General features: G+C 38.4%; 48 protein-coding genes, 7 tRNA genes and 1 other annotated feature (1 of these 56 running past the window's edge). Of the genes, 45 read left to right on the top strand and 10 right to left on the bottom strand.

Annotated elements, in window-relative coordinates:
• A protein-coding gene (gene lysA, locus DK858_RS04140) for a diaminopimelate decarboxylase (RefSeq protein ID WP_109396333.1) crosses the window boundary here: on the top strand, positions 1 to 1108 show its 3' portion. The gene continues 134 nt to the left of window position 1, outside the view; 1108 of the gene's 1242 nt are visible here — the last part of the coding sequence; the start codon falls outside the window, past its left edge; its stop codon occupies positions 1106 to 1108.
• Positions 1109 to 1216: 108 nt separating this feature from the next.
• Here the strand turns inward: lysA and fadE are convergent, their stop codons facing one another.
• Entirely contained in the window at positions 1217 to 3664 is a 2448-nt protein-coding gene (fadE, locus tag DK858_RS04135; protein ID WP_109396332.1) for an acyl-CoA dehydrogenase FadE, read from the bottom strand.
• A gap of 238 nt (positions 3665 to 3902) precedes the next feature.
• Here fadE and lpcA point away from each other — a divergent pair, with 238 nt between their 5' ends.
• Complete coding sequence (gene lpcA, locus DK858_RS04130) at positions 3903 to 4481, top strand: D-sedoheptulose 7-phosphate isomerase (protein WP_109396331.1); 579 nt, start codon at positions 3903 to 3905, stop codon at positions 4479 to 4481.
• Between the two features lie 53 nt (positions 4482 to 4534).
• The gene (locus tag DK858_RS04125; RefSeq protein WP_109396330.1) at positions 4535 to 5302 is read left to right on the top strand and encodes a class II glutamine amidotransferase; all 768 of its coding nucleotides are present in this window, start codon (positions 4535 to 4537) and stop codon (positions 5300 to 5302) included.
• Here the strand turns inward: DK858_RS04125 and DK858_RS04120 are convergent.
• The gene (locus DK858_RS04120) at positions 5273 to 6040 is read right to left on the bottom strand and encodes a L,D-transpeptidase family protein (RefSeq protein WP_109396329.1); all 768 of its coding nucleotides are present in this window, start codon (positions 6038 to 6040) and stop codon (positions 5273 to 5275) included. The two genes, DK858_RS04125 and DK858_RS04120, sit on opposite strands and share 30 nt — an antisense overlap.
• A gap of 415 nt (positions 6041 to 6455) precedes the next feature.
• On the opposite strand from DK858_RS04120, the gene DK858_RS04115 reads away from it, so the two are divergent.
• From DK858_RS04115 to nqrM, 8 genes are all read left to right on the top strand, one after another.
• Positions 6456 to 7796 carry a Na(+)-translocating NADH-quinone reductase subunit A gene (locus DK858_RS04115; RefSeq protein ID WP_109396328.1) on the top strand — a complete coding sequence of 447 codons (1341 nt, stop codon included), beginning with the start codon at positions 6456 to 6458 and terminating at the stop codon, positions 7794 to 7796.
• A 3-nt stretch (positions 7797 to 7799) separates the two neighbouring features.
• Positions 7800 to 9038, top strand: a complete 1239-nt coding sequence (locus DK858_RS04110) for an NADH:ubiquinone reductase (Na(+)-transporting) subunit B (RefSeq protein ID WP_109396327.1) — start codon at positions 7800 to 7802, stop codon at positions 9036 to 9038.
• Entirely contained in the window at positions 9031 to 9816 is a 786-nt protein-coding gene (locus tag DK858_RS04105) for a Na(+)-translocating NADH-quinone reductase subunit C (RefSeq protein ID WP_006534795.1), read from the top strand. The genes DK858_RS04110 and DK858_RS04105 overlap by 8 nt, the downstream gene beginning before the upstream one ends.
• Entirely contained in the window at positions 9809 to 10438 is a 630-nt protein-coding gene (locus tag DK858_RS04100) for an NADH:ubiquinone reductase (Na(+)-transporting) subunit D (protein WP_004244801.1), read from the top strand. Before DK858_RS04105 ends, DK858_RS04100 begins: the two co-directional genes overlap by 8 nt.
• A gap of 5 nt (positions 10439 to 10443) precedes the next feature.
• A complete protein-coding gene (gene nqrE / locus DK858_RS04095; RefSeq protein WP_006534792.1) occupies positions 10444 to 11040 on the top strand; it encodes an NADH:ubiquinone reductase (Na(+)-transporting) subunit E in 597 nt (198 codons plus the stop codon).
• A 16-nt stretch (positions 11041 to 11056) separates the two neighbouring features.
• Positions 11057 to 12283 carry an NADH:ubiquinone reductase (Na(+)-transporting) subunit F gene (gene nqrF, locus DK858_RS04090; protein WP_072063525.1) on the top strand — a complete coding sequence of 409 codons (1227 nt, stop codon included), beginning with the start codon at positions 11057 to 11059 and terminating at the stop codon, positions 12281 to 12283.
• An 80-nt stretch (positions 12284 to 12363) separates the two neighbouring features.
• Entirely contained in the window at positions 12364 to 13386 is a 1023-nt protein-coding gene (locus tag DK858_RS04085) for an FAD:protein FMN transferase (protein ID WP_109396326.1), read from the top strand.
• Positions 13387 to 13405: 19 nt separating this feature from the next.
• Positions 13406 to 13633, top strand: coding sequence for a (Na+)-NQR maturation NqrM (nqrM, locus tag DK858_RS04080; protein ID WP_023580998.1), 228 nt, complete (start codon positions 13406 to 13408; stop codon positions 13631 to 13633).
• Between the two features lie 94 nt (positions 13634 to 13727).
• On the opposite strand, the gene DK858_RS04075 is transcribed toward nqrM, so the two are convergent.
• Positions 13728 to 14600, bottom strand: coding sequence for a glycerophosphodiester phosphodiesterase family protein (locus DK858_RS04075; RefSeq protein ID WP_109396325.1), 873 nt, complete (start codon positions 14598 to 14600; stop codon positions 13728 to 13730).
• A 232-nt stretch (positions 14601 to 14832) separates the two neighbouring features.
• On the opposite strand from DK858_RS04075, the gene dinB reads away from it, so the two are divergent.
• The gene (dinB, locus tag DK858_RS04070; RefSeq protein WP_109396324.1) at positions 14833 to 15888 is read left to right on the top strand and encodes a DNA polymerase IV; all 1056 of its coding nucleotides are present in this window, start codon (positions 14833 to 14835) and stop codon (positions 15886 to 15888) included.
• Between the two features lie 78 nt (positions 15889 to 15966).
• Here the strand turns inward: dinB and DK858_RS04065 are convergent, their stop codons facing one another.
• Positions 15967 to 18129 carry a TonB-dependent siderophore receptor gene (locus tag DK858_RS04065; protein ID WP_109396323.1) on the bottom strand — a complete coding sequence of 721 codons (2163 nt, stop codon included), beginning with the start codon at positions 18127 to 18129 and terminating at the stop codon, positions 15967 to 15969.
• A gap of 288 nt (positions 18130 to 18417) precedes the next feature.
• Positions 18418 to 19875 carry a beta-Ala-His dipeptidase gene (pepD, locus tag DK858_RS04060; RefSeq protein ID WP_109396322.1) on the bottom strand — a complete coding sequence of 486 codons (1458 nt, stop codon included), beginning with the start codon at positions 19873 to 19875 and terminating at the stop codon, positions 18418 to 18420.
• Positions 19876 to 20228: 353 nt separating this feature from the next.
• On the opposite strand from pepD, the gene gpt reads away from it, so the two are divergent.
• The 22 genes from gpt to DK858_RS03950 all read left to right on the top strand — a co-directional run bounded on the left by gpt (position 20229) and on the right by DK858_RS03950 (position 39642).
• Positions 20229 to 20690: a xanthine phosphoribosyltransferase gene (gene gpt / locus DK858_RS04055; protein ID WP_006534780.1), complete on the top strand. Its 462-nt coding sequence runs from the start codon at positions 20229 to 20231 to the stop codon at positions 20688 to 20690.
• 197 nt (positions 20691 to 20887) lie between these two features.
• Positions 20888 to 22138, top strand: a complete 1251-nt coding sequence (gene frsA / locus DK858_RS04050; protein WP_109396321.1) for an esterase FrsA — start codon at positions 20888 to 20890, stop codon at positions 22136 to 22138.
• Between the two features lie 71 nt (positions 22139 to 22209).
• Complete coding sequence (gene crl / locus DK858_RS04045; protein ID WP_075672399.1) at positions 22210 to 22611, top strand: sigma factor-binding protein Crl; 402 nt, start codon at positions 22210 to 22212, stop codon at positions 22609 to 22611.
• A gap of 115 nt (positions 22612 to 22726) precedes the next feature.
• Positions 22727 to 23830 carry a glutamate 5-kinase gene (gene proB, locus DK858_RS04040; protein ID WP_109396320.1) on the top strand — a complete coding sequence of 368 codons (1104 nt, stop codon included), beginning with the start codon at positions 22727 to 22729 and terminating at the stop codon, positions 23828 to 23830.
• Positions 23831 to 23841: 11 nt separating this feature from the next.
• Positions 23842 to 25095: a glutamate-5-semialdehyde dehydrogenase gene (locus DK858_RS04035; RefSeq protein WP_109396319.1), complete on the top strand. Its 1254-nt coding sequence runs from the start codon at positions 23842 to 23844 to the stop codon at positions 25093 to 25095.
• 144 nt (positions 25096 to 25239) lie between these two features.
• The gene (aroL, locus tag DK858_RS04030) at positions 25240 to 25752 is read left to right on the top strand and encodes a shikimate kinase AroL (RefSeq protein ID WP_109396318.1); all 513 of its coding nucleotides are present in this window, start codon (positions 25240 to 25242) and stop codon (positions 25750 to 25752) included.
• 103 nt (positions 25753 to 25855) lie between these two features.
• Positions 25856 to 28015 carry a bifunctional acyl-ACP--phospholipid O-acyltransferase/long-chain-fatty-acid--ACP ligase gene (aas, locus tag DK858_RS04025; protein ID WP_109396317.1) on the top strand — a complete coding sequence of 720 codons (2160 nt, stop codon included), beginning with the start codon at positions 25856 to 25858 and terminating at the stop codon, positions 28013 to 28015.
• On the top strand, positions 28015 to 29214 hold the full coding sequence (gene lplT / locus DK858_RS04020; protein ID WP_072063511.1) for a lysophospholipid transporter LplT: 1200 nt from the start codon (positions 28015 to 28017) through the stop codon (positions 29212 to 29214). Before aas ends, lplT begins: the two co-directional genes overlap by 1 nt.
• A 36-nt stretch (positions 29215 to 29250) precedes the next feature.
• On the top strand, positions 29251 to 29757 hold the full coding sequence (gene pncC, locus DK858_RS04015) for a nicotinamide-nucleotide amidase (protein WP_109396316.1): 507 nt from the start codon (positions 29251 to 29253) through the stop codon (positions 29755 to 29757).
• 107 nt (positions 29758 to 29864) lie between these two features.
• Positions 29865 to 30935: a recombinase RecA gene (gene recA, locus DK858_RS04010; protein ID WP_109396315.1), complete on the top strand. Its 1071-nt coding sequence runs from the start codon at positions 29865 to 29867 to the stop codon at positions 30933 to 30935.
• Between the two features lie 900 nt (positions 30936 to 31835).
• Entirely contained in the window at positions 31836 to 34463 is a 2628-nt protein-coding gene (gene alaS, locus DK858_RS04005) for an alanine--tRNA ligase (protein WP_109396314.1), read from the top strand.
• Positions 34464 to 34685: 222 nt separating this feature from the next.
• Positions 34686 to 34874 (top strand): carbon storage regulator CsrA, encoded by a 189-nt coding sequence (csrA, locus tag DK858_RS04000; RefSeq protein WP_004244778.1) that lies wholly within the window; start codon positions 34686 to 34688, stop codon positions 34872 to 34874.
• 464 nt (positions 34875 to 35338) lie between these two features.
• A tRNA-Ser gene (locus tag DK858_RS03995) sits at positions 35339 to 35431 on the top strand.
• Positions 35432 to 35493: 62 nt separating this feature from the next.
• A tRNA-Arg gene (locus DK858_RS03990) sits at positions 35494 to 35570 on the top strand.
• Between the two features lie 89 nt (positions 35571 to 35659).
• Positions 35660 to 35736 (top strand) — tRNA-Arg (locus tag DK858_RS03985).
• A gap of 55 nt (positions 35737 to 35791) precedes the next feature.
• A tRNA-Arg gene (locus tag DK858_RS03980) sits at positions 35792 to 35868 on the top strand.
• A gap of 51 nt (positions 35869 to 35919) precedes the next feature.
• A tRNA-Arg gene (locus DK858_RS03975) sits at positions 35920 to 35996 on the top strand.
• 55 nt (positions 35997 to 36051) lie between these two features.
• A tRNA-Arg gene (locus DK858_RS03970) sits at positions 36052 to 36128 on the top strand.
• A gap of 51 nt (positions 36129 to 36179) precedes the next feature.
• Positions 36180 to 36256: transfer RNA gene (locus tag DK858_RS03965), tRNA-Arg, on the top strand.
• Positions 36257 to 36440: 184 nt separating this feature from the next.
• Positions 36441 to 38021 (top strand): glutamate--cysteine ligase, encoded by a 1581-nt coding sequence (gshA, locus tag DK858_RS03960; protein ID WP_109396313.1) that lies wholly within the window; start codon positions 36441 to 36443, stop codon positions 38019 to 38021.
• 163 nt (positions 38022 to 38184) lie between these two features.
• The gene (luxS, locus tag DK858_RS03955; RefSeq protein WP_006534759.1) at positions 38185 to 38700 is read left to right on the top strand and encodes an S-ribosylhomocysteine lyase; all 516 of its coding nucleotides are present in this window, start codon (positions 38185 to 38187) and stop codon (positions 38698 to 38700) included.
• Positions 38701 to 38892: 192 nt separating this feature from the next.
• Positions 38893 to 39642, top strand: coding sequence for a hypothetical protein (locus DK858_RS03950; RefSeq protein WP_109396312.1), 750 nt, complete (start codon positions 38893 to 38895; stop codon positions 39640 to 39642).
• A gap of 42 nt (positions 39643 to 39684) precedes the next feature.
• Here the strand turns inward: DK858_RS03950 and DK858_RS03945 are convergent, their stop codons facing one another.
• Together DK858_RS03945 and DK858_RS03940 are read right to left on the bottom strand one after the other, a co-directional pair.
• Entirely contained in the window at positions 39685 to 40959 is a 1275-nt protein-coding gene (locus DK858_RS03945) for an HlyC/CorC family transporter (protein WP_072063506.1), read from the bottom strand.
• A gap of 34 nt (positions 40960 to 40993) precedes the next feature.
• Positions 40994 to 41794, bottom strand: a complete 801-nt coding sequence (locus DK858_RS03940; RefSeq protein ID WP_072063505.1) for a cytochrome C assembly family protein — start codon at positions 41792 to 41794, stop codon at positions 40994 to 40996.
• 173 nt (positions 41795 to 41967) lie between these two features.
• Here DK858_RS03940 and ffh point away from each other — a divergent pair, with 173 nt between their 5' ends.
• The 8 genes from ffh (at position 41968) to DK858_RS03900 (ending at position 49916) form a co-directional block, all read left to right on the top strand.
• Positions 41968 to 43329 carry a signal recognition particle protein gene (gene ffh, locus DK858_RS03935; protein ID WP_109396311.1) on the top strand — a complete coding sequence of 454 codons (1362 nt, stop codon included), beginning with the start codon at positions 41968 to 41970 and terminating at the stop codon, positions 43327 to 43329.
• Between the two features lie 137 nt (positions 43330 to 43466).
• Positions 43467 to 43715, top strand: a complete 249-nt coding sequence (gene rpsP, locus DK858_RS03930) for a 30S ribosomal protein S16 (protein ID WP_004244772.1) — start codon at positions 43467 to 43469, stop codon at positions 43713 to 43715.
• Between the two features lie 18 nt (positions 43716 to 43733).
• Positions 43734 to 44279 carry a ribosome maturation factor RimM gene (rimM, locus tag DK858_RS03925; RefSeq protein WP_006534751.1) on the top strand — a complete coding sequence of 182 codons (546 nt, stop codon included), beginning with the start codon at positions 43734 to 43736 and terminating at the stop codon, positions 44277 to 44279.
• A 38-nt stretch (positions 44280 to 44317) separates the two neighbouring features.
• Positions 44318 to 45070: a tRNA (guanosine(37)-N1)-methyltransferase TrmD gene (trmD, locus tag DK858_RS03920; protein ID WP_006534750.1), complete on the top strand. Its 753-nt coding sequence runs from the start codon at positions 44318 to 44320 to the stop codon at positions 45068 to 45070.
• Between the two features lie 52 nt (positions 45071 to 45122).
• Complete coding sequence (gene rplS / locus DK858_RS03915; RefSeq protein ID WP_006534749.1) at positions 45123 to 45476, top strand: 50S ribosomal protein L19; 354 nt, start codon at positions 45123 to 45125, stop codon at positions 45474 to 45476.
• 411 nt (positions 45477 to 45887) lie between these two features.
• Positions 45888 to 46982 (top strand): 3-deoxy-7-phosphoheptulonate synthase, encoded by a 1095-nt coding sequence (locus tag DK858_RS03910; RefSeq protein WP_109396310.1) that lies wholly within the window; start codon positions 45888 to 45890, stop codon positions 46980 to 46982.
• 27 nt (positions 46983 to 47009) lie between these two features.
• Positions 47010 to 48134, top strand: coding sequence for a bifunctional chorismate mutase/prephenate dehydrogenase (gene tyrA / locus DK858_RS03905; protein ID WP_109396309.1), 1125 nt, complete (start codon positions 47010 to 47012; stop codon positions 48132 to 48134).
• Between the two features lie 441 nt (positions 48135 to 48575).
• On the top strand, positions 48576 to 49916 hold the full coding sequence (locus DK858_RS03900; protein WP_109396308.1) for an anaerobic C4-dicarboxylate transporter: 1341 nt from the start codon (positions 48576 to 48578) through the stop codon (positions 49914 to 49916).
• Positions 49917 to 49989: 73 nt separating this feature from the next.
• Here DK858_RS03900 and pheA read toward each other — a convergent pair whose 3' ends face one another.
• The 3 genes from pheA to bamD form a co-directional block, all read right to left on the bottom strand.
• Positions 49990 to 51147 carry a bifunctional chorismate mutase/prephenate dehydratase gene (gene pheA, locus DK858_RS03895; RefSeq protein ID WP_109396307.1) on the bottom strand — a complete coding sequence of 386 codons (1158 nt, stop codon included), beginning with the start codon at positions 51145 to 51147 and terminating at the stop codon, positions 49990 to 49992.
• Positions 51148 to 51182: 35 nt separating this feature from the next.
• Positions 51183 to 51298 (bottom strand) — a sequence feature (Phe leader region).
• 156 nt (positions 51299 to 51454) lie between these two features.
• A complete protein-coding gene (gene raiA / locus DK858_RS03890; protein ID WP_109396306.1) occupies positions 51455 to 51790 on the bottom strand; it encodes a ribosome-associated translation inhibitor RaiA in 336 nt (111 codons plus the stop codon).
• Between the two features lie 271 nt (positions 51791 to 52061).
• On the bottom strand, positions 52062 to 52796 hold the full coding sequence (gene bamD, locus DK858_RS03885; RefSeq protein WP_109396305.1) for an outer membrane protein assembly factor BamD: 735 nt from the start codon (positions 52794 to 52796) through the stop codon (positions 52062 to 52064).
• Between the two features lie 135 nt (positions 52797 to 52931).
• Here bamD and rluD point away from each other — a divergent pair, with 135 nt between their 5' ends.
• The 3 genes from rluD to clpB all read left to right on the top strand — a co-directional run bounded on the left by rluD (position 52932) and on the right by clpB (position 57360).
• On the top strand, positions 52932 to 53909 hold the full coding sequence (gene rluD / locus DK858_RS03880; protein WP_109396304.1) for a 23S rRNA pseudouridine(1911/1915/1917) synthase RluD: 978 nt from the start codon (positions 52932 to 52934) through the stop codon (positions 53907 to 53909).
• Positions 53910 to 54641 carry a purine nucleoside phosphorylase YfiH gene (gene yfiH / locus DK858_RS03875; protein WP_109396303.1) on the top strand — a complete coding sequence of 244 codons (732 nt, stop codon included), beginning with the start codon at positions 53910 to 53912 and terminating at the stop codon, positions 54639 to 54641.
• A gap of 145 nt (positions 54642 to 54786) precedes the next feature.
• Positions 54787 to 57360 (top strand): ATP-dependent chaperone ClpB, encoded by a 2574-nt coding sequence (gene clpB / locus DK858_RS03870; protein ID WP_109396302.1) that lies wholly within the window; start codon positions 54787 to 54789, stop codon positions 57358 to 57360.
• Positions 57361 to 57671 lie beyond the last annotated feature (311 nt).

The following is a 57671-nucleotide window of genomic DNA, read 5'->3' as shown; positions in this document are numbered from 1 at the left end:
AAAAGCGTGTTCCAATATTCATATCTTACGTTTAATGAAAGCACAGGGTGTGAAAGTTGATTCTGTTTCATTAGGGGAGATTGAACGTGCTTTAGTCGCGGGTTATCAAGGTGGCAGAGAAAAAAGTGAAATTGTTTTTACTGCTGATTTGCTTGATGAAAGAACCATTGAACGTGTTGTTGAGTTAGATATTCCTGTTAACGCAGGTTCTATTGATATGTTGCGTCAATTAGGTGAACGCAACCAAGGTCATGCGGTTTGGATAAGAATTAATCCTGGATTTGGGCATGGGCATAGCCAAAAAACCAATACAGGTGGTGAAAATAGTAAGCATGGTATTTGGTATGAAGATGTGCCTGAAGCATTAGCAGTGATCCAACAATACAATCTAACGCTAGTTGGTTTTCATATGCATATTGGCTCAGGTGTTGATTATCAACATCTTTCTAGTGTCTGTGATGCGATGGTAGCGCAAGTGCTTACCTCTCAAGTTGATATTCAAGCTATTTCGGCAGGTGGTGGATTATCAACGCCGTATCAAGAGGGGGAGGCAACAGTAGATTTAGAACACTATTTTTCTTTATGGGATAAAGCACGTCAACGTATCGCACAACATTTAGGGCATGCTATTGAGCTTGAAATAGAACCGGGTCGTTTCTTAGTGGCTGAATCAGGTGTATTGATTTCACAAGTGAGAGCTGTTAAATCAATGGGAAGCCGTCACTATGTGCTGGTGGATGCTGGATTTAGTGATTTAATGCGTCCTGCAATGTATGGCAGTTACCATCAAATTTCAGTTTTAGATAACCATGGTCAAATTAAACCAATGACAGAATTACAAGAGACAATTGTGGCTGGTCCTTTGTGTGAGTCTGGCGATGTTTTTACTCAGCAAGAGGGCGGTATGGTTGTTCCTCGTTTATTGCCTCAAGCACAGGTAGGTGATTATTTAGTTATTCATGATACAGGGGCTTATGGTGCTTCAATGTCATCAAATTATAATAGTCGACCACTTATTCCTGAAGTATTGATAACAGAGGGTGTTCCTCAATTAATTCGTCGTCGTCAAACAATAGAAGAGTTATTAGCATTAGAGTTAGATCTCTAATTCATTTTTTGCTTCTCAATAATTTGGCTTGTGTAAAAACACCTCATGACTAAAAGTGATGAGGTGTTTGTGTTTTATCAGAGGAAACCTTTCCCTTTATATCTGTTGTTAAGCGGCTTTGTCTGTTTTGATTAGGTCAGCTTTCGGCTTTTTTGCAGGCACCGCCAATGCATCAAAGTCAAACTCATCAACATTGATACTGCGTAAGCGACTCTGCTCTGCTTTACGTAAGATATCAGCTTCTTCTTGGGTTACTCGTTTATCTGCTAGTGCTTTGTCCGCTAATTTATCTAATTGAGTAAAGCTAAACTTCTTCTCATAAAGTCGACAAATTCGGTCGAAAATAGGCTCTGCGGCTAAGATATCCAGTAGTGCTTCTTCCATTAAGCCATGCGGATTATGTTCACTAGGTGTTAAGTATTGACCTCTACCAATTCGATCACGAGTTTCAGACGGTTGTTGGATTAGTTGCGCGACTTTGCTATCTAATTTATCTGATGGTAATTTTTGAGCTTTACCCAGAGGGAAAATAATTGCACGCATCGAGCCTGCGATGACACGGCTTGGAAAATTGCGCAATAGTTCATCAATTGCATTTTCAGCTTGGTATAAACACTCTTTTACGCTCCAATGCACGAGAGGTAAATCTGCGGTATGGCGACCTTCATCTTCATAACGCTTTAGTGTGGCTGATGCGAGGAATATATGACTTAATATGTCACCTAAACGTGCTGAAATACGCTCACGACGTTTTAAACTTCCACCTAAAACGCCCATTGAAACATCAGATAATAGCGCCATATTGGCACTCAAACGGTTAATTTGTTGATAATAACGACGGGTTTCATCATTAGTGGGGGAATTACTTAATCGACCATTAGTGATACCCAACCATAAACTACGCAGAGTATTACTTATTACATGACCGATATGACCAAATAAAGCACGGTCAAAATCATGTAGGTTATTGTCTCGTGCAGCAGCAATTTCATCTAATACATAAGGATGGCAACGGATAGCACCTTGACCATAAATTATCATACTACGAGTTAAAATATTGGCACCTTCAACAGTGACCGCAATAGGGGAGCCTTGGTAAGAGCGAGCAACAAAGTTTGAAGGGCCAAGACAGATCCCTTTACCTCCAACAATATCCATTGCATCGATAATCCCTCGTTGCGCTCTATGAGTACAATGATATTTGACTATGGCGGATAATACGGCAGGTTTTTCACCTAACATAATACCTGTAGTAATTAAGGTGGATGCAGCATCTAAGAGATAAGCATTTCCAGCAAGGCGAGCTAATGGCTCTTCAATACCTTCCATTTTACCAATAGGAATTTTGAATTGACGACGGACACGAGAATAAGCCCCTGTTGCCATAGCTGCACTTTTTAATCCACCGGTAGAGTTTGATGGTAATGTTATGCCGCGTCCGACAGAGAGACATTCCACTAGCATTCTCCATCCTTGTCCTGCCATTTTTGGTCCACCAATAATGTAATCGATAGGAACAAAAACATCTTTACCACGAGTCGGTCCATTCATAAATGGTACGTTTAATGGGAAATGGCGATGACCGATTTCAACACCTTTGACATTAGTTGGAATTAACGCGCAGGTAATACCTGGGTTTTCATCATTGCTTAATAGGTGGTCAGGATCACGTAATTTAAATGCTAATCCTAATACAGTCGCGATAGGAGCAAGCGTGATATAGCGTTTGTTCCATGTTAAACGAAGGCCAAGTACTTGCTCACCTTGCCATTCTCCCATACATACAACTCCACTATCAGGGATAGCGCCAGCATCGGAGCCAGCTTCAGGGCTTGTTAAGGCAAAGCAAGGAATTTCATCCCCTTTGGCTAAACCTGGTAAATAGCGTTTTTTCTGTTCATCAGTGCCGTAGTGTTGCAGTAGTTCACCGGGGCCTAAAGAGTTAGGTACACCAACGGTAATGGCTAAAATGCCAGACACTCCCGATAATTTTTGTAATACGCGTGACTGAGCGTAGGCTGAAAACTCTAACCCGCCGTACTCTTTTTTAATGATCATCGCGAAGAAGCGATGATCTTTAAGGTATTGCCAAATTTCAGGAGGTAAATCAGCTAATTCATGAGTGATCTGAAAGTCATTTGTCATGCGACAAACTTCTTCAACCGGTCCATCAAGGAAAGCTTGCTCTTCAGCTGTTAGCTGTGGTTTAGGGTAATTATGAAGTTGTTTCCAGTCGGGAGCACCACGGAAAAGCTCACCTTCCCACCATGTTGTTCCTGCATCAATAGCTTCTTGTTCTGTTTTAGACATAGAAGGCATGACTTTTTGAAATGCTTTAAGTGCCGGTACTGAGATATAGGCTCTACGAATAGAAGGGATAGTAAAGGGTAATAAAACCAATGCAACGGGAAGGAGTAACCAATAACTCCAAATATTGGCGAGACCCATAACGAATGTATAAGCAATAAGCGCAAGACTACTTACTGTGATACTGAATTTGCGATAACTAAGTACGCCAATAAGAACAATAAAAAGTACGATACTGAGTAGTGTCATAATAAACTCCTGCATTTGCCAAGAGATCAGAGGTCAGACCTGTTGTTTGTTATTTAGATCTAATTCAGTCACCAACTTTTATCAATATATTTACATTCTAATTACAATATAGCTCACAATTTATTCGTAAATGAGAGAAGTTAGCATTTGTCGATCATAGGTATCTTCTTTCATGACATTTAATCCGTTACACTGAGAAACAGAAAATTTCGATTACCCTTTCTGGAGTAAAAATCCTATGTACCAAGATCTTATCCGTGGTGAATTAACTGAAGCAGCAGATACGCTTTCTCGTTTTCTTCAAGATGATGTAAATATTGAAGCTATTCAAAAAGCTGCAGTGTTATTAGCCGATTCTTTTAAAGCCGGAGGTAAAGTATTATCTTGCGGTAATGGTGGCTCTCATTGCGATGCAATGCATTTTGCAGAAGAATTAACTGGACGCTATCGCGAAAATCGTCCTGGTTATCCTGCTATTGCTATCTCAGATGTAAGCCATATCTCATGTGTAAGTAATGATTTTGGCTATGAATATATCTTCTCTCGTTATGTTGAAGCTGTAGGTAAAGAAGGTGATGTTCTGCTAGGTATTTCAACCTCAGGTAATTCAGGCAATATCATCAAAGCAATTAGTGCTGCGCGTGAGAAAGGCATGAAAGTCATTACGCTAACCGGTAAAGACGGCGGAAAAATGGACGGTACAGCTGATGTTGAAATTCGTGTACCTCATTTTGGTTATGCTGATCGTATCCAAGAAATTCATATTAAAGTTATCCATATTCTGATCCAATTAATTGAAAAAGAAATGGAAAAATAATTTGTTGATATTGCTATAAATTAGCAATAAACATCGGCAAGAAGGAGTGAGCGATGTGTGAATTGTTAGGCATGAGTGCAAATGTACCGACAGATATTAACTTCAGTCTAAGTGGATTAATTCCAAGAGGTGGTAAGACAGGACCTCATAAAGATGGTTGGGGAATTACTTTCTACGAAGGATTAGGATGTCGTACATTTAAAGATCCTCAAGCTAGCGCAATTTCGCCAGTCGCTCGCTTCGTGCAAGAATATCCTATTAAATCAGAGGCGGTGATAGCTCATATTCGTCAAGCGAATCGAGGGAATGTCTCTTTAGAAAATACCCATCCTTTTACCCGTGAATTATGGGGAAAAAATTGGACTTATGCGCATAATGGTCAACTAAAAGGTTATCAATCTCTTGATACGGGTCGTTTTAGAGCTATAGGGCAGACGGATAGTGAAAAAGCTTTTTGCTGGATCTTAAATCAGCTCGAGAATCGTTATAAACGTACCCCTGTGAATTGGCCTGCTGTATTCCGTTTTATCGCTGTTTTAGCCTCTCAATTAAAGCAAAAAGGGGTTTTTAATATGCTGTTGTCAGATGGTCGATTTGTGATGGCATATTGTTCAACAAATTTACACTGGATCACGCGTAAAGCGCCTTTCGGCAAAGCCAAATTACTTGATCAAGATGTAGAAATCGATTTTCAACAACACACACAATCTGATGATGTCGTTTCAGTGATTTCAACATTACCATTGACTGGGAATGAATCTTGGCAACGTATTCCCGAAGGTGAGTTTGTCTTATTTGATCGTGGTGTGCGTATTCTCTAACCATTTGTTTTCACTATTTTGTGATAAGTTAAGTACGGGATTTACACTATTAGGTGAAGCCAAAGTGCTATTAACGAAATAACGCCCATTTTGAACAGTAATAGATGGGATTTGTTTGTATTCTTCAACATATTGGTAGGCTGGCATAAGTTGTTGCCAGAAATCCATATCTTTTGAATACTGATGTTTTTTCATATTTTCGGCAGTCATTTTAAATGGAAAAATATGAATATTAATCGTAGATTGACCTCTTTGTAGCGCCAATTCAGCATACTGATAAATTTCATCCATCACCGGATCTGTCATTGCATAGCAACCAACTGATTTACATGCGCCGTGGATCATTAAAAAATCGCCAGTGTATCCTTTGGATTTATCATATTGATTAGGAAATCCCAGGTTAATAGCTCGGTAAAATCGACTGTTCGGATTTAATTGTGAGAAATTAACCTGATAAAAACCTTCCGGACTTTTTAAATCACCTTGAAACTTTTTAGGTCCAAGCCCTCCAGAATAGCTACAAATAGGGTAGGTACGTACTTTTTCTAATTGCCCATCTAATTTTTCCGTATACAGTTCAAGCAAACTTTCTTCTTTGAAAATTTGAATATAGATAGGTTGACCTGTACTTTTTTTAACAGGTTTCATTAGAAAACTTGAATTATTTTCAGCGTTAACTAATAAAGGAATTAACATTAATGTTAAAAAACTGATTAGTTGTTTTGCGTGACTGGTCATGGTTTTATCGGAAAAATAGCTTAAAATTTGTTGATAAAGTAGATAGTAGATTGCTATGAAGCAATAAAATTGTAAATTAAAATCTGATATAGTTTCTTTTCTTTTACAAAATATTCTGTGTGAAATTTAATCGCTAGTCGAAAAAGATGATATTTTAATTCGGTTTATACGAGTTGTTAACGTTTCAGTCAAAATAATATTCCCATTTGCTTGAGCTAAATCACTCGAATAGTCAGACAGGCTTAGGCTGAGATGATAAAATTCAGTTCGGCGGAATAAGAGAAAATAGTAACAATTATCGGAGATAAATAACTTAGGGTTCAAAAACACCTTAAGATGTTTTTATTACAGAGTCGCTACATTTTCGGGGTGAATTTGTAGCTTAGGGTTTAACTGATAAACTTGTGCAAATCTTATGATTAAAATTAAAAAAGGACTCGACCTCCCAATTGCAGGAGCGCCTGCCCAAGTGATAGAAGACGGACCCGCTATTCGACGCGTAGCATTGCTAGGTGAAGAATATGTCGGTATGCGTCCTTCTATGATGGTTTCGGAAGGTGAGCATGTAAAAAAAGGGCAAATTCTTTTTGAAGATAAAAAGAATCCCGGTGTTGTTTTCACCAGCCCTGCTTGTGGTAAAGTCGTTGAAATTAACCGCGGCGAACGTCGTGTGTTCCAATCTATCGTTATCGAAATTGATGGCGATGAAGAAATCACCTTTAACCGTTATGATAGCTCAACGCTTTCAGACCTGACCCGCGAACAAGTCGAAACTAATCTTGTTAATTCGGGGATGTGGGCTGCGTTAAGGACTCGTCCTTATAGTCGTACTCCGCATTTAGGCACAACACCTGTCGCCATTTTTGTCTCTGCGATGGATACAAATCCGCTTGCAGCAGATCCTATGGTTATTATTGAGCAAAATGAGAAGGCATTTAATGATGGCCTTGTTGTTTTAACTCGTTTAACTGAAGGCAAAATTTATGTTTGTCATGGTGAAAAATCACCGACAAAATTAAATGACGGACAAATTAGCTATAACCAATTTGTGGGTCCACATCCTGCTGGATTAGTTGGTACGCATATCCATTTCTTAGAACCTGTGAGTGCTAAGAAAATGGTTTGGCATTTAAATTATCAAGATGTCATTGCTATTGGTTATCTGTTTACAACAGGTTCTTTATATACAGAACGTGTTGTTGCATTAGCTGGCCCTCAAGTAAAAGCACCTCGTTTAGTGCGTACTCGTTTAGGGGCTGATCTCTATGAGTTAACTAAAGATCAATTAGTTGATGGTGAGAATCGCATTATTTCTGGCTCTGTATTATGGGGATGGAAATCTGATGAGGCTCATCACTATTTAGGTCGTTTCCATAACCAAGTTTCTATATTACGTGAAGGTCGTGATAAAGAGTTATTTGGTTGGGGGATGCCGGGTTGCGATAAATTTTCTATCACTCGTACGACTATCGGTCACTTCTTAAAAAATAAACGCTTTGCATTTACAACCACAATGAATGGTGGTGAACGTTCGATGGTACCAATTGGTAACTATGAGCGAGTAATGCCTTTAGACATTATGGCAACGCATTTATTACGTGATTTACTTGTAGGTGATACAGACAGTTCTCAAGCTTTAGGTTGCTTGGAGTTGGATGAAGAAGATTTGGGATTATGTACTTATGTTTGCCCAAGCAAATATGAGTATGGCCCAGCACTGCGCCAAGTATTGACCAAAATTGAGCAGGAAGGGTAACTCATGGGTTTGAAAAATTTATTTGAAAAAGTAGAGCACCATTTTGAGCCCGGTGGCAAATTAGCCAAATGGTATGTGCTTTATGAAGCAGTTACCACGGTATTTTATACGCCAGGTACTGTCACGCGTAATGGTGGGCATGTTCGTGACACTATTGACCTAAAACGCATGATGATCTTAGTTTGGTTGTCCGTTTTCCCAGCAATGTTTTGGGGAATGTATAATGTCGGTCATCAAGCGATCCCTGCACTTAATCAGTTATATAGCGGTGCTGAATTACAGCAAATAATTGCTTCAGATTGGCACTATCGTCTTGCTGAATTCCTTGGCGCATCATTAACAACAGATGCTGGATGGGCAAGTAAGATGCTACTTGGTGCAACTTACTTTTTACCTATTTATCTTGTTGTTTTTGTGGTTGGTGGATTTTGGGAAGTTCTTTTTGCCTTTATTCGTGGTCATGAAATTAACGAAGGTTTCTTTGTTACATCAATCTTATTTGCCTTGATTGTACCGCCAACATTACCACTTTGGCAGGCTGCATTAGGTATTACGTTTGGTGTTGTTATTGCAAAAGAAATCTTTGGTGGTACAGGGCGTAACTTCTTAAACCCAGCATTAGCAGGTCGTGCATTCCTGTTCTTTGCTTATCCTGCTCAAATTTCAGGTGATCTAGTTTGGACTGCGGCAGATGGCTTCTCTGGTGCGACACCATTATCACAATGGTCTGTATCGGGTGAAAGTGCATTATTAAATACCGTCACTCAACAACCTATCTCTTGGATGGATGCTTTCCTTGGATATATTCCAGGGTCAATCGGTGAAGTTTCAACACTGATGATTTTAATCGGTGGTGCTGTCATTCTTTTTGCTCGCATTGCTTCATGGCGTATTGTTGCTGGGGTAATGGTGGGCATGATTGTAATGTCATACCTATTTAATTTTATCGGTTCAGATACCAATCCTCTCTTCTCAATGCCTTGGCACTGGCACTTAGTATTAGGTGGTTTTGCTTTCGGTATGATGTTTATGGCAACCGATCCAGTATCTGCATCGTTCACCGATAAAGGTAAATGGGCTTACGGTATTTTGATTGGCGTAATGGCTGTGCTTATTCGTGTCGTCAATCCGGCTTATCCAGAAGGTATGATGCTGGCAATCTTATTCGCAAACTTATTTGCACCACTGTTCGATTACGTGGTTGTTCAGGCGAATATTAAGCGGAGAAAAGCTCGTGGCTAAAGAGAAAAACAAAGATAGCGTCGCAAGAACGTTCCTCGTTGTATTTATTCTATGTCTTGTGTGTTCTGTGGTAGTAGCAGGAGCTGCTGTTGGACTGAAGTCTAAACAAGAAGAACAGAAACTTCTTGATAAACAACGTAATATTCTTGATGTTGCGGGTCTGCTCGTACCTAAAATGAGTGCGACAGATGTACTTAAAGTGTATGACACTCGAATTAAAGCAAAAATTGTTAATTTTCAGACCGGTGAGCTGACTGATAGTAAAGGCAATTTTGATTTAAATGCTGAATTGCGTAGTGATGAGACATCTATTGCGTTATCACCCGCTGAAGATATTGCTAAAATTCGTCGTCGTGCCAATACCGCTGAAGTTTACTTCGTTCTCGATGCTCAAGGTAAAACAACGGAAGTTGTGCTACCTGTATATGGTTCAGGTTTATGGTCTGTCATGTACGCTTTCGTAGCTGTAGATATTGATGGAGTAACAGCGAAAGGGATTACTTATTATTCACATGGTGAAACACCAGGGTTAGGCGGTGAAGTTGATAACCCACAGTGGAAAGCACAATGGAAAGGTAAGCGTTTACTGACTGAAGAAGGTATTCCCGCGATTAAAATTGTGCGTGGTGGCGCATCTGACAGCCCTTATGGTATTGATGGGCTTTCTGGCGCAACATTGACCTCAAATGGTATCCAGCATATGTTCGATTTCTGGTTAGGTGAAAAAGGTTTCGGTCCATTCCTGAAAAAAGTTCGTGAAGGAGAGATCAATGGCTGATACAAAAGAAATTAAACGAGTTTTACTTGGGCCATTGTTAGATAACAACCCGATTGCCTTACAGGTGTTAGGTGTGTGTTCTGCATTGGCGGTAACAACAAAACTTGAAACTGCATTAGTGATGACAATTGCGGTGACTTTAGTTACTGCATTTTCAAACTTTTTTATCTCACTGATCCGTAATTACATACCAAGTAGCGTTCGTATTATTGTTCAAATGGCGATCATAGCTTCATTAGTTATCGTTGTTGACCAAGTTTTACAAGCTTATGCCTATGAGATTTCTAAGCAACTCTCTGTTTTCGTTGGCCTTATCATTACTAACTGTATTGTAATGGGGCGTGCTGAAGCTTATGCAATGAAATCGCCTCCTATTGAAAGTTTTATGGATGGTATTGGTAACGGCTTAGGGTATGGCGTTATCTTGATCCTTGTTGGTTTTCTACGTGAACTCTTTGGTTCAGGTAAATTATTCGGCATTACCGTAATGGAATCTATTCAGAATGGTGGCTGGTATCAGCCTAATGGTTTATTCCTGTTAGCTCCAAGTGCGTTCTTTATCATTGGCTTGCTAATTTGGGGATTACGTACATTAAAACCTGCACAGGTTGAAGAGGACTAATCGCCATGGAACATTATATAAGCCTGTTTGTTCGTGCTGTTTTTATTGAGAATATGGCGCTCGCATTCTTCTTAGGGATGTGTACATTTCTTGCTGTTTCTAAAAACGTAAAAACAGCTTTTGGATTAGGTATCGCTGTTACCGTTGTTCTAGGTCTTTCTGTACCGTTGAATAACTTGGTTTACAACTATGTGTTACGTGATAATGCATTGATGGAAGGTGTTGATTTAAGTTTCTTAAACTTTATTACTTTCATCGGTGTGATTGCAGCACTGGTACAAATCCTAGAAATGATTTTAGACCGTTATTTCCCAGCGCTGTATAACGCACTAGGGATCTTCTTGCCTCTTATTACCGTTAACTGTGCCATCTTTGGTGGTGTGTCATTTATGGCACAACGTGACTATAACTTTAGCGAGTCTATTGTTTACGGTTTCGGCTCCGGAATTGGTTGGATGTTAGCCATCGTATTACTGGCTTCTATCCGTGAGAAAATGAAGTACGCGGATGTACCGGCAGGTATGAAAGGGTTAGGCGTTACTTTTGTCACCACAGGGTTGATGGCATTAGGTTTCATGTCCTTCTCTGGTGTTCAGCTATAAAGGGTGAGAAGAACTCATGGATATAATTATTCTAGGTGTCGTGATGTTTACCCTGATTGTATTGGTATTAACAGCGTTGATTTTGTTCGCAAAATCAAAACTGGTCAATACAGGGGATATTTCTGTTGAGGTCAATGGAGACCCAGACAAAAGTTTTAATGCACCAGCAGGTGATAAATTACTTAACGTATTATCAAACGAAGGTATTTTTATTTCATCAGCTTGCGGTGGTGGTGGCTCTTGTGGTCAGTGTCGCGTTAAAGTGCTGGAAGGTGGCGGTGATATTTTACCGACAGAACTTTCACATATTAACAAACGTGAAGCTAAAGAAGGTTGTCGTTTAGCGTGTCAGGTAAACGTAAAAAACAACTTGAAATTAGAATTACCGGAAGAAATCTTTGGTGTTAAAAAGTGGGAGTGTGAAGTTATCTCAAATGATAATAAAGCCACTTTCATTAAAGAATTGGTGTTAAAAATCCCTGAAGGTGAGGTTGTACCTTTCCGTGCAGGTGGATTTATTCAAATCGAATGTCCTCCTCATACGGTACGTTATGAAGATTTTGATGTACCAGAAGAGTATCGTGAAGATTGGGATAAATTTAATTTGTTCCGTTATGTTTCTGAAGTTAAAGAAACTACAGTACGTGCTTATTCAATGGCGAACTACCCTGAAGAGCATGGCATTATCATGCTAAACGTGCGTATTGCAACACCTCCGCCACGTAATCCTGATGTGCCACCAGGAATTATGTCATCGTATATTTGGTCGTTAAAACCGGGTGATAAGGTGACAATTTCAGGGCCATTTGGTGAATTCTTTGCCAAGGAAACTGATGCTGAGATGATCTTTATTGGTGGTGGTGCGGGTATGGCGCCAATGCGCTCACATATCTTCGACCAATTAAAGCGCTTACATTCTAAACGTAAAATTAGCTTCTGGTATGGTGCGCGTTCTGTTCGTGAAATGTTTTACACTGAAGATTTCGATATGCTTGCAAAAGAAAACGAAAACTTTACATGGCATGTCGCGCTTTCAGATGCATTGCCTGAAGATAATTGGACTGGCTATACTGGATTTATTCACAATGTGTTGTTTGAGAACTACCTCAAGAATCATCCAGCACCAGAAGATTGTGAATTCTATATGTGTGGACCGCCAGTGATGAACGCAGCAGTTATTAAAATGCTCAAAGATTTAGGCGTTGAAGATGAAAACATTATGCTGGATGACTTTGGGGGTTGATCCTCTCTTGGTATAAAGCATAAATGAATGAAATGACAAGCGCCCACTTATGTGGGCGCTCATGATCAGAAGAGAGAGTTATGTTAAAAAGAAAGATGATAAACTGGATAGTGATGCTGTCTGCATTAGTTCTATTATCTGCATGTGGTGAAAAGCAGCAGGTATTAGAAGGTGAAACCATGGGAACTTATTACTCGATTAAATATATTCCTGACAGTAACTCACCTCCACAAAACGTCTTACAAACAGAGATTGATCGTATTCTTGAAGAAGTTAACGATCAAATGTCAACATATCGTCCTCATTCTGAACTTAGTCGTTTCAATCAAAGCCGTGAAATTAATACTCCATTTCCTGTTTCACCTGCGACAGCAAAAGTAGTCAGTGAAGCTATCCATATTAATAAAATAACTGAAGGTGCTTTGGATGTAACCGTTGGGCCGTTGGTTAATTTATGGGGGTTTGGTCCTGAAGGCCGATTTACGCATCAACCATCTGAAGATGAATTAGAAAAACGTAAACAGTGGATTGGAATTGATTACCTTGCTGTTGAAGGGAATACATTAATTAAGAAGATCCCTGAACTTTATGTCGATCTCTCTTCGATTGCTAAAGGCTATGGCGTTGATGCTGTGGCTGAATATTTGATTTCACAGAATATCACTAACTATATGGTTGATATTGGTGGTGAAGTAAGAACCCAAGGCGTGAATGGTAATGATAAGCTTTGGCGTATAGCGATTGAAAAACCGGCGAATGATGGCACAAAGCAGAGTGTTCAGTTAATTATTGAACCGGGTGATAACTCAATAGCCACTTCTGGTGATTATCGTAACTATTTTGAAGAAGACGGTGTCCGTTTTTCTCATACTATTGACCCAACAACAGGTCATCCTATTAAACATAATCTTGCTTCTATCACTGTGATTGTGCCAAGTTGTATGAGTGCTGATGGTCTTTCAACAGGATTAAATGTTTTAGGACCTGAAAAAGGGTTAGCAGTAGCAAATGAGTTAAATATTCCTGTCTTTATGATAGTGAAAACTGAAAATGGGTTTGAAGAGCGTTATAGTAAAGCATTCGCCCCATTCTTGAAAAAGTAGAATTTAAGGAGAGAAGGTTATGTTAAAAATATTTTTATTTGCCTTCATCTTATTCTTGATTGCCTTCTTTGGTATGGCATTAGGCTATATTGTAAAACGTAAAAGCCTTCAAGGTAGCTGTGGCGGTTTAGGTGCTATGGGTATAGAGAAAGAGTGTGATTGCCCTGAACCTTGTGATGCACGTAAAAAACGTATGGCAAAAGATGCAGCAAGAGAAGAATTGCTTAATAAAAATAGAATTCTTTAAGTAAGATATAAAAATAAAAAAAGAGTGGTGTATCTGTTTACATCACTCTTTTTTATTTTATTTTTTCTAAAAAAATGAAGCTAAAACTAGACGTTTACTCTTTTCTAAATGCTTTCATATTTGCAGGTGAATCAACCATAACTGCATCAGCACCTAATTCTTTGGCTTGAATATAATCTTTCTCTGTATTGATCCCAAAAAGAATAATATGAGCATTGCCACCAGCACGAAAACAAGACATGGCATCCTTATCCCAACTCAGAATAGATGCTGAGCGAGCTTCACCTAGTGTGTACTTCTCAACGACCTCTACTTTGCGGTGAAGCTCAAGTCCATACCAACGAGTAATATCTAAACTTTCTGGTAATAAGCAAACATGGTTCATGGTGATATTAGCTAAAATATCACGAGTGATATCACGGCTTTCAAAACGTTGTACATTATCCGGCAAGGCATTAAGAAATGCGGTATTTGTAGAGTAGATGCGAGTTCTATCTAGAGCGTTATGTTTACGAAGCACTGTAGTTAATGCTTCACTTTGGATTGCTGGATCAGCATCTGGCGATTTTAAATCAAGATAAAACTGTGTTGTCGGAAATTGAGTTAAGATCTCATCTAATGTTGGAATGGTGACGCCTTTATTTCGATAAGGAAACTGTTGTGCTTCACCAAATTTATAACCCGCATCCCATTGTTTAAGTTGCTGTGCAGTAAAGTCAGAAATACTGCCTTGTCCATTCGTTAAGCTTTTTAAGTCGCTTGGACGATAAAGAACGGGAATATTATCTTTCGATAATTGAATGGTGATCCAAATTGCATCAGCTTGATTAGAAAGGGCTGTTTTTATAGCAATTTCAGTATTTTCAGGAGCATCAGCTGTGCCACCACGATGTGCGATAATTTTAGGAGATGCCATAAGAATTACAGAATAAAAAAAGAGAGAAATAGCGATAAATAATTTGATCATGAAAAATTATTTCCTTGTTTTATATATAGTTACAAAACAATATTTAAAATTAATGTAATTAATCAACGAGCAAAAACAATCTATCATTACTTTGTGACATTTCTATAAATAAACAGACTAATTCAGAGTTTTATGAGAAATACACCTCAATAGAGGGAGATGAGAAGGAATAAAATTGTAGTTAATATTTATTTACTGTATATTTAAACAGTAAATAAGATGAGGTGATTGTATGCGTAAAATTATTCATGTTGATATGGATTGTTTTTATGCTGCGATTGAAATGCGAGATAATCCAGCACTAAAAGCGATCCCAATTGCGGTTGGAGGTAATGCTTCTAGCCGAGGAGTGATCTGCACGGCGAATTATCCAGCTCGTCGTTTTGGTGTTCGTAGCGCGATGTCAACAGCAACAGCGTTGAAGTTATGTCCTCACTTAAAAGTTTTACCAGGTAGAATGGCGCTCTATAAAGAGACATCAGCAACGATCCGTAAAATTTTTTCTCGTTATACCCATCTTATTGAACCTCTTTCACTCGATGAAGCTTATCTTGATGTATCTGACAGTAAGCATTGCCACGGCTCAGCGACGTTGATAGCACAAGAGATTCGCCAACAAATTTTTGATGAATTAAATCTCACTGCATCAGCTGGTATTGCACCGATTAAATTTCTTGCAAAAATTGCCTCTGATATTAATAAACCAAATGGACAATTTGTTATTACACCAGAGCAAATCGATGATTTTATTTTAAAATTACCGCTTAATAAAATACCAGGTGTAGGTAAGGTGACATTTGCTCGCTTGCAAGAAATGGGGTTAGAAACTTGCGCTGATATTCGTCGTAGCGATGTTATTTCTTTGGTAAAAGTGTTTGGGAAATTTGGTCAAAATTTGTGGGAACGTAGTCATGGCATTGATGAGCGTGAAATTAACCCTGATAGACTCAGAAAATCTGTTGGCGTTGAGCGTACTTTTGCCTCAGATATCAATTCTTGGGATGATTGCTTGGTATTACTTGATGGGTTATATAACGAATTAGAAAGGCGGCTCATAAAAGTGAAACCTGATTTAAGAATAGCAAGGCAAGGCGTTAAACTAAAATTTGATGATTTTCAATTAACAACACAAGAGCATACTCATCCTATTTTAGAAAAAGCCGATTTAATAAATATTGCCTATCAAGCATGGCATGAGCGCCGAAATGGCCGAGGTGTGCGATTAATCGGTTTTCATGTCACTTTGCAAGATCCACAAATAGAACGACAACTTCTTTTAGCATTATAAATATTAAAAAAACCATAGCCTCTTTATCGATAGACTATGGTTAATGCAGTTCATTTATGTTGTTAATCTAATACGGGATCACCAGCGATAATTCATTGTTGCTGTCATTGTTCTGCCAATCCCATAAAAACATGCAGTATCACCTGCACAAGATGCAACATAGTGTTTATTCGCAATATTATTTATATTGAGCTGAATTTCAGCACCTTTTAAAGAGGGTGATAGCTTACCTAATGAATAACCAATCATTGCATCGTAAAGAGTAACCGCTGGTACACTGACTGTATTTTTGGTATCACCTTGAGATACCCCCACATATCTCACACCAATACCCGTTTTTGCCCCATTAAATAGTCCGGATGTTTCATCATATTGCCCCCAAAGAGATGCCATATGTTTAGGGACTCTAGGGAGTTCTTTTCCTTGTGTTCCCGCAATAATGGTTTTTCTGACTTCAGTATCGATATAAGCATAGCTACTGATAAATGAAATTTTTTCAGTTAATTGACTATTAATTTGCGCTTCAACACCTCGATTTCTAATTTCACCGACCGGTTCAAAATACGCTTTTTCAGCATTGTAATTGGTAACATTGCGTTGTTGTAATTGATAAACAGAGAGTGTTGCTAATGTTTGTTCATTTGGTGTGAGGTATTTAATTCCTGCTTCTAATTGACGACCTTCGCTAGGCTCAAAAGGAGAACTTCCTGGTGCTCGACGAGTTTGTAAATTAGGTTCAAATGAGGTGCTATAACTAATATAAGGAGAAATGCCATTATCAAAAGAATATAAAAGCCCTACGCGCCCCGTCAATTTATGATCGTCTTGTTGGTCATAGCTTTTAGCTAAGAAATCATGAGTCCGAACTTGAGCCCAATCTTGGCGTAAGCCTGCAAGTAAGATCCAGTTTTTCCATTGGAGCTGATCTTGTAGATACAGACCGATCTGATCACGTTTTTGGCGCTGATCGGTTGCGGGTTTTTGTAAGTTCATATTAATTGGATAGTGATAATTAGGATCACGCCAATCAAGATCGTACTCAGGCCCCATTGCACGGAGTAAGTTATCTTGATCTTTACTCCATTGATAATCAATACCAGCAATCACAGTATGATCAAGTTTTGCAGTAGCAAAGTCGGCTTGTAAACGAGTATCTATTCCTAAAGTATCGGTTTCTCGTTGCTCTTGTTGTGCTCGGCGTTCAAGGACATAAGGGTTATCTTTTCTTAAAGATCCAAATACAAGGTATTTATATTTCTGATTAATATGGCTATATCGAGCATTTTGTACAATTTTTAGTGAGTCACTAAATTCGTGTTCAAACTCATAACCTACACCATATTGTTGGCGCCATGATTTATGGTAATCGGGATTGTTAACATCAAAATTAAAGGGAATAGTACCCGCAGGAGTACTTTTAACCGTACCATAGGCAGGTAAAAAATTACGATATCCTGCTTCAGGCTCTTGTTGAATAAAACTTAATAATGTTAAGCGAGTTTGTTCATTAGGTAAGAATGTTATCGCAGGAGCAAGTGCAAAACGTTCTTCTTTATAGTTTTTTATTTGTGTATGTTGTGTTTTGGCAATACCGTTTAGACGATAAAGTATACGATTATCATCACTTAATGTACCTGAAAAATCAAAAGCAGTTTCTGCTAATTTATCATTGCCTACACGTACTTGAATGTGACGAATAGGGGATGCTGTTGGTCTTTTACTTGTCATTGCAACAAGACCACCAGGGTTTACTTGACCATAAAGAACCGATGCTGGTCCTCTAACTACTTCAACGCGTTCTAATAACCATGGATCAATTGCGCCAGTTGATGATGATGCTCCCATTCCATAGCTTAAACCATCAAGAAAACGTGGCGCATAACTGTATCCACGAATAAAAACTTCATCATTACGATTAGAACTTCCACGATATTCTGTGAAAACTCCCGGTGTATAACGCAACGCCTGAGAAACAGAACTGACATCTTGAGTATCCATTTGATCACGTGTGATCACGCTAATAGATTGCGGTGTTTTTTCTATTTCAGTCGGTGTTTTATTTGTTGATAATGTTTTTGTTGCTACAAAGCCGGAAACCGGTGCTTGAGGATCTTGTGATGGAGATGCTGTAACAATTATCTTTTCAGGTACATTTTGAGTAACGGCTGCATGGATCTGGATAGAAAGTAAACTTAGAGGTAAAGCGAGAAAGAGGCTAACAACGCAATTTTTATTAGACACAATTGAACCCTTTGTTTTTTATTATTTAACTTTAAATGCGGAAGCCATGAAAATATCACTCTAAAAATATTAATGCTAATGATAATGATTAGCATTCTATATATTTAATTTATTAAGATCTGTTTTTTTATTCCATTATGAAATAAGTGATTGAGAAATTGGCTATATGAGGAATAAATTATGATCTTTAAGGGAAATAGGGGAAGGAGGGATAAATTATTTTCTTGCTGGCTGCGTTACAAAAAACCCGCCAATTAAGCGGGTTTCATTATTAACGCTAAAGCGAGATTATTTAGCAGGGATTGCTTTTAAAATCGCGGTTAATAATTGCCAGTATTGACCGACGCTCTTAATGTGAACGCGTTCGTCTGGTGAGTGAGCACCACGGATTGTTGGCCCAATAGAAACCATATCCATATCTGGGTAAGGTTTTTTGAATAGACCACACTCAAGACCAGCGTGGATAACCATGATGTTTGGTACTTTATCAAACAGTTGCTGGTAAGTGTCACGAACTAAATGCATAACAGGAGAGTCTGCATCAGGTTTCCAACCAGGATAACCGCCTTTGGTTTCGATATCTGCTTTCGCCAGTTTTGCTAATGATGTTAGCATGCTAACAACATAGGTTTTACCGCTATCAATCAGTGAGCGAATTAAGCACAGGATCTCTACTTTATCGTCAACAATGCTAACAACACCGACGTTTAATGAAGTTTCAACAACACCTTCAACGTCGTCACTCATACGTATAACACCATTTGGCATTGCATTAAGTAGGTTGATTAAGCGCTCTTGGCAATCTGCAGTGAAAACTTTCTTATCTGTTGTTGTATCAATTAATTCAACTTTCAGATTTTTTTCAGCAATAGCTAATTCTGTTTTTAACAGCGCTTCAAATTTCGCTTTTACTTCATCTAGTTGGTTTGCTTTATCCGCTGGAATTGCAAAAATAATGTTTGCTTCACGAGGAATCGCATTACGCAGTGTACCACCATGAAAATCAATTAATTTCAGCGATAATTCTTCGGCATGACCCGCTAAGAAACGCGCTAATAATTTATTGGCGTTACCTAAGCCTAAATGGATATCACCACCAGAGTGACCACCATTTAATCCTTTTAAAACCAGTTGCTTAACAATGTGGCCTGCTGGCATTGCATCGTAAGAAAGGCTTACTGTGGTTTTAACATCAATACCACCCGCGCAACCCATGTAGATTTCGCCTTCTTCTTCTGAGTCTGTGTTGATAAGAATGTCAGCTTGTAACCAACCTGGTTGTAAACCAAATGCACCGTCCATGCCTGTTTCTTCAGTCATAGTTAGTAGCACTTCTAATGGTCCGTGCTTAACAGTGTCATCAGCTAAAACAGCTAATGCAGATGCCATACCTACACCATTATCAGCACCTAATGTTGTGCCTTTAGCTTTGATCCATTCGCCATCAATGTAAGGTTGAATCGGATCTTTAGTGAAGTCGTGAACCGTGTCGTTATTTTTTTGTGGCACCATATCTAAGTGTGCTTGCAAAACAACGGCTTTACGATCTTCCATGCCTTTGGTTGCTGGTTTACGAATTAAAATATTGCCAACTGCATCGCGCTGAGCAAAAAGACCTTTTTCACTAGCCCAAGAAAGAATATGGGAAGCTAAGGCTTCTTCATGATGTGATGGATGTGGAATTGAACAAATTTTTGCAAAAATATCCCATAGTGGTTGTGGGGATAGAGTAGATAGTTCAGACACGATGGATCTCCTCTAACAGCATCTGTGTTATTGATAGCCTACCGCTTTTTTAAGGGTTAGCTTTATTATTCTGAGCGTTATACGCCAATATAGTTGAGAATATCACTTTCTTCTGATGAATGCGTCATTCTATTCACATCTCTATCTAAGAAAGTAGATCTCTATTTTGTATTCATTTTTTATATAGTTTGTTTTTTAATCAGAAAAAGGTATTACAGAAAAAAATGAGGATAATCTCACCTGTTTTCACGTTTTCTCTGGTTTTTAGGCGCTCAAATCACTATAATCTCGCGCAACCTTTTTTTCCGCAAAAAAGCTTCTCTCGAAATTCAAGTAGCTAGGATCACAATATTATGAGCGAAAAATATGTTGTAACGTGGGATATGTTGCAAATACATGCCCGTCAATTGGCGCAACGTTTATTACCAGTCGAACAGTGGACAGGCATTATTGCTGTCAGCCGTGGGGGATTAGTCCCTGCTGCATTACTTGCTCGTGAATTAGGTATCCGCCACGTGGATACAGTTTGCATTTCTAGCTATGACCATGATCATCAGCGTGACCTCAAAATCTTAAAAAAAGCAGAAGGTGATGGTGAAGGCTTTATCGTTGTTGACGATTTAGTCGATACTGGTGGTACTGCTAAAGTTATCCGTGAAATGTATCCAAAAGCGCATTTTGTTACTATCTTTGCAAAACCAGAAGGGCGTCCTTTAGTGGATGATTTTGTGGTTGATATTCCGCAAAACACATGGATTGAACAGCCTTGGGATATGGGCGTTGCCTTTATACCTCCAGTTTGTGATCAAAAATAAATTGATAGCATTTGCTTTGCTGTTTTAATTGAGATCCTCGCTTAGGCGGGGATTTTTGTTTTTACACTTCTCTCTCTTGTTATGGTGTCTTCGTGCGATTGCTTGTCGTGATACACATTGTTGTAGCCGATTTCATGCTATGATAAAGCCAGACTTTTAAGCCCCTTTATACGGTATCCACTGATTTGAAGAGTGATATGGCAAACAATACGAATCTTTCTGAAACTTTATTTAAGCCACGAGCAAAGCACGCTGAAACCTCAACGCTAATTCAGTACACCCATCCAAAATCGAATATTAATACCTATACTGTACTTAATGGTACGAGCCAGCAAAATTGGTATCGGACTATTCAACGTTTACTTTGGATTTGGCGTGGAATTTCTCCTATTGAAATAGAAGAAGTGTTAAGTCGAATTGCGGTACACGATGCTCCTCGCAGTGATGATAAATTTATTGATACCGTTGTAGGATATCGTAAAGGAGGTTGGTCATTTGAATGGTCACATCAAGCGATGATCTGGCAACAAAAAGCATTACGTGAAGAGTCTGGTGATGTCGCAGCAGAGTGTTGGTTACAAGCCGCACATCTTTATAGTATTGCCGCATATCCCTTTATTAATGGTGATTTCCTAGCGGATCAAGCTGTAACTTTATCGATGAAGGCCTTTGAAAATGCGACTAAATTTTCTTCTTTTGAAGTAAAAAAACTGACATTTAAATTAGAGGGAAAAGGGTCGACAACGGGTTTTCTGCATTTACCTAAAGATTGTAGAGGCCCTTATCCTACTGTGTTATTTTGTGGCGGGCTAGACGGCTTACAAAGCGATTATGTTAGCTTCTTCCGTGATTACCTTTCCCCTAAAGGGATTGCAATGTTAACACTGGATATGCCCGGAATTGGTTATTCAGTAAAACAAAAACTAACGGAAGATACATGCCAATTACAAGGTGACGTTCTAAAACAACTTTCTGAAGTGCCTTGGATTGATCATACTCGCGTTGGTGTGATGGGCTTTCGCTTTGGTGGTAATATTGCTGTGCGATTAGCTTATATCTACCCAAAATTAATTAAAGGTGTTGTTGCTTTAGGTCCTTTGATCCACGCTTTCTTTACTCAAGCTGAATTGCAGAAAAAGATCCCTGTGATGTACCTTGATGTATTAGCAAGTCGCTTGGGGTTATGGAATATAGATGAGAATAATCTTCGATTATCGTTGAGCAGTTATTCCTTGAAAAACCAAGGATTGATTGGCCGACGTATGCCTGTTCCTATGATGGGCGTTTATTGGAAAGGGGATGAAATGAGTCCTAAAGAGGATTCGCAGTTAATTGCTCGTTCCTCTATGGATGGTGATATTCTTGCTATTAATGACAAACCGCTTTACGAAGGTTTAGAGCTTGCGTTACAAAAAAGTGCAGATTGGATCTATGATAAATTAATATAATTAATTTTGAACAATAACTTGCTAATTATATTAGATTATATAACAGTAGAGTTTCTAAGGAGGCTGAATTTATGACTTCATCTTTGAACCCTACCCGAGGTAAGTTATTAAAGCGTTTTGCTCAAATCGGTCCTTATATCCGAGAGCAACAATGCCAAGAGAGCCAGTTCTTTTTTGACTGTTTAGCGGTTTGTGTAAATAAAAAAGTCGCGCCGGAAAAACGAGAGTTTTGGGGCTGGTGGATGGAATTAGAACGTAATAATGAACAGCTCATTTATCATTATCAAATTGGGCTATTCGATAAAAATGGTGACTGGCTTCATCAGAACATAAGTAAGAATGATGTTGTTGAGTCAATCAATGAAACACTTATTCGTTTTCATGAATTTCTTCAACTTGCGGTGAGTGAATTAGAGATGACACTCATCCCCGATGAAAAAATGAACAAATTTCCTCTTCCCATTCAGCCCTAATTTTGTGTTAGGGCAACTTTTCATAGATTTTGCGTTATGTCAGTTGGCATAACGCTTCTCTCCTGATAAAACTGTGTATTATCTTTTTAAATAATCAACAAGAATGGTAAATGTTATGAGTAGCAGCCAAACGCTGGTTGTTAAATTAGGGACAAGTGTACTGACTGGTGGTTCACGACGTCTAGATCAGTCTCATATAGTTGAGCTGGTTCGCCAATGTGCTAAACAACATGAAAAAGGTCATCGGATTATAATTGTCACGTCAGGTGCAATTGCCGCTGGGCGTGAGTATTTGAATTATCCTGATTTGCCAGCAACTATTGCTTCAAAACAGTTGCTGGCCGCTGTGGGGCAAAGTGCCTTAATTCAAGTATGGAAACAGTTATTTGCCATCTATGGTATTCATATTGGTCAAATGCTATTAACGCGTGCAGATATTGAAGATAGAGAACGTTTCCTAAATGCGCGTGATACATTACATGCACTGTTGGATAACCATATTATCCCCGTTATCAATGAAAATGATGCTGTTGCTACCGCGGAAATTAAAGTGGGTGATAACGATAACTTATCAGCATTAGCTGCTATTTTAGGTGGTGCAGATAAATTGTTATTACTGACGGATATTGAAGGGCTGTATACAGCTGATCCGCGTAGTAATCCAGATGCTAAATTGATCCCTGAAGTTTTTGATATCAATGATAAATTACGTCAAATGGCAGGTGATAGCGTATCAGGCTTAGGCACGGGGGGAATGGCTACAAAACTGCAAGCTGCGACCGTTGCAGGGCGCGCAGGTATTGATGTTGTCATCGCTGCAGGTGTTCAACCTGAAGTTATTGCTAAAGTTATCAATAATGAACCTGTTGGAACGTTATTCCATGGCTTAAAAAGCCCATTAGAAGCGCGTAAACGGTGGATCTTTGGTGCGCCAATTGCTGGTGTGATTGTGGTTGATGAAGGCGCTGAAAACGCAATTAAAGAAAAAGGTAGCTCCCTTTTACCAAAAGGTATCAAAGAAATTAAAGGCGATTTCTCCCGTGGCTGTGTTATCCGCGTGCAAAGTTTACAAGGTAAAGATCTCGCTCATGGTGTTGCTCACTATAATAGTGATGCCTTACGTCTAATTGCAGGACATCATTCACAAGAAATTAGTCAAATTTTAGGTTACGAGTATGGCAGTGTTGTCGTGCATCGTGATGATATGATTGTTAGCTAAGGAGCCTTCTGATGTTAGAACAAATGGGTAAATCTGCAAGAGAGGCCTCTTGGCATTTAGCTCAACTATCAACAGAGCAAAAAAATCAGGCATTATTAGTTATGGCTGATTTATTAGAACAACATGAAGCCTCAATTCTTGCGGCGAATGAAAAAGATATGCAAGCGGCTCGCGAAGCTAATATCAATGCCGCTATGCTTGATCGTCTATTACTTAATTCTGCACGCTTAAAAGCAATCGCAGATGATGTACGACAAGTGTGTCGCTTAGAAGATCCGGTGGGTCAAGTTATTGATGGACGTATGCTAGATAGCGGTTTACGTTTAGAGCGTCGTCGTGTGCCATTGGGGGTGGTGGGAGTTATTTATGAAGCTCGCCCTAATGTGACAATTGATGTCGCTTCTTTATGTTTGAAAACAGGTAATGCAGCGATTCTTCGAGGTGGAAAAGAAACCCATCACACTAACCAAGCGGTTGTGGCTGTTATTCAACAAGCATTAGAAAAATGTGGCATTCCTGCCGGTGCTATTCAGGCAATCAATAAGCCTGATCGTGAGTTAGTCGCTAAAATGCTAAAAATGGATGAGTATATTGATATGCTTATTCCACGTGGTGGTGCAGGATTACATAAACTTTGCCGTGAACAATCAACTATTCCAGTTATCACTGGTGGTATCGGTGTTTGTCATACTTTTGTTGATGAAAGTGCTGATTTAGAAAAAGCATTAACGGTTATCATAAATGCAAAAGTACAACGTCCTAGTGCATGTAACTCGTTAGAAACACTTTTAGTACACGAAAATATTGCAGATCTATTTTTGCCACAGTTAAGTGATGCCATGGCTACTCAAAAGGTAACTTTGCATTCAAGTGAGAAAGCATTGGTAGGGCTGAAAAAAGGCGGAGCTACTGTAGTTGATGTGAAAGATGCTGATTATTGCGATGAATGGTTGTCACTTGATTTAAATGTTGAAGTAGTGAGTGGATTAACGGAGGCAATTAGTCATATTCGTCGTTATGGTACTGCGCACTCTGACGCTATTTTAACGCAATCTATCTCTAATGCTGATCGTTTTGTTCGTCAAGTTGATTCTGCAGCTGTGTATGTTAATGCAAGCACGCGTTTTACTGATGGTGGACAATTCGGTTTAGGTGCTGAGGTTGCTGTTAGTACACAGAAACTACATGCTAGAGGCCCGATGGGTTTAGATGCATTAACGACCTATAAATGGATTGGTTACGGTGATAATACAATTCGTAGCTAATTATTAAGATGACGAAATAAGCCATACTTTCTAAAGTGTGGCTTTATTTTTTTGTTACATCAGGTATGATGTTTTATACTTTACAGCATGTAAACTTTTAATTACAACCCTAAAAGGGAACACACTATGGAGATAGTGCATTTTATGGATAGTACAATTTACCTTATTGGGCCTAGAGGTGCAGGGAAAACAACAGTAGGTAAGGCACTTTCCCTCACTTTAAATTATAGATTTATTGATACTGATGATTGGGTAACTCAAAAATATCAACAAACTATATCTTTAATGGTTCAAGAAAAAGGTTGGGATTTTTTTCGTCAAATTGAATCAGAAGCACTAATCCAAGTTAGCCAACCTAATCAAGTTATCTCAACGGGTGGGGGCATGATTTTAGCAGAACAAAATCGTGATTATATGAAATCTTCAGGTGTTATTATTTATTTACAGGCGTCTGTTGAAACTTTAGTTGAGCGTTTATCTCAAGATCCGAATGAAGCACAAAGACCAAGTTTGACGGGTAAAACGTTAGTTTCAGAAATGAATGACGTTTTGGTTAAACGTGAACCTTTATATTTACAATGTGCTGATATCATTGTCGATGCGGGATTATCTATAAACGAAATTATTGAGGTAATTCTCGCAAAACTCATGAAATAATTAAGAAGTCGTCTGATATAAAGGATAAAACAGGGAAGATCTATTTTATTTTCATCACATCCTATTTATAGTAAGGCTAATTATAGCAAAATGAGATATGGATATGATGTTGATAGCGTTTTTTAAAACACTATTTAAATTCTTATTTAGAATAAGAATTGAAGGACTTGTTAATCAGTTTTCACAATATGAAAAATGTATAATTACACCAAATCATACTTCTTTTATTGACGGTATATTATTACGTTTATTCCTGCCTATTAATCCCGTGTTTGCTGTTTATACCTCTGTTGCTTCTGCAAAAACGACAAAATGGTTAGGTCGTTATGCTGATATTGTACCTTTAGATCCCGCTAATCCAATGGCTGTGCGCCAATTAGTTAAAGAAGTGGATAAAGGTCGTCCAATTGTGATCTTCCCAGAAGGAAGGATCACTGTAACAAATGGTTTGATGAAAATTTATGAAGGTGCTGCTTTTATTGCCGCAAAATCAGGCGCTAAAGTTGTTCCTGTTAGAATTGAAGGCGCTGAATTCAGCTATTTTTCACGAGTACGTAAAAGTTTACGAGTAAAGTCTCAATTCTTTCCTAAAATCACTATCAAAGTGCTTCCTGCCGTTGATTTACCGATGCCAAAAGCTGAAAAATCTTCTGAGCGTCGCCGATTAGCAGGTGAAGCGATGCGTGACATCATGATGGAAGCCATCATGCAAACACGTCCTAATCTTACGTTGTATGAAGCATTTTTACAGGCAATGTCTCAATATGGCCGATTTAGTCCACTAATTTCTGATATCAGCTTAAAAGAAGACTCTTATCAAGGGTTACTGAAAAAAACGTTAGGGATCAGCCGGTTGATTGAACGCTACACGGAGCCGAAAGAGCGTATAGGTTTACTGCTTCCAAATACAACGGTAACTGCAGCTGCACTATTAGGTGCCACTATGCGTCAACGTGTTGTGGCAATGCTTAACTACACGGCAGGTAGTTTAGGTGTACAAAATGCGATGAAAGCCGCATCAATCAAAACCATCTTTACATCACGCCAGTTTTTAGAGAAAGGGAATTTATTACATATTCCTGAGCAAACCCCTGAAGCTAATTGGATTTATCTTGAGGATCTAAAAGATACTGTCACCAGTGAAGATAAACGCTGGATCCTCAAACATCTCATTACGCCTCAAAAAGCGATGTTACCGCAAGATGCACATGATGCAGCCGTTATTCTATTTACATCAGGTTCAGAAGGGACGCCCAAAGGCGTTGTTCATAGCCATTCAAGCTTATTGGCTAACGTTGATCAAATTCGTGCTATTGCTGATTTTTCGCCAAAAGATAAATTTATGTCAGCATTGCCGTTATTCCATGCATTTGGTTTAACCGCTTGCTTGCTAACCCCAATTTGTTTGGGTGCACGCGTTTTTCTTTATCCCAGTCCGTTACACTATCGAGTTGTACCCGAATTAGTCTATGACCAAAACTGTACAGTGTTATTTGGAACATCAACCTTTTTAGGAAACTACGGAAAATTTGCTCATCCTTATGATTTTGCCAGAGTGAGATATGTGGTTGCTGGGGCTGAAAAACTCTCTGAATCAACACGTGTTTTATGGCAAGAGAAATTTGGTATTCGTATTTTAGAAGGTTATGGCGTAACAGAATGTGCACCAGTTGTGTCAATCAACGTGCCTATGAGTGCTAAAGCTCATACAGTAGGGCGTTTGTTACCTGGTATGGAAGGGCGTTTAATTCCAATGAATGGTATTACTGATGGCGGTAGACTACAACTACGTGGCCCTAATGTAATGATGGGGTACTTACGAGTAGAATCCCCTGAAAAATTGGAAGCCCCAGTCGCAGCTAATGCTGAAGGCATTGATGAGGAAGGTTGGTACGACACTGGTGATATTGTTGCTATCGATAGTGAAGGTTTCTGTACAATTAAAGGGCGTGTTAAACGCTTTGCAAAAATTGCTGGTGAAATGGTTTCTCTCGAAGGTGTTGAGCAACTTGCACGTAAAGCATCTCAAGGTGAGCATGCGGTTGTATCAATAAGTGATAAACGCCGAGGTGAATCATTAGTTCTTTTTACAACAGATAAACAATTAGATCGTAGTGTATTATCAACACTGGCAAAATCTGAAGGTATTGCCGAAATCGCTGTACCAAAAGACATTCGTTTTATCAAAGAGATTCCTGTCTTAGGAAGTGGAAAAACGGATTTTGTTTCATTGAAGAAACTAGCTGAACAGGAAAATAATTAATGCCAGAGAATATTAGCCAGCCTCCTTTAATGAGTAGGGGAATGAAAGCGGTTCTTTTATCGCAATTTCTTTCTGCTTTTGCCGATAATGCCTTACTATTTGCCATTCTTGCGCAGTTTAAATCTTCACTGTATCCAGAGTGGAGCCAACCTGTTTTACAGATGGTCTTTGTGCTGGCTTTTATTCTTTTAGCTCCTTTTGTAGGACAGTTTGCTGATCGTAATCCTAAAGGTAGGGTAATGCTCAGTGGTAATCTGTTAAAATTTGTAGGTGCATTTCTTATCTGCGTTGGCTCTGATCCTTTTCTTGGTTATGCCCTCGTTGGAATTGGTGCCGCTGTTTATTCTCCGGCTAAATATGGCATTTTAGGTGAATTAACCGATGGCGAACGTTTAGTTAAAGCAAATGGTTTAATGGAAGCTTCTACTATTGCGGCTATTTTATTGGGATCCGTCATTGGTGGTTTACTCTCAGATTGGAGCATTGTTTTTGCATTAGGTGTTTGTGCTGCAATGTATGGTTTAGCGGTATTTGTTAACTTTGGTATACCTAAATTATCAGCTGCTCAAATTGGTCGTGGTTGGAACATTAAAAAAATGTTTACACAGTTTCTTGAGGCTACACGAACTTTATGGGCTGATAAAGAAAGTCGCTTTTCTTTAGTAGGAACCAGCATGTTTTGGGGAGCGGGAGTAACATTGCGCTTTTTACTTGTGCAGTGGGTACCTATTGCTCTAGGTATGACTGATAATACAACCCCGACTGTATTAAATGCGATGGTTGCTATTGGTATTGTGGTCGGTGCCGGATTAGCTGCTAAATTTGTGACTCTGAAAACAGTACGTCGCTGTATGCCTGCGGGTATTTTAATTGGTCTTGGTGTTGTTTATTTCTCATTGCAAACCTCAATTATTCCATCCTACTTAATTCTTATCATCATCGGTGTTTTTGGTGGCTTCTTTGTCGTGCCATTGAATGCGTTATTACAAGACAAAGGAAAGCACAGTGTTGGTGCTGGTAATGCTATCGCTGTACAAAATCTCGGTGAAAATACAGCAATGTTATTAATGCTTGGTTTATTCTCACTGGTTACAAGCATTGGTGTCTCTGTTGTTGCTATCGGAATAGGCTTTGGGGCTATTTTTGCCCTAGCAATTGGTGGTCTATGGTTATGGGATTGCACTAGGAAGAAATCTTAAACAGTGAGATTTATAATAGAGGTTAGATGAACCTTAATGATAAATGACGATGAAATGACCCGCCTAAGTATTGAAATGGGTAAAGCATTACTTGAAAAGAAGCGTACGATAACAACGGCTGAATCTTGCACTGGCGGATGGATTGCGAAAGTTATCACTGATATTGCAGGAAGCTCTGAATATTATCAGCGTGGCTTTGTAACATATAGCAATGAAGCAAAGCATGAAATGATAGGTGTTGATGAACAAACTTTGCTTAAATATGGTGCGGTGAGTGAGGAGGTTGTTCGTCAAATGGCTAAAGGGGCGCTGATAAAAGCTAATGCAGATTTTGCAGTGTCTGTTAGCGGTATTGCAGGCCCCGGTGGTGGTAGTGAAGAAAAACCCGTTGGTTTAGTTTGGTTTGGCTTTGCAATGAAAACATCAACAGGTATTCAAACTACGGCAACACACTGTATATTTAGTGGTTCTCGAGATCAAATAAGAGCTGAATCTGTTATTTTTTCTTTAAAATCAATTCTTAAAGAAATTATTAATAATTAACTTGATACTGTATGATTATACAGTATAATGAGTTTCAACAAGCAAAATCATATACGTTTTAATGGTAGTGACCCATTTTTATGCTTCACTGCCCAGAGGGAGATAACATGGCTATTGATGAAAACAAGCAAAAAGCATTGGCCGCAGCACTTGGTCAAATTGAAAAGCAATTTGGTAAAGGGTCTATCATGCGTCTGGGCGAAGATCGTTCCATGAACGTTGAAACCATCTCTACTGGTTCTTTATCATTAGACGTTGCTTTAGGTGCTGGTGGTTTACCACGCGGCCGTATTGTTGAAATCTATGGCCCAGAATCTTCTGGTAAAACAACATTAACACTACAAGTTATCGCAGCTGCTCAACGTGAAGGCAAAATTTGTGCATTCATCGATGCTGAGCACGCATTAGATCCTATCTATGCTCAAAAACTAGGCGTAGATATTGATAACTTGCTGTGTTCTCAGCCTGATACTGGTGAACAAGCCCTAGAAATTTGTGATGCGTTATCTCGCTCTGGTGCTGTTGATGTTATCGTTGTTGACTCCGTTGCTGCTTTAACACCAAAAGCAGAAATTGAAGGTGAGATTGGTGATTCACACGTTGGTTTAGCTGCTCGTATGATGAGCCAGGCTATGCGTAAATTAGCGGGTAACTTGAAGAATTCCAACACGTTGCTTATTTTCATCAACCAAATTCGAATGAAAATCGGTGTTATGTTTGGTAATCCAGAAACCACAACAGGTGGTAATGCACTTAAATTCTACGCATCTGTCCGTTTAGATATTCGTCGCATTGGCTCTGTTAAAAACGGTGATGAAGTTGTTGGTAGTGAAACACGCGTTAAAGTGGTGAAAAATAAAATTGCAGCACCATTTAAACAAGCTGAATTCCAAATTATGTATGGTGAAGGTATCAATACCTTTGGCGAATTGATTGATTTAGGTGTGAAACATAAATTGGTAGAGAAAGCTGGCGCATGGTATAGCTACAATGGTGAGAAAATTGGTCAAGGTAAAGCCAATGCAACAACTTACCTAAAAGAACACCCTGAAATGTACGATGAGTTAAACACTAAACTTCGTGAAATGTTATTAAATCATGCTGGTGAATTTACTAGCGCAGCTGATTTTGCTAATGATACTGATGGCGCTACAGATAGCGAAGAAACAGAAAAATAATTTTTACCAATGCCTAAATTGCACATTGAATGTGTATTAAAACATATTACGATTATTGTAGTTGTAAACCATTAGTCAATTAATGTGATTTAACTCACTTAATAAAGGAAGCTCTAAAACGGCTTCCTTTTTGCTATATGTTGCATCTTTTATTCAAAAGAGAGTTAAAATTAGTCTTATTCTGTTTTCTTTCCATGAAAAATAGCCTTTAACACTACTTTATTTAATATAACGATATTTTTTACTAACTTGTTTTTGATAGTTATATGAAATTTTATATAGTGAAATTTTGGTGATATATCCTTGTTAATAAAAAATAGAAATAAGAATCATTACGATAATCTGGTTGCACCAGATAATAATTAATTGACATATAAAGATAAATATCTTCAATATATTTGGATCTAATTTAAATTATATTTAAAGGTTTGTTGAGATGTAAGTTGTGTTTTGTAGTAATAAATGCTTTTATTTTAGTAAGTTATCGCCATATAAATATATTATTTAAGTAATGGTGCTTATGTATTTATTACTAATGGCCATGAGAAAAAGAGATTATTTAAAGAAAAAAACGTATAGCGAGTCATCTCATAAAAAAGCAGTAATAACAAATACTTTTTAATAATTACAAAATGAAAATACTTTAAGTTGCTAACATTTTCCAAGATAATTGCTCTTAAATAGAGAAAAGTCCCATTCTCAGATAACAATCCCACTTTCAGAAAAAAACTAGACGATTTACAATGTCAACACGAATAAGTTTATCGGGGGTTTTACTTCTGACTGAAGAAATTCTATCTTATCCCTACTTATGTATTCGTTGGCTAAGTAGAGGTAATAATAAACCTCCTCTAACTAGATTTCTAATTTCTGTTTTTCCAGCTTGATTTCGGGATAATTATGAGCAAAAGCACCGCTGAGATCCGTCAGGCGTTTCTCGACTTTTTTCATACTAAAGGACATCAAATAGTACCTAGCAGTTCTTTGGTTCCAAATAACGATCCAACATTGCTGTTTACAAACGCAGGGATGAACCAATTCAAAGATGTATTTCTTGGATTGGATAATAGACCTTATTCCCGAGCGACAACCGCGCAACGCTGTGTGCGCGCTGGTGGTAAACATAACGATTTAGAAAATGTGGGTTATACCGCTCGTCACCATACCTTTTTTGAAATGCTAGGTAATTTTAGTTTTGGTGACTATTTCAAACATGATGCAATCAATTTTGCTTGGGAATTATTAACAAGCGAAGAGTGGTTCAATCTACCTAAAGAAAGACTTTGGGTAACGGTATATGCCACAGATGATGAAGCTTATGATATTTGGAATAAAGAAATTGGTATTCCAGCAGAAAGAATAATCCGTATTGGTGATAACAAAGGCGCACCATTTGCATCAGATAACTTCTGGCAAATGGGGGATACAGGCCCTTGTGGACCTTGTACTGAAATATTTTATGATCATGGTGACCACATTTGGGGGGGACCTCCAGGGTCACCAGAAGAAGACGGCGATCGCTATATTGAGATCTGGAATATCGTCTTTATGCAATTTAACCGTAAGTCAGACGGTACAATGGATCCGCTACCAAAACCTTCTGTTGATACGGGGATGGGCTTAGAGCGTATTACAGCTGTTTTACAGCATGTAAATTCTAACTATGATATTGATTTATTCCGTTCATTAATTGAATCAGTTGCTAAAGTAACTAATGCATCGGATTTAAGTAATAAATCATTACGCGTTATTGCAGACCACATTCGTTCTTGTTCATTCCTTGTTGGCGATGGTGTGATCCCTTCTAATGAGGGCCGTGGATACGTATTGCGTCGTATTATTCGTCGTGCAGTACGTCATGGTTATATGCTTGGTGCAAAAGATACTTTCTTCTATAAGTTAGTCGCTCCATTAATTGAAGTTATGGCAGAGGCTGGTGAAGAATTAAAACGTCAACAAGCTATCGTTGAAAAAGTATTAAAAACGGAAGAAGAGCAATTTGCTCGCACATTAGAACGCGGTCTTCAATTATTAGATGAAGAACTTGCTAACTTAACAGATGACGTTCTTCCAGGTGAAACAGCTTTCCGTCTTTATGATACTTATGGTTTCCCTCTTGATTTAACTGCCGATGTTTGTCGTGAAAGAAATATCAAAGTTGATGAAAAAGGCTTTGATGTTGCGATGGAAGAGCAGCGTAAACGTGCTCGTGAATCTAGTGGTTTTGGTACTGACTATAACAGTTTAATCAAAGTGGATAGCCGTAGTGAGTTCTCTGGTTATGATCATGATGAACAGCAAGGCACAATCACCGCTATTTTCCATAATGGACAAGCTGTCACTGAATTGAAAGCAGGCGAAGAAGGTATTATCTTCTTAAATAAAACGGCATTCTATGCAGAGTCTGGTGGACAAGTTGGTGATAAAGGTGTTTTAACAGGTAAAGATAGCCTGTTTGAAGTCACAGATACGCAAAAATACGGTAAAGCTATTGGTCATATTGGTAAAGTTAACGTAGGGTCATTTATTGTTAACCATAAAATTAATGCCACTATCGATATTGCTCGCCGTGATGCTATTCGTTTAAATCACTCTGCGACGCACTTATTGCACGCAGCATTGCGCCAAGTTCTGGGTACGCATGTTACTCAAAAAGGCTCTTTAGTTAATGATAAATATCTGCGTTTTGACTTTTCTCATTTTGAAGCAGTTAAACCAGAACAATTACGAAAAATTGAAGATATTGTCAATGCGCAAATCCGACTTAACTCACCAGTTGTCACTGAGTTAATGGATCTTGAAGATGCGAAAGAAAAAGGTGCGATGGCACTCTTTGGTGAAAAATACGACGAACGAGTTCGTGTTTTAACAATGGGTGACTTCTCTACTGAGCTTTGTGGTGGTACTCACGCTTCTAGAACGGGGGATATTGGTTTATTCCGCATTGTCAGTGAGTCAGGTACTGCAGCTGGTATTCGTCGTATTGAGGCAATTACTGGTATTACAGCAATTGAGAGTATTCATGAGCAATCAGATCTTATCTCTCTTGTTGCACAAGTTCTAAAAAGCGATGGAACAAACTTGGTCGAAAGAATCAAAACAGTCCAAGAAAAATATCGTTTATTAGAAAAAGAACTCCAACAACTAAAAGATCAGCAAGCTGCCCAAGAGAGTTCCTCTTTAGGTAGTCAGGCTAAAAACGTGAAAGGTATCAAACTTTTAGTTCGTGAGCTTAATGGTGTTGAGCCAAAAATGTTAAGAACAATGGTTGACGATTTAAAAAATCAATTAGGTTCTGCAATTATTGTGCTTTCCACTATTTCTGATGGTAAAGTGAGCTTAATTGTTGGGGTCACTAAAGATTTAACTGCTAAAGTTAAAGCAGGTGAGCTAATTAGTTTTGTAGCACAGCAAATTGGCGGTAAAGGTGGCGGTCGCCCTGATATGGCTCAAGCTGGTGGTACTGACGTTGAAGCTTTACCAGCTGCTTTGGCAAGTGTTGACGAGTGGGTTGAATCGCATCTGTAAGCGATAGAAACCTGAAAAAAGGCGTTGTCTCTGTTTTTTATAGGGATAACGCCTTATTGAGATATTGTTAATCCGTTAAATAATCAATCACTAAATTTATATTTTGTTATGAAGTATGAGTTACTTGTGATAAATAAGGGTTATACGAATTGACAATGTATGATGGATAATGGCCGGGAAATTCTAGAGACCCGACTCTTGTAAATTTTCAAGGAGCAAAGAATGCTTATTCTAACTCGTCGAGTTGGTGAAACGCTTATGATAGGCGATGATGTGACCGTAACCGTTTTAGGGGTTAAAGGTAATCAGGTACGGATTGGCGTAAACGCACCTAAAGAAGTATCTGTCCATCGTGAAGAGATCTATCAACGAATTCAGGCCGAGAAAACTCAGCCTACTGATAACTACTAAATTAATTCCTATTTTAGTTAGTCACAATTCATTCGTGAGCGTCCACACTTTTGCCGGGTTTGGGCGCTTTTCTCTTTATATGACTTTTGATTCCCTTCTTTGTTCCTATCTTCGCTCTCCTTGAGCTGTATTTATTATTACACTATCCGTTTATTCTGATTGACAGAATTGAAACTCTTTTTACCTCTAATCATTCGATTCATAATTATTTGATGTGTGAATGAATTTATTAACTAAGAGAATAAAATACTTGAATGATTTTTCATCAGCGATATCATTGTGTTTAGGACTTTTTTAGCCAATCTTGATGATAAACGCATCAGTTTGTTTGTGAAGTGTTCAAACAAACCTATATTCGTAAAAAGTTGAGAAAAATTGTTTGACTTCTTAGGCTGAGAAAGTAATATGTGCGCCACACAGAGACGAGATGTTCAGTAAGAACTTCTTCGAGTGGTTCTAAATATGGTGAGATGGCCGAGAGGCTGAAGGCGCTCCCCTGCTAAGGGAGTATGCGGTCAAAAGCTGCATCGAGGGTTCGAATCCCTCTCTCACCGCCATTTAGANGCGGTCAAAAGCTGCATCGAGGGTTCGAATCCCTCTCTCACCGCCATTTAGACTTGCATCCTTAGCTCAGCTGGATAGAGTACTCGGCTACGAACCGAGCGGTCGGAGGTTCGAATCCTCCAGGATGCACCATATTCCAACCCCATGATTAAAGTATGGGGTTTTTATTTTGGTGCAAATGGTGAATAATTTGCATTAAAAGAGTAAAGTATTAAAACGGCGCATCCTTAGCTCAGCTGGATAGAGTACTCGGCTACGAACCGAGCGGTCGGAGGTTCGAATCCTCCAGGATGCACCATCTCATTACTCAGATTGCCAATTGCAATATGAGCAACTAGAAAAATAACTACGATGCATCCTTAGCTCAGCTGGATAGAGTACTCGGCTACGAACCGAGCGGTCGGAGGTTCGAATCCTCCAGGATGCACCATCTTTTATTAGATAACTTAGTTTTATTCTTTCTAGTAAAAACGTCAGACCCGCATCCTTAGCTCAGCTGGATAGAGTACTCGGCTACGAACCGAGCGGTCGGAGGTTCGAATCCTCCAGGATGCACCATCTCATTACTCAGATTGCCAATTGCAATATGAGCAACTAGAAAAATAACTACGATGCATCCTTAGCTCAGCTGGATAGAGTACTCGGCTACGAACCGAGCGGTCGGAGGTTCGAATCCTCCAGGATGCACCATCTTTTATTAGATAACTTAGTTTTATTCTTTCTAGTAAAAACGTCAGACCCGCATCCTTAGCTCAGCTGGATAGAGTACTCGGCTACGAACCGAGCGGTCGGAGGTTCGAATCCTCCAGGATGCACCATCTTAAAAGCCTCGCAATAGCGAGGCTTTTTGCTTTCTACTATTCTATTATTTCTCATAAAATGATGTTTTTGTTTAGCACCAACTAACAATGCTAATATCATCTAATAAGCGACAATTTAGTGACTTTGCGATAAAGTAACTCCTATCTATTTACTAACATCAATCAACGCGGGAGGTCACCTTTGATCCCGGACGTATCAAAAGCGCTTTCTTGGTTAGAAGCACACCCTAAAGTTTTATGTGGCATCCACCGTGGTATAGAGCGTGAAACTTTAAGAGTTACGCCAGAAGGCAATTTAGCATCAACAGAGCATCCTATTTCATTAGGTAAATCATTAACTCATAAATGGATCACAACTGATTTTGCTGAGTCTCTATTAGAGTTTATTACACCTGTTGATGACAACATTGCACATACCTTGCATTTTTTAGGTGATTTACATCGCTATACAGCACGTCACTTAGATAATGAACGTATGTGGCCTATGAGTATGCCTTGCTTTATTGAAGCGGAAGATAAGATTACGCTGGCTCAATTTGGCACATCGAATGTTGGGCGTTTTAAAACACTTTATCGTGAAGGGCTTAAAAATCGTTATGGCGCGTTAATGCAAACTATTTCAGGTGTGCATTACAACTTTTCATTACCTATCGAATTTTGGCAAGCATGGGCTAATGTAAAAGATGAAGAGAGTGGAAAAGAAGCGATTTCTGACGGTTATTTACGTCTTATTCGAAATTACTATCGCTTTGGCTGGATCATTCCATTCTTCTTTGGTGCATCACCCGCAATTTGTGGATCTTTCTTAAGAGGAAGAGAAACAAATCTACCATTTGAGAGTACGTCTAAGGGGGCGAAGTATTTACCTTATGCAACTTCATTACGTTTAAGCGATTTAGGATATACCAATAAATCCCAAAGCGATTTAGATATCACCTTTAATCACCTTGAAACTTATGTCAAAGGGCTCAAAAAAGCGATTCATAAGCCTTCTGAAGAGTTTGCTAAATTAGGTATTAAGAAAAACGGTGAGTATATTCAGTTAAACACCAATGTGTTGCAGATTGAAAATGAACTCTACGCACCTATTCGTCCTAAACGTGTGGTTAAAGGGGATGAATCACCTTCTGATGCGTTATTACGCGGTGGTATTGAATATATCGAAGTTCGTTCACTTGATATCAATCCATTTACGCCAATTGGTGTTGACGAAACTCAAATTCGCTTTCTTGATTTATTCCTGATTTGGTGTGTATTAGCGGATGCTCCAGAAATGAGTGCTTCTGAATTAGCGTGTTGTCGTTCAAATTGGAATAACGTTATTCTAGAAGGACGTAAGCCAGGTCAAGTTATCGGAATGGGATGTGGTGAAAGAAAAGAACCACTAGCGCAAGTTGGTAAAGCCTTGTTTGCTGATTTAAAACGCGTTGCTAATGTTCTTGATTGCTGTTCTGGCACTAAATATATGGAAGTTTGTGTTAAGTTAGAGGAAATGTTTGATAATCCTGAATTAACTTTCTCTGGCAGACTTTTAGACAAAATTAAAACGCAAGGTATTGGTGGTTTTGGCTTGTCTTTAGCTGAAGAATATTACCAAGAATTAATTAAAACACCTTATGAAACGTTAACTGATGAAGCTTTTGAACATGAGAGAATTTCATCCATAAAACGTCAAGAAGAGTTAGAAAAGAGTGATACCATTTCTTTTGATGAGTATTTGAAGATCCATGCGGGGACTAACACCGATAATGTGACTTCCTAAACTTAGATAGAAAAAAGCCACACTAAGATTTGTGTGGCTAAAAAAAATTCTATAGAGAAATAGGGATGATAACAATTGCGCGTATTCGTTACTAAGACCGTGCTGCTTGTAGAAAGTTTCATTTTTTCTTAAAAATATTTAAATTTTTCTTAGGAGGTTTTTTATGCCTTTATTGGATAGTTTTACTGTTGACCATACGCGTATGTCAGCACCTGCTGTACGTGTTGCTAAGACCATGAAAACGCCATCAGGTGATACGATTACGGTATTTGATTTGCGCTTTACTGTACCAAATAAAAAAGCCATGCCTGAAAAAGGAATTCATACTCTAGAGCACCTGTTTGCTGGATTTATGCGTAATCATCTTAATGGTAATGGGGTTGAGATAATTGATATTTCCCCAATGGGATGCCGTACAGGCTTCTACATGAGCTTAATTGGGCAACCTGAAGAGCAACGTGTAGCTAATGCATGGAAAGCCGCAATGGAAGATGTTTTGAAAGTAAAAGATCAAAACCATATCCCAGAACTAAATGTATACCAATGTGGTACCTATGAAATGCATTCGCTGACAGAAGCACAAGATATCGCACGTGATATTTTATCTCATAGCATTGGTATTAATCATAACGATGAATTAGCGTTACCTGAAGAGACGTTAAAAGAGCTACATATCTAAGTTATCGCTAATTTATAATCTTAGGGGATAATAGATCAGGAAATTCGCATTCTGATTTATTATCTCTTTTTTATTTTATCCCTTTTGTTATTTTTCTTTTCTCTATTTCATTGTTTTATTTTCTTATCTTCTTGTATTGTTAGCACGGTAATGGATTAAATTTATGCTTAATACACGGAGTACATTTCTATTATGGAATATTACAAATTCTCATCACCAAAATTAGTACTAGAGTTTTTTGTTCGAGAATTTTATTTTGTAGGTAAAGGAACATTACGGACACAATTTCCTAAAGATGCTTTTTTCTATCAAGGACGCTCTAAAGCACGTGAATATCGTTACTTGGAACAAATCCACAAAAAGTATGTTAAACGTACTCAGTGCCAGCCAGAGCTTGTTATCAAGCCTGATTTGTTACTGCTATCGTCTGAACTCAATCCTGAATTACTTGCCAAAATCACTAAATCACAAACAAACACCATAATGAAAATAAATGGTGATTATCTTTATAAAGAAAAAGAAGAAGAGCAATATCGTTGGTACTTTCAACAAGATAAAATAAAAACAAACAGTTATAGCGGTGAAAATTCACAGTTAAAATATGAAAATATTCGTAGTTTAGCACCTCATCATTTTAATATTGAAGCGATAAACGATGAGGGAGGGCTTATTACTAATTTTCCACGTAAGTCTCTTTCTCTTACTTTGAATAAGGGGGAAACAGCGTGTTTTATTTGCCGGCGTGAAGAATATGGCGCTGATTATTCTTATCAACCAGCATTAAACTTAGTGATGTGGGTCAAAAATCATGGTTTTTATTCTGACTATCAACAAGTAAAGCCAGCAAAACTAATACAAGAGCAAGCAATAGAGCCTTTCTATATGAAATCTGCCAGAGAGTTTGATTTTCGTAATAGCAAATTACGATTTGAGTTAGGATAAACAGCAAAAATAAGCGCCTTTTAAAGCGCTTATTTCTTTTTACTAATGATGCGGGATTGAAAGATGGCGAATTAACGCCTTTTTGATGACATTATCTTGAACTTCAAGTATTTCAAATTCGTAGTCACTTACAGTTATTTTATTACCGACAACAGGCAAGTCACCTAACTCTTCAATAATAACGCCGTTGATCGTTCGAGCTTCATCTTCAGGTAAATGCCAACCGAAAGCTTTATTGATATCTCGAATATTTGTCGTACCATCAACTAATAATGAACCGTCTTTTTGAGGAATAACTTCTTCAGCTAAAGATGGGGACATCGAAGTAGTAAAGTCACCAACAATCTCTTCAAGAATATCTTCAACGGTTACTAAACCTTGAATTTCGCCATATTCATCAACCACAATCCCTGCTTTTTCATTATTACGTTGGAAATTGACGAGCTGTAGGTTTAATGGTGTGCTTTCCGGAATAAAGTAAATTTTATCGGCAGCTTTCATCAGAATTTGTTTGGTAAATTCTTTTTTCTCGGTCATTAAGCGATAAGCTTCTCGTACTCGCAACATACCAATCGCATCGTCGAGAGTATCACGATAAAGCACAATTCGACCGTGAGGAGAATGAGTTAACTGTCTTACGATAGATTTCCATTCATCATTGACATCGATACCAAAAATTTCATTTCTTGGAACCATAATATCGCCAATCGTCACTTTTTCTAAATCTAAAATCGACAGCAACATATTCTGATTTCTTTGCGAAAGTTTTGATTTAGATTCATGAACAATAGTTCTTAACTCTTCTTTTGAGACTGCATTCCCTTGTATTACTGGAGATTTGATACCAAAAATGCGCATTAGTATTAATGTGAGTTTATTAAAAAACCAAACAATAGGTAGCATCAGTTTTTGTAAAGGAGAGAGAATGACACTGCTTGGATAAGCAAAACGCTCTGGATAAAGTGCCGCGATTGATTTTGGGAGCACTTCAGCAAAAATAAGGATGATAAAGGTCAGCACACCCGTAGCTATTGCTACACCTGCATCACCATATAAACGCATACCGACAATGGTAGCTAGCGCAGACGCAACAATATTAATCAGATTATTGCCAATCAATACTAAACTAATCAATCTGTCAGGACGTTGTAATAATTTTTCTACACGTTTTGCAGAGCGATTTCCTTGTTTCGCAGCATGACGGAGACGATAGCGATTAATCGTCATCATACTTGTTTCAGTCCCAGAAAAATAAGCTGAGGCAATAATCATACAGACAAGTATGATAATGAGCGTAGTTGTCGACACATGCTCCAAAATTGAGATCCTTTTGCTACCCTAAAATAGAAAATTAATTAAGTACTAACTCTTGTAATAAACGATTACCAAAAAAAGCTAATGTCAAAATAAGAGCACCAATTAAATTGAAAATAATGACTTTCTTTCCTCTCCAGCCTTCTCGGAAATGTCCCCATAATAAAATGATGTAAACAAACCAAGCAATGATAGAGAAAATAGATTTATGGATGTTTTCTTTACCAAAAATATTATCCATATACACCAAACCTGTACATAAGGTCAGTGTCAGTAATACCACACCCACTTGTGTAATATGAAACATTTTACGCTCAATTGACATTAATGGTGGCATTTGAGGTGAGAATTTTAGTTTCTTATTTTTTAGTTGATAGTCGAGCCAACTAAGTTGTAATGCATATAAGGCGGCGATTAACAGAGTTGCATAGCTTAATAGCGCCAATCCAATGTGAATAAAGAGTGATGTGCTACTTTCAAGATGTGTAACAAATTCACCCGGCATCAGCGCTGCAATAACAAGATTGACTATTGCGAAACAATAAACAATAGGCAGTAAGAACCATGCACGGCCACGAGAAGCCACAATCGTCATGATAACGCAGACCATTAGGCTAACAATTGCACCTAGATTAGTGAGTGAAAGATTCTGTCCGCTGTGAGGACGGAAAATTAAAAATTTTAATGAAATGGCATGTGCAACAAGTGCAATTACCGCAAATAGTAGAGCTAATCCGCGGTATCCATTCTGCTCTTTTCGTAACAGACCAGGTAAAAACATCACCAGACTGAGTAAATAAGCGCAGACAGCGACGATAGAGATTGATATAACGGGCATAGTTTCGCTTACATATATTGTTTGAATAACTTCCTAGTATAGCGCTAGGAGCATACGGCTCCAACTATTGAAGTCATTAAGCTTAAATCTCTATGCAGAGATCCGCGAGTCATCGTGATATAATCGGTGGCATACATGACCGATAAGCCCAACTTTAACACTGAGCTAAGATAATGTTTGAGAATTTAAGTGACAGACTATCGCGCACATTGCGCAATATAAGCGGTCGAGGAAGACTGACCGAAGAAAACATTAAAGAGACACTGCGTGAAGTACGTATGGCTTTATTAGAAGCTGACGTTGCCTTACCTGTGGTTCGTGATTTTATTGCGCGAGTCAAAGAGAGCGCAGTAGGGCATGAAGTTAACAAAAGCCTGACACCAGGTCAGGAGTTTGTGAAGATTGTTCAAAATGAACTCGTCAATGCGATGGGAGAAGTGAATACTGACCTTGATCTATCAGCACAACCGCCTGCTGTTGTGTTAATGGCTGGTTTACAAGGTGCCGGTAAAACGACCAGTGTCGCAAAATTAGGTAAATTCTTAAAAGAGAAAAAGAAGAAAAAAGTTCTTGTTGTTTCTGCTGACGTTTATCGCCCAGCAGCGATTAAACAGCTTGAAACGTTAGCCGAAACGGTTGGCATTGATTTCTTTCCTTCGACTGTTCAAGAAAATCCAGTCACAATTGCAAGTAATGCATTAAAACATGCGCAACTTCAATTCTATGATGTATTGCTAGTGGATACGGCAGGTCGTTTACACGTAGATGAAGGTATGATGGAAGAGATCCAACTTCTCCATAAAGCCATTAATCCGGTGGAAACTCTATTTGTTGTTGACGCCATGACGGGGCAAGATGCGGCAAATACAGCAAAAGCATTTAATGAAGCATTGCCATTAACCGGGGTTGTATTAACCAAAGTTGACGGTGATGCGCGTGGTGGTGCTGCATTATCAATTCGCCATATCACTGGTAAGCCAATTAAATTCCTCGGTGTTGGGGAAAAAACAGAAGCCTTAGAACCTTTTCACCCGGATCGTATAGCCTCTCGCATTTTAGGCATGGGTGATGTTCTGTCTTTAATTGAAGACATTGAAAGCAAGGTTGATAGAGCGCAAGCTGAAAAGCTCGCTACAAAACTTAAAAAAGGTGATGGCTTTGATTTAAATGATTTCTTAGATCAATTAAAGCAAATGAAGAACATGGGTGGCATGGCAAGTATGCTAAGCAAAATGCCGGGTATGTCTCAGGTGCCAGATGCAGTGAAATCACAAATGGATGATTCAATTTTAGTGAAAATGGAAGCGATTATTAATTCCATGACTAAAAAAGAACGCCAAAAACCGGAAATCATTAAAGGTTCCAGAAAACGCCGTATTGCTACAGGTTCTGGAACACAAGTGCAAGATGTCAACCGTTTATTAAAACAGTTTGATGATATGCAACGTATGATGAAAAAAATGAAAAAAGGTGGCATGGCTAAGATGATGCGTAGCATGAAAGGTATGATGCCACCTGGATTCCCAGGTCGATAAAATCAAAAAGCCGGAAAAAAAACGTGCTTTGGATTGCTTTTTTCGCCAAAGTGAGTAAACTTTTCGGGCTTTTTATATGACAACCGGACTCCGTTCCTCGATGGCGTCTGGTTGTTTTATTAACTAATGAGGATGTTATGGTAACAATTCGTTTAGCTCGTGGCGGCGCAAAAAAGCGTCCGTTTTATCAAGTAGTAGTAACCGATAGCCGCAATGCGCGTGATGGTCGTTTTATTGAACGTGTAGGTTTTTATAACCCACTGGCAACCGGTAATGCAGAAGAATTACGTTTAGACGTAGACCGTGTTGAACACTGGGTTGCTCAAGGCGCAACTGTTTCAGAACGTGTTGCTGGCCTGATCAAATCAGCGAAGAAAAGCGCTTAATCTGTCGCGGTGGTAACAATGAGCGAACAAAAAACCTTAAAAGAGCCTGTAGAACCTATTGTTATGGGTAAGTTGGGCTCACCTTACGGGATCCGTGGTTGGCTCAGAGTTTTTTCTTCCACCGAACACGCCGAAAACATTTTTGAATATCAACCGTGGTTTATTCAGCGTCATGGACAGTGGGAAACCATTGAAATTGAAAGTTGGAAACATCACAACCAAGATATTATCGTCAAGCTAAAAGGTATTGATGACAGAGATGCGGCCAATTTCCTGACTAATTTTGAAATTGTCGTGAATGCTTCGCAACTTCCAGAACTTGAAGGTGAATATTACTGGAAAGATCTAATGGGTTGCCATGTAGAAACGGATAAAGGCTACGATCTAGGTGTCGTTACAGACATGATGGAAACGGGCTCAAATGATGTCATGGTGATTAAAGCGAATCTGAAAGATGCGTTCGGTATCGGGGAACGGTTAGTTCCGTTTCTTGATGGGCAGGTTATCAAGAAAGTCGATCTCTCAGCGAAAAAAATTATCGTTGATTGGGATCCTGGTTTTTAGATTATCCGGTTAACGGTTCTCAATAGTGGGACACTAAAATGTGGATTGGGGTAATTAGCCTATTTCCAGAAATGTTCCGCTCTATAACCGAGTACGGGGTGACTGGTCGGGCAGTGAAGCATGGTCTGCTTAATGTAGAATGTTGGAATCCCCGAGATTTTACATACGACAGACACAATACTGTTGATGATCGTCCTTATGGCGGTGGTCCCGGTATGTTGATGATGGTTCAACCTTTAAGGGAGGCTATTCATCAAGCAAAAGCTGCGGCAGGTGATGGAGCAAAGGTGATTTATTTATCACCTCAGGGACGCAAACTCGATCAACAAGGAGTTTGTGAACTGGCAACAAATGAGAAGTTAATTCTAGTTTGTGGTCGGTATGAAGGTATAGATGAGCGTGTCATTCAGACTGAAATCGATGAAGAGTGGTCTGTTGGTGATTACGTATTAAGTGGTGGGGAACTACCTGCCATGATAATGATAGATGCAGTAGCGCGCTTTGTACCGGGAGTTCTCGGACACGCAGCCTCTGCGAAAGAAGATTCTTTTGCTGAAGGTTTACTTGATCATCCTCACTATACTCGCCCAGAGGTTTTAGATGGTATGGAAGTTCCGGCAGTTTTACTGTCAGGCAACCATGCTCATATTAATCGCTGGCGCATGAAACAGTCACTGGGTCGAACCTGGCTAAGAAGACCTGAGCTTCTGGAAAGCCTAGCTCTGACTGACGAGCAAAGAGTGCTGTTAACAGAGTTCCAACGGGAACATCTGTCAGGAACAGCAGAGTAAGTCTGACACAAGATGTCATTAATATCAGTTTACCTAGGGTAAGAGAATTATTATGAGCAATATTATTAAACAAATCGAACAAGAACAGATGAAGCAAGATGTTCCTTCATTCCGTCCTGGTGATACTTTAGAAATTAAAGTATGGGTTGTTGAAGGTTCTAAAAAACGTCTGCAGGCATTCGAGGGCGTGGTTATCGCTATTCGTAACCGCGGTCTGCACTCTGCATTCACTGTTCGTAAAATTTCTAATGGCGAAGGTGTTGAGCGTGTATTCCAAACTCACTCTCCAGTCGTAGATAGCATCACTGTGAAACGTCGTGGTGCGGTTCGTCAAGCTAAACTGTACTACCTGCGTGAGCGTTCAGGTAAGGCTGCTCGTATCAAAGAGCGTCTTAACGCTAAATAATACGCTTTCGCACATCCGAAAGTTATTGTTAAAAGGTCAGCATTTGCTGACCTTTTTTATATCTCCCGATGTTGAAAATATTGTTTGTGAGTTTTTCATCTCTGTTGCCTCTATATTCCTATCTTATCTTATCTATTATTCTTCTATCGAGATTCATTAAAAGATAATCTGTAAATATATAATTACATATTGGTGTTTTAGTTCAATCTTGATCACATTATTCTTATTCTATTTGTTTTTTGTAACTTGTTGTTATGTATTACTTATTTTTAATTTTTGTTTTAAATGTAAATATATATTTACGAAATTATCGAAAATGTCAAAAATATGGATTGAATTCTTTACATTGCATGTTATCTTATCTTTCAGACACACAAAAATCACAATGACAGATATAAAAAGGTAAAGATTATGATCATGCAAAAAGACGCACTCAATAATGTGAATATCAGCGAAGAGCTGGTTTTAATTACTCCAGAAGAGTTAAAACAAAAATACCCATTGAGTCGCAATAATCTGCATGCCATTGCTCAGTCGCGTCAAACAATTTCGGAAATTGTCCAACGTCGTGACCCTCGCTTACTCGTGGTATGTGGGCCTTGTTCCATTCATGATGTTGATGTTGCGTTAGATTACGCAAAACGTCTGAAAGTCTTAGCGTCTGAATTAAGTGATAGTCTGTATATTGTGATGCGTGTCTACTTTGAAAAACCTCGTACCACCGTTGGTTGGAAAGGTTTAATTAGTGATCCATTTATGGATGGTAGCTTTGAAATGGAAAAAGGGTTACATATTGCCCGTAAGCTACTGACTGAACTTGTGCAATTAGGTTTGCCTTTAGCAACAGAAGCGTTAGATCCTAACAATCCACAATACTTAGGTGATTTGTTTAGTTGGTCTGCTATTGGTGCCAGAACAACAGAATCTCAGACTCATCGTGAAATGGCATCAGGGCTTTCAATGCCAGTTGGATTTAAAAATGGAACAGATGGTAATTTAGATACTGCAATTAATGCGATGAAAGCGGCTTCTATGCCACATCGATTTATGGGAATTAATCAATCAGGACAGGTTTGCTTATTGCAAACACAAGGCAATCCTGATGGTCATGTGATTTTACGTGGTGGGAAAACACCAAATTATCATGAAGAAGATGTTGCTCAGTGTGAAGCTCAGATGATAAAAGCGGGATTAAAACCATCATTAATGATTGATTGTAGCCATGGCAATTCTAATAAAGATTTCCGTCGTCAAACGGCGGTAGTTGATTCAGTGATTGAGCAAATCACTAAAGGTAATGAATCTATTACTGGTATTATGTTAGAAAGCCATATTAATGAAGGCAATCAATCGTCAGAGCAGCCTCGCAGTGAAATGAAATACGGTGTCTCAGTAACAGATGCATGTATTAGTTGGGAAACAACGGAGTCAGTGTTAAGAAATTTACATGCTCAACTTTCCCCGATTTTGGTTCAGCGTGAAGCACAGTTAAAAAAAGTTAGTTAATCATAAAGAAAAAAGAGGCAAGCATAGATGGCTGAAGAATTACAAGGTTTGCGTGAGCAAATTGATCAGGTAGATAAATCACTGCTTTCTTTACTCGCAAAAAGAATGCAACTGGTAGCTGAAGTGGGAGAAGTTAAAAACCGTTATGGCTTACCGATTTATGCACCTGATAGAGAAGCCGCTATGCTTGCTTCTCGTCGTAATGATGCACAAATGATGGGGATTTCCCCAGATTTGATTGAAGATGTGTTACGTCGAGTAATGCGAGAATCCTATACTAAAGAAAATGATAAAGGATTTAAAACGCTTAATCCTCAATTGGGTAAAATCGTTATTGTGGGTGGAAATGGGAAAATGGGTAAACTATTTTCTCGTTTGTTTACACTCTCAGGTTACCAAGTTGAAAGCTTAGAAGCTGATGAATGGCAAACTAAATCGCCAGCTATTTTTGACAATGCAGGAATGGTAATTATCAGTGTGCCTATTCATTTAACTGTTGAGGTTATTAAGAAACTTCCAGCTTTACCTGAAAATTGTTTACTTGTAGATCTCGCTTCTATTAAAAAAGCTCCTTTAGAAGCGATGTTAAAGGCACATAGTGGGCCAGTTTTAGGTCTTCATCCAATGTTTGGTCCTGATGTACCTAGCTTAGCAAAACAGGTTGTGGCGTACTGTGAAGGGCGAAACCACAATGCATTTGATTGGTTGTTAGAGCAGTTAATGGTATGGGGAGCAAAAATTGAGGCAATTACGCCAGAAGAACATGATAAAAACATGAGTTTTATTCAAGCACTTCGACATTTTACAACCTTTGCTTACGGTCAGCATTTAGCAAAAGAAAAAGTTGATCTTGCCAGTTTACTGCGACTTTCATCTCCTATTTACCGATTAGAATTGGCAATGATAGGGCGCTTATTTGCTCAGGATCCACAACTTTATGCTGATATTATTTTGTCATCGAAAGAGAATATTGAACTAATTCGTAGATATCATCAGTCATTAGGTCAAGCTATCGATTTATTAGATATAAATGCAAAGAGTGAGTTTGTCCATTCATTTAATAACGTGAGTGATTGGTTTGGTGATTATGCTTCTCAATTTATGAAAGAGAGTGGTGTATTATTACAAAAAGCAAATGATAGCCGAATCTAGTTAAATTATTTGTTATATAAAAGGCTGAGCAATAAAATACATTGCTCGGCCTTTTTATTTTATTAATTATTCCATAATATTTTTTTATTTAAAATGGAAGTAAAAATATCAATATATTTAAAAATAATCAGATAAATATCTATTCCCATCAATCAACTAATCTGCTTTACATTAATTGTTGTGTAATTGTTATTACTGGGTTTAATTAAATAATAATTAATGTTCAATATTGTCTCTTTATTAAAAGTTATTTGTTGATGAGATCTTAAAACTGAATGAAATTGAAAGGTATTATGAAAACTATAACAGTGATCAAAAAAATGCTTATAACAGTTATCGTAAATTATATTTCATAGACTCTTTTTTTTTTGCAAGAAGCACTAAAAATTCAATTGTATTATTTTTTATTTATATTCCGACGTGTTTTTCAAGGGGTAATTTATGGATTTTTTAATACAACTCGCCATTATATTAGTATGTCTATTTTATGGAGCTAGGAAAGGCGGAATTGCATTAGGTCTATTAGGTGGTGTAGGTCTAGTTATTTTAGTTTTTGTTTTTAATCTTCCTCCGGGAAAACCACCTGTTGATGTAATGTTGGTTATTATTGCCGTGGTTTCTGCATCAGCAACATTACAAGCATCTGGTGGATTAGATGTGATGTTGCAAATAGCTGAAAAATTATTACGTAAAAATCCCAAATATATTTCTATTGTTGCCCCACTTGTAACTTGTACTCTTACAATATTATGTGGTACTGGACACGTGGTTTATACCATATTGCCAATTATCTATGATGTGTCGATTAAAAATAATATTCGCCCTGAAAGACCCATGGCGGCAAGTACAATCGGCTCTCAAATGGGAATTATTGCCAGTCCAGTTTCCGTTGCCGTTGTTACATTAGTCGCAATGCTTGGTGATGTGACGTTTAATGGTAAACACCTTGAGTTTTTAGATTTATTAGCAATTACTATTCCTTCTACTTTTATCGGTATTTTAGCTATTGGTATCTTTAGCTGGTTTAGAGGAAAGGATTTAGATAAAGACCAACGTTTCCAAGAATTCGTTTCAGTTCCTGAAAACCATGATTATGTTTATGGAGATACAGCGACACTTCTAGATAAAAAGCTCCCTATGAAAAACTGGGTAGCGATGTGGATTTTCTTAGGTGCGATTGCTGTTGTTGCAATATTAGGTGCTTTCTCTGAAATACGTCCTATATTTAATGGCAAACCATTATCTATGGTGCTCGTTATTCAGATGTTTATGTTATTAGCTGGTGCCTCAATTATTATTATCTGTAAAACCAACCCTTCTCTTATTTCTAAAAATGAAGTATTCCGTTCAGGGATGATAGCAATTGTTGCCGTGTATGGTATTGCTTGGATGGCAGAAACTATGTTCTCTGCACATATGAAAGAAATAGAAGCAGCATTGGGGCAATTAGTACGAGAATATCCTTGGGCTTATGCGATTGTCTTATTATTGGTATCTAAGTTTGTTAACTCTCAAGCAGCAGCTTTAGCCGCAATTGTTCCTTTAGCACTGGGTATTGGTGTTGATCCTGCTTATATTATTGCATCTGCACCCGCTTGTTATGGTTATTATATTCTACCAACTTATCCTAGTGACTTAGCTGCAATTCAATTTGACCGTTCTGGTACAACTCGAATAGGGCGTTTTGTTATTAACCACAGTTTTATTTTACCAGGATTAATTGGCGTAACAGTTTCCTGTGTCTTTGGTTGGGTATTTGCTGCGATGTATGGTTTCTTATAATCAATTTTAAAATAAGAATAAAAAAGAAAAGCCAGATAGTTATATGCTATCTGGCTTTTATCTTTAAGCGAGGTTATTTCACTTCAACAGGAACAACATTTTCTGAAGGGTAACAGCCTAGTATTTTTAATGAGCGTGTTGTTTGTGATAAATCATGTAAGGCTTTTTGCATATTGATATCACGTAGATTTGCTTGAACATCAATATAAAACATCTCTTCCCAAGGTGTGCCATTAATAGGACGAGACTCGAGTTTTGTCATAATAATATCGTATTTTTTTAAAATCATTAATGCATCAACTAATGCACCTGCTTGTTGCCCTGTTGCCATTAAGAAGGTTGTTTTAGCAGGTACTTGCTCTGAAACATCAATGGCTTTTCGTGCAATAACAATAAAGCGTGTTACGTTTATTTGCTGGTTTGCTAGATTATTAGCTAAGGGTTTTAAACCATAAAGAGAGCCACCCGCTTCACTACCAATAGCCGCAACATGTGGTGATTGTGATAGAGCCACTTTTTCCATTGCCGCAGCTGTACTTTCGCAATATTCAATTTTCCAGTTTGGATACTGATTTAAGTAATGGCTGCATTGTTGGAAGGGTTGAGGGTGACTATAAATAGTTTGTAACTCTTCTGGGCTACTATCAACACTTGTCAAAAGTGCATGATTAATCGGGATACGAATTTCTCCGACAATAGAGATTGATGTTGTTTGCAGTAAATCGTAAACATCATTAATTGCACCCGAACTGGTATTTTCAATTGGTAGCAAACCGTAATCCGCTTGGCCTGTATCGACAAGCGTAAAAATGTCGTCAAATTTCTGACAAGTGCAATCAACGAAGGTATCAAAATGGCGAGCTGCATATTGACGAGCAGCAATATGTGAATAAGAGCCTTTAGGCCCTAAATAAGCAATTCTGGCTGACTCATTGGGTGTTGCATTAAGATGTTGTTGTAGAATGGCTTGTTGCGTTAGTACTGAGTCTTCAATGATCATTTGAAAAATACGACTAATATAAAAACCATCTAGCCCAACGTTTTTTCCTTTCTCAATTAGTAAATCAAGTAATTCACGCTCACGATTTTTATCTCTAATAGGGCGATGTGTATTCAATTTAAATTGAGCAACATCAGCAGATAATTGGCGTCTGTTTGCTAACAACGTGAGTAATTCTGAATCTAACGTTGTAATTTTATCTCTGATTGCTAATAAATCGAGTTTTTCCATGTTTAAGCCCTATACCGTTATGTCATGCCATCATAAATAAAAAAGCCTCCAAATTGGAGGCTATTGTCGTTCTTATTTTTCTTTCTGAAATGACAAAGCCTCTTAATGAAAGAGCAGAAAGAAAAAGAAGAAAGGCAAATGTGAATGTTTGTTCATTATATTGATTGGTAAATTATTTAACATATAGCTATCAAACATGATGATGTGAAAGGAGTCAAGAACAAATACAATAAAAAGCGCACCACTAGGGTGCGCAGAGGCGTTTTGAGTCAGTGATTTATTCTAATTTTTAATCTTGCTTTACTATTTACATTTCATCGACAAGTAAATTCTCTTCTTTCAGGCTGTTATTAGCCCGGCGAGATTCGTTTTTATGCTGAACTTTGTTTAATTGACGTTCAAGTTTTGCGAGTAAGTCATTAATTGCAACATACATATCGGTGTGTTGTGCATTAGCGACCAATTGCCCATTTGGTGTATGAATGCTGGCATCAACACTAAAACCCTTAGGATCTTTCGTAAGAATAATATGAGGATTGATTAAATTTACCTGCCATTTATTGAGTTTAGTTAAACGGCTTTCAATGTGTTCTCGTAGTGCTGGGGTAATTTCCATTTGTTTGCTAGTAATATTTATAATCATATAGTTACCTCTTTATTACTCCATCTTCGATAAATTCAGAATATCGTGATACACAATTTAAAACATGATCAAAATCACTTTTTGTTAGATGTATGTGTAACTAGTAATAAAAACGTGACAAATGATAAATAGCTGAAAAAGACCGCTTGTTAAGTTGTATTTATTCGGTCATATTAGGAAGGTTGGGCTGATGAAAAGTAAAGACAATTTAGCTAGAAAAGAATAAAAAAACAGCAGCGATAAGCTGCTGTTTTTGATAGTGAGGCTTTAATTAGGCAGGATTAGCTGCAATCAATGAAGCGACTTTTTCTGCTTCTTGTGTCAGTCCTAACTCTTTATAAGCGTTTTCCATATAGACAAGCGCGTCGCGAGTGGCTTGTGTATCAGGATAATCACGCATCATTTGCTCGACTCTATTAATAACCGCGACATAAGCCCCTCGTTTAGTATAGAATTTCGCAACAGAAAGCTCATACTTCGCTAAACGGTTTTTAAGAAAGATGAGACGTTTAGTTGCATCAGCGACATAAAGGCTGTCTGGATAGTAACGAACTAATTGACTAAAATCTTTGAATGCAACAATTGCATGTTGAGGATCACGGTCTGAACGATCAATACCAAAGAACCCTTGTAATGCACTATCATCTAATGCCTGAGCTGTTAAGCCACGCATATAAAGAACATAGTCGATATTAGGATGGGTTGGGTTTAATCGCATAAAACGGTCGATTGCTGAAATCGCCATCGGTAGTTCCGCTGATTTATAATAAGCATAAATCAGATCGAGTTGAACTTGTTGCGAATAAGGGCCAAAAGGATAGCGATTATCGAGAGACTCTAATTGTTTGATAGCCGCTCCATAATTGCCATCTAGCAATTTTTCCTGACTGGTTGAGTAAAGCTCAGAAGGCGACATATCGGCAGTAGCGTCTTTGTCTGAACTCGAACAGCCAGCAAGTAACAGGCTTACAGTGGCCGCTGCCACTAGGTATTTAATGCGTCTCATCACGTATTGATTATCCTCTGAATAGGTTTGGGGAGTCTCTCCGTGAAGCTCCCCTGAAATCGGTTACACTATAACTCATTTTAAATGAAACGGCTGTGCCGTCAAAACACTAACTTAATTAATAGAAAATTATTTATGTCTCAACAAATACGACTTAATGCTACAGTCGCAGATTCACAGCTGGGTCAACGCTTAGATCAGGCTTTGGCCGAAATGTTCCCTGATTATTCAAGATCTCGTATAAAAGAGTGGATCTTAGACAATAGAGTGCAGGTTAACGATAAAATCATCAATAAGCCAAAAGAAAAAATGCTTGGCGGTGAAAAAATTGAAGTCGATGCCTTAATTGAAGAGGATGTTCGCTGGGAGCCTCAGAATATTCCGTTAAATATCGTCTATGAAGATGATGATATTTTAGTTATCAATAAGCCAAGAGATCTCGTTGTACATCCTGGTGCTGGTAATCCTGATGGCACCGTATTAAACGCATTACTTTATCGCTATCCAGAGATTGCTAACGTTCCTCGTGCAGGTATTGTCCATCGATTGGATAAAGATACAACAGGTCTAATGGTTGTTGCAAAAACAGTTCCTGCTCAAACGCATTTAGTCGAAGCTTTACAACGTCGTGAAATTACACGTGAGTACGAAGCCGTTGCAACAGGAAGAATGACAGCGGGAGGATTAGTGAATGAACCTATTTCACGACATCCAACTAAACGTACACATATGGCTGTACACCCAATGGGTAAACCCGCAGTAACACATTATCGTGTTATGGAGCATTTCCGTGCTCATACACGTTTGCGCTTACGTTTAGAAACTGGTCGTACTCACCAAATTCGTGTTCATATGGCACATATTCACCATGCTTTAATCGGTGATCAGCTTTATGCAGGAAGACCTCGTCCTTTAAAAGGGGCGTCAGATGAATTGCGAGAAACGTTACGCTTATTTGATAGACAAGCTTTGCATGCAACGATGCTACGTCTTTATCATCCAATAACAGGTATTGAAATGGAATGGCATGCCCCTTTACCTGATGATATGGTTAAGCTTATCGATGTGCTAAAAGCTGACGTTGAACAGTTTAAAGATGAAATGGATTGGTAAATGGCTTCATTGATTTTTCCAGATTGGCCACAACCTGAAAATATTGGGTCTTGCAGTACCTTGAGAGTGGGAGGGATTAGTCAGTCACCTTATAATAGCCTCAATCTAGGTACTCATGTTGGTGATAAATTATCTGATGTTGAAGAAAATAGACGCAGACTTTGTCAGCAAGCTCAATTGCCTGAAATGCCACTATGGCTTGAACAAGTTCATGGTACCCATGTTGTTACGCTAAATGCTGAGACAAATAATGAAGTACAAGGTGATGCCCTTTACACCTCAACTGTGAAAAAAGTTTGTGCAATTATGACGGCAGATTGTTTGCCCGTCCTTTTTACAACTCTTGATGGAACAGAAGTTGGCGCAGCTCATGGTGGATGGCGAGGGCTTTGCCATGGTGTATTACAAAATACACTGGCGCAGTTTAAAGCGCCTAAAGATCAAATTATGGCATGGTTAGGACCAGCAATTGGGCCAACTGCTTTTGAGGTAGGCTCTGAAGTCCGTTTGGCGTTTATAGAAAAAAATATTGCCTTTGAATCTGCATTTATTCCCCACAATGGTAAATACTTAGCTAATATTTATATGTTAGCGAGAATAATCTTACAGGAAAGTGGAGTAACTCAGATTTATGGTGGCGATTTTTGTACTGTAACAGATCCATCGCGCTTTTTTTCTTATAGACGAGAGCATGTAACAGGGCGAATGGCATCATTAATCTGGATTAAATAAACTTCCTCGCAACGTTTTTCTCACTTATCTCAAATATTGATGAATATTTTTGCTCAAAATTTTTATTTTGAGCTTGAATATTGTCAAAATGACCTCATCTATTCTCCAGTTACGAATTTTACTTTAAATTTTACTTGGAGGTGTTATGCGTCTGGATAAATTAACCAACAAATTCCAGCAAGCTCTCGCAGACGCCCAGTCATTGGCACTTGGGAACGATAATCAATTTATAGAACCCATACATTTACTGAGTGCGTTATTTAATCAACAAGGTGGCTCAATTCGCCCTTTATTAACATCTGTAGGTGTTAATGCATCGCAATTTAATGAGCGAATTAATGATGCTTTGTCTCGATTACCTAAAGTCGAAGGTGCTGGTGGAGAAGTTCATCCCTCAAATGATTTAATTAAGCACCTTAATTTGTGCGATAAATTGGCACAGAAAAAAGGTGACGAATTTATTTCGTCAGAGCTCTTTCTTTTAGCTGCCATGGAAACCGGTGGTCAAGTTGCTGATATGCTAAAAGCAGCCGGAGCGAATAAAGCGAGTCTTGAGATAGCGATTGAAAAAATACGTGGTGGAGAAACAGTGAACGATCAAAATGCAGAAGACCAACGTCAGGCATTGAAAAAATATACTGTGGATTTAACGGAAAGAGCAGAACAAGGCAAACTCGATCCTGTTATTGGCCGTGATGAAGAAATAAGAAGAACTATTCAAGTTTTACAACGTCGTACTAAAAACAACCCTGTGCTTATTGGTGAACCGGGTGTAGGTAAAACAGCGATTGTTGAAGGTTTGGCTCAACGTATAGTTAATGGTGAAGTCCCAGAAGGTTTAAAGAATAAGCGCGTACTTTCTTTAGATATGGGCTCGTTGTTAGCAGGTGCTAAATATCGTGGTGAATTTGAAGAACGTTTAAAAGCGGTTTTAAATGATTTATCTAAACAGGAGGGCAGTGTCATTCTGTTTATTGATGAATTACATACGATGGTTGGCGCAGGTAAAGCAGACGGTGCTATGGATGCGGGGAATATGTTAAAGCCTGCATTAGCTCGTGGTGAATTACACTGTGTGGGTGCAACAACACTTGACGAATATCGTCAATATATTGAAAAAGATGCTGCATTAGAGCGCCGTTTCCAAAAAGTATATGTAGCTGAGCCTACAGTTGAAGATACTATCGCCATTTTACGTGGTCTAAAAGAACGTTATGAACTTCATCATCATGTTCAAATTACGGACCCTGCGATTGTTGCTGCAGCGACTTTATCTCATCGCTATATTTCTGACCGTATGTTGCCAGATAAAGCGATTGATTTAATTGATGAAGCAGGTGCAAGCCTACGTATGCAGATGGATTCAAAACCAGAAGCACTAGATAGACTTGATAGACGTATCATTCAGCTTAAACTTGAACAACAAGCACTACAAAAAGAGTCTGATGAGGCAAGTAAAAAACGTTTAGAGATGCTAAATGAAGAACTTGCTGAAAAAGAGAAAGAGTATTCTGTTTTAGAAGAAGAGTGGAAAGCAGAAAAAGCAGAGCTTACTGGTACTCAGCATATCAAATCGGAATTAGAGCAGGCCCGTATAGCATTAGAGCAAGCTCGCCGTAGTGGTGACTTGGCAAAAATGTCAGAGATCCAATATGGACAAATTCCGACACTAGAAAAACAGCTTGCTGAAGCTAATAAAGCTGAAGATAAGCATATGAAGCTGTTACGTAATAAAGTTACTGATGCTGAAATTGCTGAAATCTTAGCGCGTTGGACAGGTATTCCTGTATCTAGAATGCTAGAAGGGGAACGTGAAAAACTGTTAAGAATGGAACAAGAGCTACATAGACGTGTTATTGGTCAGGCAGAGGCTGTAAGTGCAGTATCTAATGCTATTCGTCGTAGCCGTGCCGGATTATCTGATCCTAATCGCCCAATTGGTTCGTTCTTATTTTTGGGGCCGACAGGGGTTGGTAAGACTGAGTTGTGTAAAGCATTAGCGAACTTCTTGTTTGATAGTGATGATGCAATGGTTCGTATCGATATGTCTGAATTTATGGAAAAACACTCCGTTTCTCGTTTAGTGGGGGCGCCTCCAGGATATGTTGGTTACGAAGAAGGTGGGTATTTGACAGAGGCAGTTCGCCGTCGCCCTTATTCAGTCATCTTATTAGATGAAGTTGAAAAAGCGCATCCAGATGTATTCAATATCTTATTGCAAGTATTGGATGATGGTCGTTTAACAGATGGGCAAGGTAGAACAGTCGATTTTCGTAATACAGTTGTCATTATGACATCTAACTTAGGGTCTGATTTAATTCAAGAACGTTTCGGGACAATTGATTATCCTGAAATGAAAAATATTGTGATGGATGTTGTTGGCCATCATTTCAGACCAGAGTTTATCAACCGTATTGATGAAGTGGTCGTATTCCATCCATTAGGTAAAGAAAACATTGCAGCGATTGCACAAATTCAGTTGCGTCGTTTATACCAGCGTTTAGAAGAGCGTGGTTATCACGTTACTATTACTGGGGCTGCATTAGAGAAATTGAGCGAAGTTGGATTCGATCCAATTTATGGTGCTCGTCCATTGAAACGGGCTATCCAGCAAGAGGTTGAAAACCCATTAGCTCAAGACATTTTGTCTGGTAAATTATTACCAGGTAAAGAGATTACCTTAGATTTGGATAACAATAAGATAATTGCAAAACAGTAATAGAGTATCTTCTCTATTTATTATGATAAATAAGAGATGTCGTGAAACTGAAAAAGAGGCTTATATAAGCCTCTTTTTTTATGCACTTAATATATAAATAAAGGTTTAACCGTTAAATCGCTAAGAATCACAGATAAAATTGAAACTTTTTTGAACAATTGGTGTCTATTATTTATACTTTCATAGGACGTTTGATTATAAAGTATTCGCTTGGTAAATTTTTTTAAAATAACACTTGCGCTAATCCGAGATCTCCCTATAATGCGCATCCACTGACCGGCGATGAGCAAACAACAAGCCACGCAGGACGG

Source organism: Proteus faecis (assembly GCF_003144395.1).
GTDB lineage: Bacteria > Pseudomonadota > Gammaproteobacteria > Enterobacterales > Enterobacteriaceae > Proteus > Proteus faecis.
Note: the sequence above shows the minus strand (reverse complement) of the source record. Positions and strands in the feature narration are given on the sequence as shown.

Excerpts from the sequence above, each read along its gene's own strand:
- fadE (WP_109396332.1), bottom strand. The coding sequence starts at position 3,664 with ATGACACTACTCAGTATCGTACTTTTTATTGTTCTTATTGGCGTACTT.
- lpcA (WP_109396331.1), top strand. The coding sequence starts at position 3,903 with ATGTACCAAGATCTTATCCGTGGTGAATTAACTGAAGCAGCAGATACG.
- DK858_RS04125 (WP_109396330.1), top strand. The coding sequence starts at position 4,535 with ATGTGTGAATTGTTAGGCATGAGTGCAAATGTACCGACAGATATTAAC.
- DK858_RS04120 (WP_109396329.1), bottom strand. The coding sequence starts at position 6,040 with ATGACCAGTCACGCAAAACAACTAATCAGTTTTTTAACATTAATGTTA.
- DK858_RS04115 (WP_109396328.1), top strand. The coding sequence starts at position 6,456 with ATGATTAAAATTAAAAAAGGACTCGACCTCCCAATTGCAGGAGCGCCT.
- DK858_RS04110 (WP_109396327.1), top strand. The coding sequence starts at position 7,800 with ATGGGTTTGAAAAATTTATTTGAAAAAGTAGAGCACCATTTTGAGCCC.
- DK858_RS04100 (WP_004244801.1), top strand. The coding sequence starts at position 9,809 with ATGGCTGATACAAAAGAAATTAAACGAGTTTTACTTGGGCCATTGTTA.
- nqrE (WP_006534792.1), top strand. The coding sequence starts at position 10,444 with ATGGAACATTATATAAGCCTGTTTGTTCGTGCTGTTTTTATTGAGAAT.
- nqrF (WP_072063525.1), top strand. The coding sequence starts at position 11,057 with ATGGATATAATTATTCTAGGTGTCGTGATGTTTACCCTGATTGTATTG.
- DK858_RS04085 (WP_109396326.1), top strand. The coding sequence starts at position 12,364 with ATGTTAAAAAGAAAGATGATAAACTGGATAGTGATGCTGTCTGCATTA.
- nqrM (WP_023580998.1), top strand. The coding sequence starts at position 13,406 with ATGTTAAAAATATTTTTATTTGCCTTCATCTTATTCTTGATTGCCTTC.
- DK858_RS04075 (WP_109396325.1), bottom strand. The coding sequence starts at position 14,600 with ATGATCAAATTATTTATCGCTATTTCTCTCTTTTTTTATTCTGTAATT.
- dinB (WP_109396324.1), top strand. The coding sequence starts at position 14,833 with ATGCGTAAAATTATTCATGTTGATATGGATTGTTTTTATGCTGCGATT.
- gpt (WP_006534780.1), top strand. The coding sequence starts at position 20,229 with ATGAGCGAAAAATATGTTGTAACGTGGGATATGTTGCAAATACATGCC.
- frsA (WP_109396321.1), top strand. The coding sequence starts at position 20,888 with ATGGCAAACAATACGAATCTTTCTGAAACTTTATTTAAGCCACGAGCA.
- crl (WP_075672399.1), top strand. The coding sequence starts at position 22,210 with ATGACTTCATCTTTGAACCCTACCCGAGGTAAGTTATTAAAGCGTTTT.
- proB (WP_109396320.1), top strand. The coding sequence starts at position 22,727 with ATGAGTAGCAGCCAAACGCTGGTTGTTAAATTAGGGACAAGTGTACTG.
- DK858_RS04035 (WP_109396319.1), top strand. The coding sequence starts at position 23,842 with ATGTTAGAACAAATGGGTAAATCTGCAAGAGAGGCCTCTTGGCATTTA.
- aroL (WP_109396318.1), top strand. The coding sequence starts at position 25,240 with ATGGATAGTACAATTTACCTTATTGGGCCTAGAGGTGCAGGGAAAACA.
- aas (WP_109396317.1), top strand. The coding sequence starts at position 25,856 with ATGATGTTGATAGCGTTTTTTAAAACACTATTTAAATTCTTATTTAGA.
- lplT (WP_072063511.1), top strand. The coding sequence starts at position 28,015 with ATGCCAGAGAATATTAGCCAGCCTCCTTTAATGAGTAGGGGAATGAAA.
- pncC (WP_109396316.1), top strand. The coding sequence starts at position 29,251 with ATGATAAATGACGATGAAATGACCCGCCTAAGTATTGAAATGGGTAAA.
- recA (WP_109396315.1), top strand. The coding sequence starts at position 29,865 with ATGGCTATTGATGAAAACAAGCAAAAAGCATTGGCCGCAGCACTTGGT.
- alaS (WP_109396314.1), top strand. The coding sequence starts at position 31,836 with ATGAGCAAAAGCACCGCTGAGATCCGTCAGGCGTTTCTCGACTTTTTT.
- csrA (WP_004244778.1), top strand. The coding sequence starts at position 34,686 with ATGCTTATTCTAACTCGTCGAGTTGGTGAAACGCTTATGATAGGCGAT.
- luxS (WP_006534759.1), top strand. The coding sequence starts at position 38,185 with ATGCCTTTATTGGATAGTTTTACTGTTGACCATACGCGTATGTCAGCA.
- DK858_RS03950 (WP_109396312.1), top strand. The coding sequence starts at position 38,893 with ATGGAATATTACAAATTCTCATCACCAAAATTAGTACTAGAGTTTTTT.
- DK858_RS03940 (WP_072063505.1), bottom strand. The coding sequence starts at position 41,794 with ATGCCCGTTATATCAATCTCTATCGTCGCTGTCTGCGCTTATTTACTC.
- ffh (WP_109396311.1), top strand. The coding sequence starts at position 41,968 with ATGTTTGAGAATTTAAGTGACAGACTATCGCGCACATTGCGCAATATA.
- rpsP (WP_004244772.1), top strand. The coding sequence starts at position 43,467 with ATGGTAACAATTCGTTTAGCTCGTGGCGGCGCAAAAAAGCGTCCGTTT.
- rimM (WP_006534751.1), top strand. The coding sequence starts at position 43,734 with ATGAGCGAACAAAAAACCTTAAAAGAGCCTGTAGAACCTATTGTTATG.
- trmD (WP_006534750.1), top strand. The coding sequence starts at position 44,318 with ATGTGGATTGGGGTAATTAGCCTATTTCCAGAAATGTTCCGCTCTATA.
- rplS (WP_006534749.1), top strand. The coding sequence starts at position 45,123 with ATGAGCAATATTATTAAACAAATCGAACAAGAACAGATGAAGCAAGAT.
- DK858_RS03910 (WP_109396310.1), top strand. The coding sequence starts at position 45,888 with ATGATCATGCAAAAAGACGCACTCAATAATGTGAATATCAGCGAAGAG.
- tyrA (WP_109396309.1), top strand. The coding sequence starts at position 47,010 with ATGGCTGAAGAATTACAAGGTTTGCGTGAGCAAATTGATCAGGTAGAT.
- DK858_RS03900 (WP_109396308.1), top strand. The coding sequence starts at position 48,576 with ATGGATTTTTTAATACAACTCGCCATTATATTAGTATGTCTATTTTAT.
- pheA (WP_109396307.1), bottom strand. The coding sequence starts at position 51,147 with ATGGAAAAACTCGATTTATTAGCAATCAGAGATAAAATTACAACGTTA.
- raiA (WP_109396306.1), bottom strand. The coding sequence starts at position 51,790 with ATGATTATAAATATTACTAGCAAACAAATGGAAATTACCCCAGCACTA.
- bamD (WP_109396305.1), bottom strand. The coding sequence starts at position 52,796 with ATGAGACGCATTAAATACCTAGTGGCAGCGGCCACTGTAAGCCTGTTA.
- rluD (WP_109396304.1), top strand. The coding sequence starts at position 52,932 with ATGTCTCAACAAATACGACTTAATGCTACAGTCGCAGATTCACAGCTG.
- yfiH (WP_109396303.1), top strand. The coding sequence starts at position 53,910 with ATGGCTTCATTGATTTTTCCAGATTGGCCACAACCTGAAAATATTGGG.
- clpB (WP_109396302.1), top strand. The coding sequence starts at position 54,787 with ATGCGTCTGGATAAATTAACCAACAAATTCCAGCAAGCTCTCGCAGAC.